Source organism: Paenalicyclobacillus macrosporangiidus (assembly GCF_900116805.1).
GTDB classification, from domain to species: Bacteria; Bacillota; Bacilli; order Alicyclobacillales; family Alicyclobacillaceae; genus Alicyclobacillus_H; species Alicyclobacillus_H macrosporangiidus.
In genome coordinates this window covers 1-57,671 of record NZ_FPBV01000009.1, presented here as the reverse complement: position 1 = coordinate 57,671, position 57,671 = coordinate 1, and the positions used below count along the sequence as shown (strand labels likewise).

60 protein-coding genes, 4 tRNA genes and 4 pseudogenes (1 of these 68 running past the window's edge) are annotated in these 57,671 nt (G+C 59.7%); 57 read left to right on the top strand and 11 right to left on the bottom strand.

What is annotated here, in order from left to right; translation table 11 throughout:
• Positions 1-426, top strand: partial view of a calcium/proton exchanger gene (gene cax / locus BM357_RS09390; RefSeq protein ID WP_425426534.1) — the 3' end only. 633 nt of this gene lie to the left of the window's left edge; 426 of the gene's 1,059 nt are visible here — the last part of the coding sequence; its start codon lies beyond the left edge, outside the window; the stop codon is at positions 424-426.
• A gap of 30 nt (positions 427-456) precedes the next feature.
• On the opposite strand, the gene ilvA is transcribed toward cax, so the two are convergent.
• Positions 457-1,683: a threonine ammonia-lyase gene (gene ilvA / locus BM357_RS09385; RefSeq protein ID WP_074952116.1), complete on the bottom strand. Its 1,227-nt coding sequence runs from the start codon at positions 1,681-1,683 to the stop codon at positions 457-459.
• A gap of 191 nt (positions 1,684-1,874) precedes the next feature.
• On the opposite strand from ilvA, the gene hisC reads away from it, so the two are divergent.
• Positions 1,875-2,975, top strand: a complete 1,101-nt coding sequence (hisC, locus tag BM357_RS09380; RefSeq protein WP_074952114.1) for a histidinol-phosphate transaminase — start codon at positions 1,875-1,877, stop codon at positions 2,973-2,975.
• A gap of 171 nt (positions 2,976-3,146) precedes the next feature.
• Here the strand turns inward: hisC and lgt are convergent, their stop codons facing one another.
• Together lgt and BM357_RS09370 are read right to left on the bottom strand one after the other, a co-directional pair.
• Positions 3,147-3,968: a prolipoprotein diacylglyceryl transferase gene (gene lgt, locus BM357_RS09375; RefSeq protein WP_074952112.1), complete on the bottom strand. Its 822-nt coding sequence runs from the start codon at positions 3,966-3,968 to the stop codon at positions 3,147-3,149.
• A 203-nt stretch (positions 3,969-4,171) separates the two neighbouring features.
• Entirely contained in the window at positions 4,172-4,510 is a 339-nt protein-coding gene (locus tag BM357_RS09370) for a hypothetical protein (protein WP_139234651.1), read from the bottom strand.
• Between the two features lie 157 nt (positions 4,511-4,667).
• On the opposite strand from BM357_RS09370, the gene gltX reads away from it, so the two are divergent.
• The 16 genes from gltX (at position 4,668) to BM357_RS09290 (ending at position 18,654) form a co-directional block, all read left to right on the top strand.
• Positions 4,668-6,155, top strand: coding sequence for a glutamate--tRNA ligase (gltX, locus tag BM357_RS09365; RefSeq protein WP_245783925.1), 1,488 nt, complete (start codon positions 4,668-4,670; stop codon positions 6,153-6,155).
• A 106-nt stretch (positions 6,156-6,261) separates the two neighbouring features.
• Positions 6,262-6,335: transfer RNA gene (locus tag BM357_RS09360), tRNA-Gln, on the top strand.
• A gap of 2 nt (positions 6,336-6,337) precedes the next feature.
• Positions 6,338-6,412 (top strand) — tRNA-Glu (locus BM357_RS09355).
• A gap of 3 nt (positions 6,413-6,415) precedes the next feature.
• A tRNA-Lys gene (locus BM357_RS09350) sits at positions 6,416-6,491 on the top strand.
• 188 nt (positions 6,492-6,679) lie between these two features.
• Positions 6,680-8,461 (top strand): hypothetical protein, encoded by a 1,782-nt coding sequence (locus BM357_RS09345; protein ID WP_074952110.1) that lies wholly within the window; start codon positions 6,680-6,682, stop codon positions 8,459-8,461.
• 21 nt (positions 8,462-8,482) lie between these two features.
• On the top strand, positions 8,483-10,258 hold the full coding sequence (uvrC, locus tag BM357_RS09340; protein ID WP_074952108.1) for an excinuclease ABC subunit UvrC: 1,776 nt from the start codon (positions 8,483-8,485) through the stop codon (positions 10,256-10,258).
• A 161-nt stretch (positions 10,259-10,419) separates the two neighbouring features.
• Positions 10,420-11,037: a succinate dehydrogenase cytochrome b558 subunit gene (locus BM357_RS09335; protein WP_029420065.1), complete on the top strand. Its 618-nt coding sequence runs from the start codon at positions 10,420-10,422 to the stop codon at positions 11,035-11,037.
• 116 nt (positions 11,038-11,153) lie between these two features.
• Complete coding sequence (gene sdhA, locus BM357_RS09330) at positions 11,154-12,857, top strand: succinate dehydrogenase flavoprotein subunit (RefSeq protein ID WP_083430368.1); 1,704 nt, start codon at positions 11,154-11,156, stop codon at positions 12,855-12,857.
• 3 nt (positions 12,858-12,860) lie between these two features.
• Positions 12,861-13,661, top strand: a complete 801-nt coding sequence (gene sdhB / locus BM357_RS09325) for a succinate dehydrogenase iron-sulfur subunit (protein ID WP_074952104.1) — start codon at positions 12,861-12,863, stop codon at positions 13,659-13,661.
• 116 nt (positions 13,662-13,777) lie between these two features.
• A complete protein-coding gene (locus tag BM357_RS09320; protein WP_074952102.1) occupies positions 13,778-14,644 on the top strand; it encodes a hypothetical protein in 867 nt (288 codons plus the stop codon).
• Positions 14,645-14,984: 340 nt separating this feature from the next.
• Positions 14,985-16,319 (top strand): MFS transporter, encoded by a 1,335-nt coding sequence (locus BM357_RS09315; protein WP_074952099.1) that lies wholly within the window; start codon positions 14,985-14,987, stop codon positions 16,317-16,319.
• A 170-nt stretch (positions 16,320-16,489) separates the two neighbouring features.
• Positions 16,490-16,717, top strand: coding sequence for a helix-turn-helix domain-containing protein (locus tag BM357_RS09310; protein WP_029420070.1), 228 nt, complete (start codon positions 16,490-16,492; stop codon positions 16,715-16,717).
• A gap of 108 nt (positions 16,718-16,825) precedes the next feature.
• Positions 16,826-17,266 carry a MarR family winged helix-turn-helix transcriptional regulator gene (locus BM357_RS09305; RefSeq protein WP_029420071.1) on the top strand — a complete coding sequence of 147 codons (441 nt, stop codon included), beginning with the start codon at positions 16,826-16,828 and terminating at the stop codon, positions 17,264-17,266.
• Between the two features lie 61 nt (positions 17,267-17,327).
• Positions 17,328-17,924 carry an RdgB/HAM1 family non-canonical purine NTP pyrophosphatase gene (rdgB, locus tag BM357_RS09300; protein WP_074952096.1) on the top strand — a complete coding sequence of 199 codons (597 nt, stop codon included), beginning with the start codon at positions 17,328-17,330 and terminating at the stop codon, positions 17,922-17,924.
• On the top strand, positions 17,921-18,475 hold the full coding sequence (locus tag BM357_RS09295; protein WP_074952093.1) for a metallophosphoesterase family protein: 555 nt from the start codon (positions 17,921-17,923) through the stop codon (positions 18,473-18,475). Before rdgB ends, BM357_RS09295 begins: the two co-directional genes overlap by 4 nt.
• Before the next feature lie 102 nt (positions 18,476-18,577).
• Positions 18,578-18,654: transfer RNA gene (locus BM357_RS09290), tRNA-Arg, on the top strand.
• Between the two features lie 103 nt (positions 18,655-18,757).
• On the opposite strand, the gene BM357_RS09285 is transcribed toward BM357_RS09290, so the two are convergent.
• From BM357_RS09285 to BM357_RS19835, 4 genes and pseudogenes are all read right to left on the bottom strand, one after another.
• A complete protein-coding gene (locus BM357_RS09285) occupies positions 18,758-19,984 on the bottom strand; it encodes a tyrosine-type recombinase/integrase (protein ID WP_074952090.1) in 1,227 nt (408 codons plus the stop codon).
• Positions 19,985-20,032: 48 nt separating this feature from the next.
• Complete coding sequence (locus BM357_RS09280) at positions 20,033-20,494, bottom strand: ImmA/IrrE family metallo-endopeptidase (protein ID WP_074952087.1); 462 nt, start codon at positions 20,492-20,494, stop codon at positions 20,033-20,035.
• 24 nt (positions 20,495-20,518) lie between these two features.
• On the bottom strand, positions 20,519-20,923 hold the full coding sequence (locus tag BM357_RS20700) for a hypothetical protein (protein ID WP_074952290.1): 405 nt from the start codon (positions 20,921-20,923) through the stop codon (positions 20,519-20,521).
• Positions 20,924-21,040: 117 nt separating this feature from the next.
• Positions 21,041-21,214: pseudogene (locus BM357_RS19835) on the bottom strand (helix-turn-helix domain-containing protein); the annotation flags it as partial.
• Positions 21,215-21,443: 229 nt separating this feature from the next.
• Between BM357_RS19835 and BM357_RS09265 the strand changes: the two are divergent.
• The 3 genes from BM357_RS09265 (at position 21,444) to BM357_RS09250 (ending at position 22,796) form a co-directional block, all read left to right on the top strand.
• Entirely contained in the window at positions 21,444-21,674 is a 231-nt protein-coding gene (locus BM357_RS09265; protein WP_074952084.1) for a helix-turn-helix domain-containing protein, read from the top strand.
• Complete coding sequence (locus tag BM357_RS09260; protein WP_074952081.1) at positions 21,674-21,961, top strand: helix-turn-helix domain-containing protein; 288 nt, start codon at positions 21,674-21,676, stop codon at positions 21,959-21,961. The genes BM357_RS09265 and BM357_RS09260 overlap by 1 nt, the downstream gene beginning before the upstream one ends.
• Positions 21,962-22,553: 592 nt before the next feature.
• A complete protein-coding gene (locus BM357_RS09250) occupies positions 22,554-22,796 on the top strand; it encodes a helix-turn-helix domain-containing protein (protein ID WP_074952074.1) in 243 nt (80 codons plus the stop codon).
• A gap of 2 nt (positions 22,797-22,798) precedes the next feature.
• Here BM357_RS09250 and BM357_RS09245 read toward each other — a convergent pair whose 3' ends face one another.
• The gene (locus BM357_RS09245) at positions 22,799-23,032 is read right to left on the bottom strand and encodes a helix-turn-helix domain-containing protein (RefSeq protein ID WP_035462539.1); all 234 of its coding nucleotides are present in this window, start codon (positions 23,030-23,032) and stop codon (positions 22,799-22,801) included.
• Between the two features lie 60 nt (positions 23,033-23,092).
• Between BM357_RS09245 and BM357_RS09240 the strand changes: the two genes are divergently transcribed.
• Genes BM357_RS09240 through BM357_RS20235 form a run of 3 tightly spaced genes read left to right on the top strand, consistent with a single transcriptional unit; the run spans position 23,093 to position 23,888 of the window.
• Positions 23,093-23,344, top strand: a complete 252-nt coding sequence (locus BM357_RS09240; protein WP_342741614.1) for a helix-turn-helix domain-containing protein — start codon at positions 23,093-23,095, stop codon at positions 23,342-23,344.
• 12 nt (positions 23,345-23,356) lie between these two features.
• Positions 23,357-23,548 carry a hypothetical protein gene (locus BM357_RS19300; protein WP_139234650.1) on the top strand — a complete coding sequence of 64 codons (192 nt, stop codon included), beginning with the start codon at positions 23,357-23,359 and terminating at the stop codon, positions 23,546-23,548.
• A 19-nt stretch (positions 23,549-23,567) separates the two neighbouring features.
• Complete coding sequence (locus BM357_RS20235) at positions 23,568-23,888, top strand: hypothetical protein (RefSeq protein ID WP_245783923.1); 321 nt, start codon at positions 23,568-23,570, stop codon at positions 23,886-23,888.
• A 23-nt stretch (positions 23,889-23,911) separates the two neighbouring features.
• Here BM357_RS20235 and BM357_RS20695 read toward each other — a convergent pair.
• Positions 23,912-24,100: pseudogene (locus BM357_RS20695) on the bottom strand (helix-turn-helix domain-containing protein); the annotation flags it as partial.
• A 129-nt stretch (positions 24,101-24,229) separates the two neighbouring features.
• Here BM357_RS20695 and BM357_RS09225 point away from each other — a divergent pair.
• The 19 genes from BM357_RS09225 (at position 24,230) to BM357_RS20690 (ending at position 39,376) form a co-directional block, all read left to right on the top strand.
• Complete coding sequence (locus tag BM357_RS09225) at positions 24,230-24,448, top strand: helix-turn-helix domain-containing protein (protein WP_425426533.1); 219 nt, start codon at positions 24,230-24,232, stop codon at positions 24,446-24,448.
• 224 nt (positions 24,449-24,672) lie between these two features.
• Positions 24,673-25,602, top strand: a complete 930-nt coding sequence (locus BM357_RS09220; protein ID WP_074952062.1) for a RecB family exonuclease — start codon at positions 24,673-24,675, stop codon at positions 25,600-25,602.
• 114 nt (positions 25,603-25,716) lie between these two features.
• A complete protein-coding gene (locus BM357_RS09215) occupies positions 25,717-26,523 on the top strand; it encodes a hypothetical protein (RefSeq protein WP_051663490.1) in 807 nt (268 codons plus the stop codon).
• A gap of 73 nt (positions 26,524-26,596) precedes the next feature.
• Positions 26,597-27,067: a DUF669 domain-containing protein gene (locus BM357_RS09210; protein WP_074952057.1), complete on the top strand. Its 471-nt coding sequence runs from the start codon at positions 26,597-26,599 to the stop codon at positions 27,065-27,067.
• A 340-nt stretch (positions 27,068-27,407) separates the two neighbouring features.
• A complete protein-coding gene (locus tag BM357_RS09205; RefSeq protein ID WP_074952054.1) occupies positions 27,408-27,872 on the top strand; it encodes a DUF6011 domain-containing protein in 465 nt (154 codons plus the stop codon).
• 172 nt (positions 27,873-28,044) lie between these two features.
• Entirely contained in the window at positions 28,045-28,356 is a 312-nt protein-coding gene (locus BM357_RS09200; RefSeq protein ID WP_074952051.1) for a hypothetical protein, read from the top strand.
• Positions 28,357-28,859: 503 nt separating this feature from the next.
• On the top strand, positions 28,860-31,883 hold the full coding sequence (locus BM357_RS09195) for a phage/plasmid primase, P4 family (protein ID WP_074952048.1): 3,024 nt from the start codon (positions 28,860-28,862) through the stop codon (positions 31,881-31,883).
• Complete coding sequence (locus BM357_RS09190) at positions 31,880-33,736, top strand: DEAD/DEAH box helicase (RefSeq protein ID WP_074952045.1); 1,857 nt, start codon at positions 31,880-31,882, stop codon at positions 33,734-33,736. The genes BM357_RS09195 and BM357_RS09190 overlap by 4 nt, the downstream gene beginning before the upstream one ends.
• A 287-nt stretch (positions 33,737-34,023) precedes the next feature.
• A complete protein-coding gene (locus BM357_RS09180) occupies positions 34,024-34,236 on the top strand; it encodes a hypothetical protein (RefSeq protein ID WP_074952038.1) in 213 nt (70 codons plus the stop codon).
• 147 nt (positions 34,237-34,383) lie between these two features.
• Complete coding sequence (locus BM357_RS09175) at positions 34,384-34,719, top strand: hypothetical protein (protein WP_083430344.1); 336 nt, start codon at positions 34,384-34,386, stop codon at positions 34,717-34,719.
• A 4-nt stretch (positions 34,720-34,723) separates the two neighbouring features.
• A complete protein-coding gene (locus BM357_RS09170) occupies positions 34,724-35,155 on the top strand; it encodes a RusA family crossover junction endodeoxyribonuclease (RefSeq protein ID WP_245783922.1) in 432 nt (143 codons plus the stop codon).
• Entirely contained in the window at positions 35,137-35,667 is a 531-nt protein-coding gene (locus BM357_RS09165; RefSeq protein WP_245783921.1) for an AAA family ATPase, read from the top strand. Before BM357_RS09170 ends, BM357_RS09165 begins: the two co-directional genes overlap by 19 nt.
• A 94-nt stretch (positions 35,668-35,761) precedes the next feature.
• Complete coding sequence (locus tag BM357_RS09160; protein ID WP_245783920.1) at positions 35,762-36,364, top strand: putative quorum-sensing-regulated virulence factor; 603 nt, start codon at positions 35,762-35,764, stop codon at positions 36,362-36,364.
• A gap of 79 nt (positions 36,365-36,443) precedes the next feature.
• Entirely contained in the window at positions 36,444-36,830 is a 387-nt protein-coding gene (locus BM357_RS19295; protein WP_139234649.1) for a hypothetical protein, read from the top strand.
• A 16-nt stretch (positions 36,831-36,846) separates the two neighbouring features.
• Positions 36,847-37,365 (top strand): LuxR C-terminal-related transcriptional regulator, encoded by a 519-nt coding sequence (locus BM357_RS09155; RefSeq protein ID WP_074952035.1) that lies wholly within the window; start codon positions 36,847-36,849, stop codon positions 37,363-37,365.
• Positions 37,362-37,742, top strand: a complete 381-nt coding sequence (locus tag BM357_RS09150; RefSeq protein WP_139234648.1) for a hypothetical protein — start codon at positions 37,362-37,364, stop codon at positions 37,740-37,742. Before BM357_RS09155 ends, BM357_RS09150 begins: the two co-directional genes overlap by 4 nt.
• A gap of 203 nt (positions 37,743-37,945) precedes the next feature.
• A complete protein-coding gene (locus BM357_RS09145; protein ID WP_139234647.1) occupies positions 37,946-38,482 on the top strand; it encodes a hypothetical protein in 537 nt (178 codons plus the stop codon).
• Between the two features lie 179 nt (positions 38,483-38,661).
• Entirely contained in the window at positions 38,662-38,976 is a 315-nt protein-coding gene (locus tag BM357_RS09140) for a phage integrase N-terminal SAM-like domain-containing protein (protein ID WP_083430343.1), read from the top strand.
• Positions 38,977-39,148: 172 nt separating this feature from the next.
• Entirely contained in the window at positions 39,149-39,376 is a 228-nt protein-coding gene (locus BM357_RS20690; RefSeq protein ID WP_083430342.1) for a transposase, read from the top strand.
• A gap of 309 nt (positions 39,377-39,685) precedes the next feature.
• Here the strand turns inward: BM357_RS20690 and BM357_RS19290 are convergent, their stop codons facing one another.
• Entirely contained in the window at positions 39,686-39,883 is a 198-nt protein-coding gene (locus tag BM357_RS19290; RefSeq protein ID WP_139234646.1) for a hypothetical protein, read from the bottom strand.
• 398 nt (positions 39,884-40,281) lie between these two features.
• Between BM357_RS19290 and BM357_RS09130 the strand changes: the two genes are divergently transcribed.
• From BM357_RS09130 to BM357_RS20230, 14 genes and pseudogenes are all read left to right on the top strand, one after another.
• Positions 40,282-42,762, top strand: a complete 2,481-nt coding sequence (locus BM357_RS09130; protein WP_074952022.1) for an ATP-binding protein — start codon at positions 40,282-40,284, stop codon at positions 42,760-42,762.
• 855 nt (positions 42,763-43,617) lie between these two features.
• The gene (locus BM357_RS09120; protein WP_245783919.1) at positions 43,618-44,082 is read left to right on the top strand and encodes a Panacea domain-containing protein; all 465 of its coding nucleotides are present in this window, start codon (positions 43,618-43,620) and stop codon (positions 44,080-44,082) included.
• A 929-nt stretch (positions 44,083-45,011) separates the two neighbouring features.
• Positions 45,012-45,335, top strand: a pseudogene (locus BM357_RS09115) (glycoside hydrolase family 130 protein); the annotation flags it as partial.
• 152 nt (positions 45,336-45,487) lie between these two features.
• Positions 45,488-45,877, top strand: coding sequence for a gamma-glutamylcyclotransferase family protein (locus tag BM357_RS09110; RefSeq protein WP_074952013.1), 390 nt, complete (start codon positions 45,488-45,490; stop codon positions 45,875-45,877).
• On the top strand, positions 45,874-46,341 hold the full coding sequence (locus BM357_RS09105) for a hypothetical protein (protein WP_074952011.1): 468 nt from the start codon (positions 45,874-45,876) through the stop codon (positions 46,339-46,341). The genes BM357_RS09110 and BM357_RS09105 overlap by 4 nt, the downstream gene beginning before the upstream one ends.
• Before the next feature lie 67 nt (positions 46,342-46,408).
• Entirely contained in the window at positions 46,409-47,239 is an 831-nt protein-coding gene (locus tag BM357_RS09100) for an RpnC/YadD family protein (protein ID WP_074952009.1), read from the top strand.
• A 102-nt stretch (positions 47,240-47,341) separates the two neighbouring features.
• Positions 47,342-47,902, top strand: coding sequence for a hypothetical protein (locus tag BM357_RS19285; protein ID WP_139234645.1), 561 nt, complete (start codon positions 47,342-47,344; stop codon positions 47,900-47,902).
• 172 nt (positions 47,903-48,074) lie between these two features.
• The gene (locus BM357_RS19830) at positions 48,075-48,236 is read left to right on the top strand and encodes a hypothetical protein (RefSeq protein WP_175511494.1); all 162 of its coding nucleotides are present in this window, start codon (positions 48,075-48,077) and stop codon (positions 48,234-48,236) included.
• Positions 48,237-48,870: 634 nt separating this feature from the next.
• Positions 48,871-49,476: a DUF2653 family protein gene (locus tag BM357_RS19825; RefSeq protein ID WP_074952004.1), complete on the top strand. Its 606-nt coding sequence runs from the start codon at positions 48,871-48,873 to the stop codon at positions 49,474-49,476.
• 104 nt (positions 49,477-49,580) lie between these two features.
• Complete coding sequence (locus BM357_RS09085; protein ID WP_074952002.1) at positions 49,581-50,456, top strand: hypothetical protein; 876 nt, start codon at positions 49,581-49,583, stop codon at positions 50,454-50,456.
• A 547-nt stretch (positions 50,457-51,003) separates the two neighbouring features.
• Positions 51,004-52,374 carry a hypothetical protein gene (locus tag BM357_RS09080; RefSeq protein WP_074952000.1) on the top strand — a complete coding sequence of 457 codons (1,371 nt, stop codon included), beginning with the start codon at positions 51,004-51,006 and terminating at the stop codon, positions 52,372-52,374.
• Positions 52,375-52,459: 85 nt separating this feature from the next.
• Positions 52,460-54,793, top strand: coding sequence for a hypothetical protein (locus tag BM357_RS19820; protein WP_074951997.1), 2,334 nt, complete (start codon positions 52,460-52,462; stop codon positions 54,791-54,793).
• 225 nt (positions 54,794-55,018) lie between these two features.
• Entirely contained in the window at positions 55,019-56,344 is a 1,326-nt protein-coding gene (locus BM357_RS18965) for a S41 family peptidase (protein ID WP_083430339.1), read from the top strand.
• 305 nt (positions 56,345-56,649) lie between these two features.
• Positions 56,650-57,081 (top strand): annotated as a pseudogene (locus tag BM357_RS20230) (polysaccharide deacetylase family protein); the annotation flags it as partial.
• 290 nt (positions 57,082-57,371) lie between these two features.
• Here BM357_RS20230 and BM357_RS09060 read toward each other — a convergent pair.
• Positions 57,372-57,671, bottom strand: a 300-nt coding sequence (locus BM357_RS09060; RefSeq protein WP_139234642.1) for a transposase domain-containing protein, incomplete at its 5' end; no start/stop codon positions are given.

The following is a 57,671-nucleotide window of genomic DNA, read 5'->3' as shown; positions in this document are numbered from 1 at the left end:
GTCTGTGTGGCCTTCGCGAGCGAATGGTTGGTCGGCAGCATCGAGGAGCTCGCCACGGGCATGGGATGGAGCGAGGTGTTCATGGGCGTGGTCATCGTCGCCGTCGTCGGGAACGCCGCGGAGCACGCGTCCGCCGTTTGGATGGCGTGGAAGAACCGGATGGACCTGTCCTTGGAGATCGCGGTGGGCAGCACCCTGCAGGTGGCCATGTTCGTGGCGCCGTTGTTGTTTCTCGCCAGTCTCGCCCTGGGGCACCCGATGCCGTTGCTGTTTTCGTGGCCGGAACTGGCCAGCATGGGGGCGGCCGTGCTGCTGGTCGTGGTCCTGATGATGGACGGGGAGTCCAACTGGTTGGAGGGCGCATTGGCCCTGGGAGCCTATCTGGTCATGGCGGTGGGCTTCTACACCCTGCCGTCCATGTTGTGAAACAGGCGGGGGAGGGCCCCGCCTGTTTCGTCACCGGAGTTTCGGCGTATACCCTTTGGCCGACAGCCGCTCGAGGATGATCTGGACGTGATTCGCGTCGCGCGTCTCCAGGTCAATTTCCACTTCGGTCTGCCCGAGGGAGATCCCGGTGCCGACGCGGTGGTGTTGGATGGACACCACGTTGGCGCCGAGCGCCGCAAACACGTCGAGCAGGTCGCGCAGCGCGCCCGGGCGGTCGTACAGGTGCACAGCGAGCCGCAGATACCGGCCGGCGTCGGCCAAGCCGTGTTCGATCACGCGCGACAGCACGGTGACATCGATATTGCCGCCCGAGAGCACCACGACCACGTTGCCGAGGCCGGAGGGGAGCTTCTTGGTGACGCAGGCGGCCAGCGCGGCGGCGGCCGCTCCTTCGACCACCAACTTGCTGCGTTCCAGCAGAAGCACGAGCGTCCTCGCGATTTCCTCCTCTTCCACTGTCACCACGTCGTCCACATACCTCTGAACCAGGTCGAACGTCAGCTCGCCCGGCCGGCGCACCGCAATGCCGTCGGCGATGGTGGGTTGCGCGGGGATGGTCTCCACTCGCCCCGCGTCGAGCGCGTGCCGGAAGCAGGCGGCGTTCGCGGCCTCCACACCGTACACCCGCACGCTGGGGCGGAGGGACTTGACCGCCAGGGCGACCCCGGCCGCCAGACCACCGCCGCCCACCGGCACGACCACCGCGTCGACCTCCGGGAGCTGCTGGAGGATCTCCAGGCCGATGGTCCCTTGCCCCGCGATCACGAGCGGGTCGTCGAAGGCGTGCACGAACGTATAGTCATGCACCTTCTGCAGCTCCAGGGCGTGCTGGTAGGCGTCGTCGTAGCTCGTCCCCGACAACACGACGGTGGCGCCGTACCCTTGGGTGGCCGAGATCTTGGCGAGGCTCGCCCCCTCCGGCATGACGATCACGCAGGGACTTTGGTGGCTGGTCGCCGCGAATGCGACACCCTGGGCGTGGTTGCCGGCGGAGGCGGCAATGACCCCGCGCTCTCGCTCTTCTGGCGACAACTGGGCGATTTTGTTGTAGGCCCCGCGCAGTTTGAATGATCCGGTCTTCTGCAGGTTCTCCAGTTTCAAGAAGACGCGGTTCCCGGACAGGGTGGAAAAGGTGTGAGAGGGATCGAGCGGCGTCGGCTGCACGACGCCCGCCAGGCGTTCCTGGGCCCGCCGCACGTCCTCCAGGGTGGGCCGTTCCAGTGGTTGAACCGACATGAGCCGGACTCCTTCCCGCGGTCGAACCGGTAGTTGTGTTTCTAGCAGGGCTCGTTTAAGCTAAGGTCAGCCGGCCGGCCGGGCCACGCGCGAAGGCGGATGCCGACGGTCACGGCCGATGTAATTGTAGCAGAGCTGGGAGAAGAGAGAAACTCGGGCGGGGCGCGTGCCCGCCGAGGGGAGGCGCTGGCATGGTCGACGTGGCGAGCCGGGTGAGGCCGGGCATCAGCGGGATCGATCCGTATCAGCCCGGCCTGACCGACGACGAATTGAAACACCGTTACGGACTGACGCGAGTCATCAAACTGAATGCGAACGAAAATGCCCTCGGTCCTTCTCCGTTGGCCCTGGAGGCCATCCGGCGGGAACTGGAGACGTTGCACCATTATCCGGACGGCTCGAGCGAACTGCTGCGGGAGGCCATCGCGGCGTTCCATGGGGTGTCTCCGGAAGCGGTGCTGGTGGGCAACGGATCGGACGACCTGATCAAGTTGATCTCGGAGACGTTTCTCGATCCGGGCGACGAGGTGGTGGTCCCCCAGCCCTCGTTTTCCCAATACGGATTCGGCGCGGCCATCATGCGGGCGACGGCTGTTCCGGCGGCGCTTCGGCCGGATTTCACGTACGACGTGGAGGCGGTCCTGGCGAAGGTGAGCCCGCGCACCAAGCTGGTCTATCTGTGTACGCCCAACAATCCGACGGGGACCATCCTCACGCGGCGGGAGCTGGATTGGCTGCTGGAACGGCTGCCGGAGGATGTGCTGGTGGTGTTGGATCTGGCGTACAACGACTATTCCCAGCACCCGGAGCGGGTGGTCGAGGACGCGCGGCTGCTGGCGGATGCGCGCATCATCGCGCTGCACACCTTCTCCAAACTGTACGGATTGGCCGGGTTGCGCGTCGGCTACGGGTTGGCCAATCCGGAGGTGTGGTCGTTCGTCAACCGCGTGAGGGAGCCGTTCAACGTCAATCGGGTGGCCCAACGCGCGGCGGTGGCGGCGCTCGCGGACGAGGAGCACCGGCGCCGGTCGCAGGCACACGCGCAGGCCAGCCGGGCGTACTACGCCAAGGCCTTGGCGGAGCTGGGGGTGCCGTCCGTTCCGACGGAGGCGAACTTCGTGCTGGCGGAGACGAAAGACGCCAAGGGCACCGTGCAGGCTTTGATGGCGCACGGGGTGATGGTGCGTGCGGGCTTCGGGTTGCCGGATCACGTGCGCATCACGTTCGGCACGGAGGAAGAAAACGCGGCTTGCATCGAGGCGTTGGCGGCGGTGCTGCGCCAGCGGGGCTGACGCCTAGGCGCGAGCGAGGCTTTTGCATCGGACGGGCTGCATCAGAAGGGCTGCATGGCCGCCCCCGGCACGGTGACTTGGCCGGAGGCGGCTTTGTTGTCCCGTGCGGGGGTGGCGCGGATGCCGGGCGGACAGGGTTCGTCCGCAGGGACGGACGCCATCCGGCAGCGGTTAATCCGGTTCGCCGGGGCGTTCCGCCGTTTCCGCAGGGGAGGGGGTGCGTCGCCGGTCGCGCCAGAAGACATAGACCGCCAGGACGAGTCCGGCGAGGACGAGCGGCGCTGCGGTCCATTGGGCGGCGTCCCAGTGGAACAGGTATCGAGGCGAATCCCCCCGGAGCATTTCGAGCAAGAAGCGGACGGCATTGTACGCCACCAGGTAATAGGCGAACAGAAAGCCTTTGGGCCAACGGCGTTGTTTCAAGATCAACAGCAGGGCGAAGAGAATGACGTCCGCCTGTCCCTCCCACACCTCGGCGGGCCACAGGGGTTGATCGCCATAGGTCATGCGGGCGAGAGTGCCCTCGGGATAGAGCAGGCCGAAGTCGTGATGCGTGGGATCTCCGAAAGCGTCGCCGTTCATCAGATTGGCATCGCGGCCGATGCTCTGGCCGAGCAAGAGTCCCGGCGCGACGATGTCCGCCATCACCCACAGGTCGAGGCGGTGGCGCCAGACATACCAAAGGGCTACCAAAAATGCGCCTGTGACGCCGCCCTGGATGGACAGGCCGCCGTGCCAAATCGCCGGGATCTCGGCCGGATTCTGCCGGTAATAGGGCCAGTCGAAGAAGAACACCTGCCAGAAGCGCGCGCCGACCAGGCCCCCGATGAGCAGGCCAGGCGCCATGTTCCAGAAGTGGGGGACATATTCTGATTTTCCGTCCGCGCGGGCAAAGTAGAGGACCGCGCCGAGGCCGAGGAGAAACGCGGCCGCGAAGATGGTGCTGTAGGCGCGGACCGGAAAGTGGCCGATCCAAAACCAGTACTGATGCAACGATTTCGCCTCCTCATACAGGCGCACATACCCAGCTTATCTATTATAACACGACTGGGCATGGTACAATGGAGCCGGTCCGCAGCCCGGGGCGCCCGGGCTGCGGCAGTTTCGGAGGCGGCATGCGGAGACGGATCGGAGGCGGCGGAACGGCGTTGGAGGGGCGGCGCAGGAACGGTGTGCCGGCGGCGTTCGGAGGCGGTTCAGTTCTGGCCTTCGATGGAGCCGGACGGCGCGTTGTGGGGCGGTTCCCGGCGGGGACGTTTGCGGTCGGAGAACACCGGGTTGGCATCCCAGTGGGGCGAGACGGACGCCTGCCCGGGTCGCCACGGCCCGGACTTGCCGAGGCCATCCGGATGCGTGGCCGCGCCGTACGGGCCGTCCGGGAACTCCTCCGGCATCAGGTCGTCGCGCTGGGCTTGAACGGTCGCCAGCTCCGCGTTCGGCGCTCCCGATTCCACCATCGGTCCGGGATCATACCGGCCAGAGTTGACACTTCGCGTGACGTGTGTCTCATTTGAAACTTGACGGTGTTCGTCCACGGACACGGCACCTCCTGTCTGGGTCCGGCCGTACGGCCGTCCAGTCCATAGCGTGTGGTGTGGAAGGCCAAACTATCCTCGGCGGCAGTGCGCGTCTCTGCCGCTGCCGGGCTTGCAGCGAGTGGTGGAGGAGCCGAATCTGAAGGAGAAAGGATGCATGGACATGGCACAGACGCAACCCGGACCGGTTCGGGTTCGGTTCGCACCCAGCCCGACCGGATCGTTACATATTGGAGGGGCCAGGACCGCGTATTTCAACTGGTTGTTCGCGCGCCAGCACCAGGGTGTGTTCGTCCTGCGGATCGACGACACGGACCTGTCCCGTTCCACGGAGGAATCCTACCGGCAGATTCTCGACGGGTTCCGATGGCTCGGCATCGATTGGGATGAGGGGCCGGATGTGGGCGGGCCGCACGGGCCCTACCGGCAATCGCAGCGCCTCGACATCTACCGGGCGCAGCTTCAGCGACTGGTGGAGGCGGGCAAAGCGTATCCGTGTTTTTGCACGCCGGAGCAGTTGGCCGCGGATCGGGAACGGGCGCAGGCGGCGGGACAGGCGCCGCGTTACACCGGCCGTTGCCGGGATCTACCCCGGGAGGAGGTCGAGCGGCGCCTGGCGGCCGGGGAGCGGCCGGCGTACCGTCTGCGGGCCCCGCAGGAAGGGACGACGGTGGTGCACGATCTCATCCGCGGAGACGTGGCGTTCGACAACGCCGAGATCGACGATTTTGTCATTTGGAAAAGCGACGGCATGCCGACGTATCACTTCGCCAGCTGCGTGGACGACTACCTGATGGGCATCACGCACATCATCCGCGCGGAGGAGCATCTGTCCAATACGCCGCGGCACATTCACCTGTTCCACGCGCTCGGCGCCCCCGTTCCGGCGTTTGCCCACGTGCCGATGATCCTAGCGCCGGACCGCAGCAAGCTGAGCAAGCGCCACGGCGCGACCAGCGTGCAGGAATACCGGGAGCAGGGGATCCTGCCGGAAGCGTTGATCAATTATCTGTTGCTGCTCGGATTCTCTCCGGGGGAAGACCGCGAGATCATCGGCCGGGACGAGGCGGTGGCGGTCTTCGATCTCGAGAAGGTGACCAAGCACGCCGCGGTGTATGACGTGAAGAAGCTCGAGTGGCTGAACGCCCACTACCTGCGGACCATGCCCGCGGAACGGGCTCTGTCGCTCGTCTGGGAGACCCTGCGGGATCGAGGTTGGGTCGAGGCGGACCCGGGACGGGAGACGTTGGCCTGGTTGCTGAACGTGGTCCGGGCCGTGCAGGAGAGAAGCCGCAGCGTGGATGAACTGGCCGCCAGCATGGCGTACTACTTCGAGGCTCCGGCTGCGTACGACGAAAAAGGGGTGCGTAAGCATTTCTCCGCAGCGGCCGCGGACCGCCTGCTCGAGGCTGCGGACGCGCTGGACGGCGCGACTCCTTTCACAGCGGCGAATGTGGAGGCGGTCTACCGGTCTCTCATCGCGGCGTGGGGCATCAAGGGCGGCGAGCTGATTCACCCCACGCGTCTGGCGCTCACCGGCGTGACGGTGGGGCCGGGGCTGTTCGATGTGATGGCGCTGCTCGGCCGGGCGGAGTGCCAGACCCGGATGCGGGCCGCCGCCACGTGGATCCGGCGGTCCGTCTGACGGACCGCCGGATGGCGACGAGTGCGATTGGTCGTAATTTCCTGCCGGCAGACGGGTTGACAGCGGGGTGGGCCCTGGCTATAATGCAAAAGTGTCGGCGGGACGGTGCCGAATGGTGTAATGGTAGCACGACTGACTCTGGATCAGTTAGTCTAGGTTCGAGTCCTAGTTCGGCAGCCAGTGGCCCTATCGTCTAACGGTTAGGACGCCGCCCTCTCACGGCGGTAATAGGGGTTCGAATCCCCTTAGGGTCACCACCTGGGTCATTAGCTCAATTGGTAGAGCATCCGACTCTTAATCGGCAGGTTGAAGGTTCGATTCCTTCATGACCCACCAGCCCGATACCGACGGAGTACGACGCCGCTGCGGGAAATCCCGGGCGGCTTTTTTGCGTCTGTTGTCCTGGTTGTGGTGCGCGGAGGATGGGCGGTGTCCCCGTCCCGTCGGTTGCCAGAATGCGTGGCGATGGGGGGCCTAGCGGGTGATACAATGGAAGCAGACGAGACCCGGGGGAGGGTCGTTGGTTGCATCCGTTGGATGAGGAAAGGCGGCGGCTGACAGCCCACTGGTTGGAAGCCTACGGGGAACGGGTGCTCCGGTTGGTGTACCTGTACACCGGCGACGAAGGGCAGGCACAGTACGCGTTCCAGGAAACGTTTGTGGCGCTGTGCCGGCGGCCGCCGCGCGTGGCGGATTATGTGCACGAGCAGGACGCCGTGATTGCGGCCGCCCTGGCCGTCTGCGCGACGGCCGGAAGAGGTTCCGTGCTTGCCGAAGACGTGGCGTCCGTCGGCGATCCCGGTGGCCAGCCGGGCACCCCGCCGCCGGCGGAGGCGCATCCGGCTTCGGCGTTGGCGGAGGTCGTTGCCGGATTGGAACCGGCGCTTCGGACCGTGTGGCTCGCGTCCGTGTTCAGTGATCCGTCTGTGCAGCGCCTGGAACGCCTGCTCCTGCTTCCCGCGCGGGTGATCACGCGGAGGTGGGCAGCCGCACAGCGGCAGTTGGCTGCGGAAGCGGCCGCCCGCGGGTGGCCGATGCCGGAGGATGCGCTGGAGCAGGTCCGGTGGGTGGAGGCGCATGTGGCGGACCTGCAGGTCCCGGAGTGGCTGTACCATCGGACAGAGCAGTGGATACGAGCGACCGCCGCCCAGATTGAGGCGGAACGGCACCACCGGGGGCCGGTGGTGTGGACGGTCGGTGCCGGCTTTCTGCTGGTGTTCGGGTTGGGGGCGGCGGTTTACGGCGCCCATCGCCCGGAGGCCGCGGCGGTGACGGCGCCGCCACCGGTCACTCGCCCGAGCGCCCCCGGTCTCCCGGCCCCCCTCGAAGGCCTGCCGGTGAGCGAGAACGCCCAGTTCCGGCTGCCGAATGACTTCCGTTTGGACATGCTGCAACGTGCGGCGTTGGCTTCCGATGGACTGTATTTGCCTCAGTTGCTGCAGGCGACGGACAGTTGGCCGGCCATCCGGCTGCAGAAGGCTCCTTACTCGGGCTCCGGATCCGAGTTGGACAAGGCGCTCGCGGACGCCGGCCAGATTGAGATGGTCCCGCCGCTGGACGACAGAGGGTCCGGGCAACCCGTGAATTGGACCATCGACGACTGGTCCGTCCACATCACCGGAGACTGGGCGGTCGCCATCGTCACGTGGAAATCCGCTGCCGGACCGGATGTCGTCACCCAGCTGTACGGATTGTACCTTCCGAGCGGATCCTCGGGCCTCTTGCTCTCCTCGGGGCCTGCCGCGGCGCCTCCGGCGGTCGCGGTGGGCGGCGGCCGCATCGTCGTCCAGGCTGCCGAACGGCCGCAGGGGGCCTCCGGCGGGGCGCCCATTCAGGTGTACACCTTATCGGGAGAGGCGCCGCTGCGGGCGTTGGTCCACGCGGGACAGTTGAACGCGCCCTTTGGCGTGATGGACAAACCGGCCATCGTCGGCGGGACCCTTGTGTTTCAAGGTATCCGCGGCCAGTCGGATGGTCCGGCGCCGGTGACCACCGCCTGGTATACCCTCTCGTGGTCGGGTCAACTGGCGCGGTACGTCGGACCGCCGGCGGACGGACAGCCGCACTGGCCGGTCCGAGGGGATGCGGGCGATCTGTGGTGGTGCGAGACCACCCCGGATGAGGATCACCGCGGCCAGGTCCACGTCTGGATGGGCGCGTTGACGGACGCCTCCGGGGCGCAGGCGCAGGAACCCGCCGGTCAACTGGAGGCTTCGGTCCCCTTCTTCACGGCGTCCGATCAGCGGGTCGCGTGGGTCCAGACGACGGGCGGAGTGACCCAGTTGGTGGTCGCATCAGTCAATTGAAGTGGAAAGGGGGGCGGTGAAATGGATGAGCGAATCCGGGCCAAGCTGGCGCTCTTGCCTGCGAAACCGGGCGTGTATCTCATGAAGGACGAACGGGGCCGGGTGCTGTACGTGGGCAAGGCCAAGGTGCTGAAGAACCGGGTGCGCTCCTATTTCACCGGATCGCACGACCGAAAGACGCAGGCGCTCGTATCCCGCATCCGGGATTTTGAATACATCGTGACCGACACCGTGGTGGAAGCGCTGCTGCTCGAGTGCAACCTCATCAAGCAGCACACCCCGCCGTACAACATCATGCTGCGGGACGACAAGGCGTATCCGTACATTAAATTGACCAACGAGCCGCATCCGCGCCTGGAGATCGTGCGCCGGGTGCAGAACGACAAGGCCAAATACTTCGGCCCCTACCCGAACGCCACGTCCGCCGCGGAGACCAAACGCCTGTTGGAACGGCTGTACCCGCTGCGCAAGTGCCGCACGCTGAAAAAGAAGGTATGCCTCTATTACCACATTGGGCAGTGCCTGGCTCCATGCGAGTTTCACGTCCCGAAGGAGACGTACGAGCAGATCACCAAGGAGATCACCCACTTCCTCAACGGAGGCCACCGCGCCGTTCAGGAGCGGTTGAGGGAGCAGATGGAGCGGGAAGCGGAGGCCCTGCGCTTTGAGCGGGCCAAGGAATTGCGCGACCTCATCCAACACATCGACCAGGTCATGGAGCAGCAGAAGGTGACCGTGGCGGACCAGGTCGACCGGGACGTGTTCGGCTTTGCGGCCGACCGGGGCCTGTTGTGCGTGCAGGTGTTCTACGTCCGCGCCGGCAAGTTGATTGAACGCTCCGTCGCGATCATGCCCCATCACGGCGAACCGCTTGAGGATTTCATGTCGTACGTGGAGCAGTATTACTTTGCGCAGCACGACATCCCGAAGGAGATCCTGCTGCCGCAGGGGGCGGCGAGCGACGCGCTGGCGGGTTGGCTCCACGCAAGGTGTCTTCATCCGAAGCGCGGCCAGAAGCGCCAGTTGGTCGATCTCGCCTGTGAAAACGCCCGCCTGGCGCTGGAAGAGCGCCTGCGGCTGATGGAGCGGGACCAGGAGAAGACGCTCGGCGCGATCGCCGAATTGGGGGACATCCTGGCCATTCCGGTGCCGCACCGGATCGAGGCGTTCGACAACTCCAACCTGCAGGGCGCGGACGCTGTGGCCGCGATGGTGGTGTTCGTCGACGGGCGGCCGGCGAAGGCGGAGTACAGGAAGTACAAGATCCGCACGGTGCAGGGGCCGGACGACTACGCCTCCATGCGGGAGGTCATCCGGCGCCGGTACACGCGGGTCTTGAAGGAGAAGCTGCCGCTGCCGGATCTCATCGTGATCGACGGCGGAAAAGGCCAGTTGGCGGCCGCGCTGGACGTCCTGGAGAACGAATTGGATCTCGACATCCCGGTGTGCGGGCTGGCAAAAGACGACCGCCACCGGACGAGCCAGCTGTTCTTCCGGGACGACCCGGAGCCGGTGGCCATCGACCGGCACTCGCAGGCGTTCTACCTGTTGGAACGGATCCAGGACGAGGTGCACCGCTATGCCGTCACCTTCCACCGCCAGGTGCGGAAGCGGACGGGTCTGGCGTCGGTGCTCGACGAGATCCCGGGCATCGGGCCGCAGCGGCGAAAGAAGTTGTTGGCGCACTTTGGATCCCTGCAGGCGATTCGAGAGGCGCCGCTGGAGGCGTTTCGCCAGGTGGGCATCGGCGAGAAATTGGCGGAAAAGATTCAAGAGCACCTGGCGGCGAAGGGTTGAACTCCCGCTTTGCCGTTTCTTGACGGTGTCATGTGCAATCAGTACAATTTACGAGGGAATCAGGAAGGCCTACCCTGGCGAGGCAGTCGTCCGCGACTGCCGTTACATATGTCGTCGGCCACGCTGTCGGGACCGGGGAGACCTCGAAGGGAGGCACTTAGGTGGCACAAGCGCAATCTCACTCGGAGTTCGTACTGCGCCGTCTGCACACGCTTGCCGGGGTGGTGCCCGTCGGGCTGTTCCTCTTGGAACACCTGTTCACCAACGCCATGGCGACCACCGGTGCGGCGTCGTTCAACAGCGCGGTCGATACCATTCAACACATCCCGTTCCTGCACTTCATCGAGTTCTTCTTCATCTTTCTGCCATTGACGTACCACGGTGTGTACGGCCTCTACGTCGCGTTCACGTCTGGTTACAACGCGGGGCAGTACTCGTGGGGCCGGAACGTGTTGTTCGTGCTGCAGCGGGTGACGGGTGTGATCACGTTTGTGTTCATCATCTACCACCTGTGGACCACGCGCTTCTCCGGGCGGGCGCCCACGTTTGACATGGTGCATCAACTGATGTCCAATCCGGCCTATCTGTGGTTCATGGTGATTGGCGTGGTCGCGGCGACGTTCCACTTCGCCAACGGCCTGTGGTCGTTCTGCATCCACTGGGGCATCACCGTGGGCCAGCGCGCGCAACGCGTCACGGCGTACGTGACGATGGTCATCTTCGTCGTGCTGGCGGCTGTCGGCATCGAAGCCATTTTTGCCTTCACCCGCGCAGCCTGAGCGGGCGATAGGACCATTCGGGCGCGGATATGTCGGTTGCGCCTGGCTGAGGTAAGGAGGGACCCCACTTGACGACTCAACGCGTGATTGTGGTCGGCGGCGGCCTGGCGGGCTTGATGACCACCATCAAGATTGCCGAAGCAGGGATACCGGTCGACCTGTTTTCTTTGGTGCCCGTGAAGCGGTCGCACTCCGTGTGCGCCCAGGGGGGCATCAACGGTGCGGTGAACACCAAGGGTGAGGGCGACTCGCCCTGGATCCATTTCGACGACACCATCTACGGCGGGGACTTTCTCGCCAACCAGCGGCCGGTGCTCGGCATGTGCGAGGCGGCGCCGGGCATCATCCACCTGTTTGACCGCATGGGGGTCATGTTCAACCGCACGCCCGAGGGGTTGCTCGACTTCCGGCGGTTTGGCGGCACCAAGCACCATCGCACGGCCTTCGCGGGTGCGTCGACCGGGCAGCAGTTGTTGTACGCGCTGGACGAGCAGGTGCGCCGGCATGAGGTGGCCGGCTTGGTCCAGAAGTACGAGGGCTGGGACTTCCTGAGCCTGGTCCTGGACGACGAGGGCGTCTGCCGCGGCATCGTCGCGCAGGACCTGCGGTCCATGGAGATCCACACTTTCCGGGCGGATGCGGTGGTGGCTTGCACCGGGGGGATCGGCCTCATCTTCGGCAAGAGCACGAACTCGATGATCAACACCGGGTCGGCGGCCTCCATCATGTACCAGCAGGGGGTCATCTACGCGAACCCGGAGATGATCCAGGTCCACCCGACCGCCATCCCGGGCGACGACAAGTTGCGCCTGATGTCCGAGTCGGCCCGCGGCGAGGGCGGCCGCATCTGGACGTACAAAGACGGAAAACCGTGGTATTTCTTGGAAGAGTGGTATCCGGAGTACGGGAACCTGGTGCCGCGTGACGTGGCCACCCGCGCCATCTTCAAGGTGTGCGTCGACATGGGGCTCGGCATCGACGGGCAAAACCAGGTGTATTTGGACGTGTCCCACATTCCGGCGGACGTGTTGAACGTGAAACTGGGGAACATCCTGGAGATCTACGAAAAGTTCGTCGGCGACGACCCGCGGAAGGTGCCGATGCGCATCTTCCCGGCGATGCACTACAGCATGGGCGGGCTGTGGGTCGACTACGACCAGATGACGAACATCCCCGGTCTGTTCGCGGCTGGTGAAGCGGACTACCAGTACCACGGCGCCAACCGCCTCGGCGCGAATTCGCTGTTGTCCTGCATCTACGGCGGGATGATTGCGGGACCGGCCGCGGTGCGCTACATCAAAGGCCTCAAGCGGTCGTGCGACAGTCTGCCGGAGACGTTGTACCAGCAGTACCGGCGCCGCGAAGAGGAGAAGTTCGAAGCCATTCTCAAGATGGACGGGCCGGAGAACCCGTACCAGTTGCATCGTGAGCTCGGCCAGTTGATGACGGAGAACGTCACGGTGGTCCGGTACAATGATCGCTTAAAGAAGACGGACGAAAAGCTCCAGGAACTGAAGGAGCGGTGGAAGCGCATCGGCGTGGTCGACAAGTCGCGCTGGGAGAATCAGATGGCCCAATTCACGCGTCATCTGGGGAACATGATTGAGATGGCCCGGGCCATCACCATCGGGGCGCTCATGCGCAACGAAAGCCGCGGCGCGCACTACAAGCCGGAGTTCCCGGAGCGGGACGACGAGAACTTCCTGAAGACGACCATCGCCAAGTGGACGCCGGATGGTCCGAGCATTTCGTATGAGGATGTGGACGTGTCGCTGATCCCGCCGCGGAAGCGCAATTACGCAGTGGCGAAGGAGGCCTGACGGATGACCGAAGCGACGGCAACCCGGACCGACGCCCAGGCGACGGCCCCAGCGAAGCAGACGAAAAAGGTACATCTGATTATCGAGCGGCAGGACAATCCGAACTCTCAACCGTACACGGAAGAGTTTCTGGTCGACTATGTGCCGGGCATGAATGTCATCGCCTGCCTGATGGCGATTCAGCGCAATCCCGTCAACAAGGACGGCAAGCCCGTCGCACCGGTGGCGTGGGAGATGAACTGCCTCGAAGAGGTGTGCGGCGCCTGCATGATGGTGATCAACGGCAAGCCCCGGCAGGCATGTTCCGCCATCGTCGACAAGCTGCAGCAGCCGATCCGCCTGAAGCCGGCGCGCACCTTCCCGGTGGTGCGGGACCTGGTGGTGGACCGCAGCCGGATGTTTGAGGCGCTGAAGAAGATCAAGGCGTGGATCCCGATTGACGGCACGTACGACCTGGGGCCCGGACCGCGCATGCCGGAGCGGGATCGCCAGTGGGCGTACGAGCTGTCCCGCTGCTTCACGTGCGGCGCGTGTGTGGAGGCGTGCCCGAACGTCAACGAGCGCAGCTCGTATATCGGGCCGTTCGCCATCTCGCAGGCGCGCCTGTTCAACGCGCATCCGACGGGAGCCATGCACCGCGAGGAGCGGTTGGAGGCGTTGATGGGCGAAGGCGGCATTCACGAGTGCGGGAACTCCCAGAACTGCGTGCAGGTCTGCCCGAAGGGCATTCCGCTGACGACGTCCATCGCGGCGATGAACCGTCAGGTGACCTATTACGCCTTGGGATCCTGGCTGAAGAAATAAACCGAACGGATCTGGGCCGGCGGAGCGGGGTATCCCGCGTCCGCCGGTTTCTTTTTGATGCAAACGGGTTTACCGGGGCTGGCCTGCGCCGATACTGGACCTTGAGGTGGTACTTTGTGCGCAGGCTGGAAGCAGGTTTGGTGGTGGCGATGGCGACGCTGACGGTGATGGCCGCTGCCAGCGTGTTGACGACAGGCGTGCCGTCCTCCGGACGGGTGGACGGGATGATCCGAAGCGGGTGGAACTCGATGGTTCGCTGGATGCGGGCGGAACCGGCGGTTACTCCGGCGACGCAGGACACGCGGGGGAACGTGCCCGCGGGCCCGGCGGCACCGGCCCCCGGCGCGGACAGCGGCGACTCTGTGACTGGCTCCGGGGTGGACGGCGGAACCACGGCAGGGACGGGTCAGGCAGGGGACGCGGAGGCGGCGGCCGGTACGGGGGCCGGGGCCGTGGGAACGGGAGTCGCCGGGGCAGGGGACGAGGCGGGGGATGCCTCGGGGGACGGTACCGGGGGTCTGGGCACATTGCCAGGGGACGGTGCCGGGCAGGCCGGCGCACTGATGTGGTCCAGCGCCGATATCCAGGCGTTGGAGAGCATTTTGATCCGGGCGGCGGCACAGATCCAACCCGCAGACCTGCAACGGCTGGCGGGGGACCTGTTGTCGGGAGACTCGGCCAAGGCACAGTCGGACTTCTCCGCATGGGCGCAGTCGCATCTGCCGGAAGCCGACCGGGCATGGATCACGGAGCATTTCCAAGGCGCCCGGGCATTTGACGGCAGCGATGTGGTGTTGCTTCAGCAGGCGGCGTCCCAACTGTGGTCCGAGCTGACGCCCGATGAGCAGGCGTTGGTGGCGTCACGGGTAGGCGACTGGCTCCTTCCGCAGGGTGACGCCAGGGAGGGGAGCGGCACGCTGGTCTCCGCGGAAACCGCAACAGGATCCGGGCCTTCGATGGGGACCCGAATCTACCCGGAATGACTCCGCCGCAGACGGAGGTCAGATGAAAGATGTGCGGGCGCGCCCGGTTGACACGGGCGCGCCTCGTCCTGCATAATTGGGGTGATTTCTCGGCATTGTTCATAGGATTTGTTGTCTACGGAATTGTCGATCGTCGACAATCCGGAGGCAGACCGCTCGGGAAGCGCTTCCGGTCCTGCTCGCCAATGTGTTGTCAAACGTGCGTTTTTTGGGCAGGGAAGAAAGCGGTTTCCTGAGAGAAGGGGAGGTGGCCAGGTCCAGACGTTCGCAAATGGAGTGAGTGTGTCACATCCGACTGGATTGGCCAGAGAAGAGACTGCACGACAGGGGGATTGACAGAATGGCGCAAGTTCAGGGCGCGCAAGCCGAGATCCGCCAGACGCAGGTCCGGCGGGCGGCCATCGCCAGCACCATCGGCACGGCCATCGAATGGTATGACTATTTCTTGTACGGTACCGCAGCGGCTTTGGTCTTTCCGAAATTGTTCTTCCCGAATTCCGATCCCTTTATCGGCCAGCTGCAATCGTTTGCAACCATGTTTTTGGGCTTTGTCGCCCGTCCCGTCGGGGCGGCGATCTTCGGGCACTACGGTGACCGGTTGGGCCGCAAGGCGACGCTCATCATCACGCTGCTGCTGATGGGCTTGAGCAGCGCGGCGATGGGGATTCTGCCCACCTACGCGGCCATCGGCGTGTGGGCACCCGTCATTCTCATCGTCTTGCGCATCCTGCAGGGCATCGGCGTCGGCGGTGAATGGGGCGGTTCCGTGCTCATGTCGATGGAATGGGGCCATCACCAGCGGCGCGGCCTGATGGGCAGCTGGCCACAGCTGGGCGTTCCTCTGGGGCTGCTGTTCTCGTCGCTGTTCACGAGCATCTTTATCGCCATCAGCGGAAGCGCATTCAACACCTGGGGTTGGCGGATCCCCTTCCTGCTCAGCCTGGTGATGGTCCTCATCGGTCTGTTTATCCGGCTGCGCGTGATGGAGACGCCGCACTTCCAAGAGGTGGTGCAACGCCAGAAGGTTGTGAAGGTGCCGGTCATCGAAGCCATCAAGTCGCATCCGAAGGAGATCATCCTGTCCGCGCTGGTGCGGATGGCGGAGCAGGCGCCGTTCTACCTGTTCATCACCTTCATCCTGAGCTATGGCAGCACGTACATGCACTACAACAAAGGTTTCCTGACTAACGCCACCACGGTGGCCGCGGTGTTGTCGCTGTTCACGGTGCCATTCGCCGGATATCTGTCCGACCGCATCGGACGGCGCAAGATGTACGCCATCGGGACCGTGTTGGTGCTGCTGTACGCGTATCCGTATTTCTGGATGGTCAACACCGGGATCGCCGCGCTGGCGTTCATCGCCATCGTCATCTCGTTGATCCCGCACGACTTCCTGTACGGTCCGCAGGCGGCGCTGATTGCGGAGAACTTCCCGTCGCATTTGCGGTACAGTGGCGCATCGCTCGGTTATCAGTTGGCCAGCGTGATCGCCGGCGGTCCGGCGCCGCTCATCGCCACCTGGTTGATGCACAAGTATGGCAGTTCGTCGGCCATCAGCGCGTACATTGTCTTCAACGCGGTGGTGACGCTGATTGCGCTGGCGTTCCTGAAAGGGCGCAGCGAAGAGGAGATTGTGCGCGAGTACAGGAGCGCCGAGAGTCACCTGCAAGCGTGATCACAACGGGACATCTCTCCTCTCCTCGCCACGAGTCGGCAGGCTCCCTTGCGGAGCCTGCTCGCTTTTTGCCCATGTTTTCTGGCTGCCGCACACGAAACAAGCCTCCAACATACTATACCCTGACTGTATCCCATTCTTGTACACCGACCGGCAAGGAGGGATAAAGGATGTCTTCCGGGAGTGAGTTGCGAGGCAAGTCTCTGCTCACCAACCGTGAGCGGGAAGTCTTTGAATTGCTTGTTCAAGACAAGACCACGAAGGAGATCGCCGCCCAACTGTTCGTCAGCGAGAAGACGGTTCGGAACCACATTTCGAATGTTATGAAGAAATTGAATGTGAAAGGGCGGTCCCAGGCCGTGGTGGAACTGGTCCGGCTCGGTGAATTGAACATCTGAGGTCGGTGCCCCTACCCTCCCGTGTAGGGGTTCTCCGTTCCGTTGACTCGGGATTGAACGGAATGATATCATTATGGGCAACACAGTCACGCAGACAGGGGTGACGCCGTGGATCCCGTGTTCGCCCATCAGGTCGCGGAGATCGAACATCACCTGCGGCAGATCGCAGGGGTCGTTCGGCGACGAGGCCGCATGTTGCTCGATCAGCACCAGATCACACCCCCACAATTTGACGCGCTGTTGATTCTGGATCGGAACGGAGATCTCACCATCGGGGATCTGAGCAGCCGACTGTATCTGGCGTACAGCACCACGACGGATCTGGTGGATAGACTGGAGCGTTCCGGGTTTGTGGCCCGGGAGCGGGATCAGGCAGACCGGCGCGTGGTGCGGGTGCGGTTGTTGCAAAAAGGGGCGGACATCATCGAACGCGTGCTTGACGCCCGGCGGGCGTACCTCGCAGGGGTCCTGGAATCGCTGAGCCACTCCGAGCGGTCGGAAATCCTGAGAGCGTTGGATCTGTTGAACGACAAGATTTCGGGAGACTGAACCGCGCTGTGCGTGTCTGCGCACAGCGTTTCGTTTTCCCGGGTTGCAGGGTGGATTCTGTATGCTCGATGTGATCTATGTCGCGACGCGTAATCGCCACAAGGTCGAGGAGTTTCGCGAGCTGTTGGCACCGGTGACCGCCAACGTTCGCCCCCTTCCCGACGAGGCTGGGACATGCCCGGAAAATGGTGCTTCGTTCGAAGCGAATGCCGTGGAAAAGGCGGTTTTCTACGCCCGGTATTGCCCAGGCTGGGTGTTGGCGGACGACTCGGGCATCTGCGTCGACGCGCTGGGCGGGGCCCCGGGGGTGATGTCCGCCCGGTACGCCGGCGTCCATGGGGACAGCGCGGCCAACAACCGGAAGCTGTTGTCTGCCTTGGCCGAGGTTCCTGCTGAAGAGCGGAAGGCGGAATTCGTCTGCGCAATCGCGGTTTGGAATCACGCGCTCGGTCGCGGCTTGGTGGTCCGTGGGACCCTCCGCGGTCAGGTCGCGACGGAGTTGTCCGGCTCCGGTGGATTCGGGTACGATCCGCTGTTTTACGTTCCCGAATTAGGCAAGACGTTGGCTGAACTGACGGCCGAGGAGAAGAACCGCTGGTCTCACCGGGCGCGCGCGGTGGATGCTTTGATCGCGGCGTGGAAGGGGGATGTCCCGTGAGGCTGTGCGTGGTCAGCGATACACATCGCCACCGGCACGAGCTGTTGACGGCGATCAAGAGCGCGCAACCGTTGGACGCCATCCTGCACGCCGGCGATGAGACATCCGACGTGGAGTGGCTGGCAGAACGTGTGGATTGGCCCATCTACGCGGTGGCGGGCAACTGGGATCGCCCCACACCGGCGTACCCCTTGGAGCGCGTCATCACCGATTTTGGTCCGCCGATGTATCTAACCCACGGCCATCATCTGCGTGTCAAGGAAGGCTTGGGCGGTCTGGTGGCGCGGGCCCAGGCGTGCGGGGCCCAGGTCGCGGTGTTCGGACACACCCACATCGCCTTGGCGGCCGTACAGTCCGGATGTCTGCTCCTCAATCCGGGCAGCCTGTCCATCCCCCGGGGCCGGCGAGAGCGAACGTTTGCTCTGCTGGAGCTGGAGCCGTCGGCGGGCGGACACGGATACGATGTGCGGGTATCGCATTGGACGGCTGCCGGAGACATGACCAACGCCACGCTGCGCGTGCACCTGCCTGCCTCCACGACGTCGTCTTGATCACGGATGCGGTTTTCGGCTACACTGGCTTCGACGGGGAGTCTTCCAGGCGTTCTCGGAATCGCTCGTCCGCCACGAACCATGGTCGGGCAGGTCCATCATGTCTCAGTAGCTCAGCTGGATAGAGCAACAGCCTTCTAAGCTGTGGGTCGGGGGTTCGAATCCCTCCTGAGACGCCAACCTAATCCTTTGAGATCCCTTGTGCCACAAGGGATTTTCTTTTTGCCAGGTTTGCATCTTTGGGCTGCTCTTAAGCCGTTTGGGAACGGATTGGGAACGAAATCAAGAGGAGCGGGAACGAGACAACGGGTTGAGCTTTTCAAGTCTATCGGCAGCTTCACGACTGACCAGGTCTGATTCATGCGTGTACAGGTCAGCCGTAGTGGACAGTCGCGTGTGCCTCAGCCGCTCCTGAATGGTCTTCAAGTCCACGCCTTCCTCGCGCAGCAGCATCGCTGTGGTGTGTCGCAGGTCATGCAGCCGAATGCGGGGAAGGTTATGTTTGGAGAGGAACCGCCGCCAGTGCAGGGATGGGGTATCCGGATACAGCTTGTCCCCAAACCCATTATGGAAAAGGTACTGCTTATCCCCGCCGCGCCACTGCGGGCCTAGCAAAAGACGCTCCTGCATCCAGTGGCGTCGATACTGTGCCAGCTCCGCCATGTACCAACGGGGCATGGGGACGAAGGCTGCGGACTCTTCCGTTTTGAGTTCAGCCTCGACCGGGCGCCCCTGTTCGTCCATAGAAATCTGCTTTTCAACGTGAATCCCGCCACGTTCAAAGTCGACCTGGTGCCATTCTACTCCCAACATCTCGCCACGGCGGAAACCACCCAGGAGCACTCCGAGATAATACAGCCGCCAATGTTCTGGCTCGTCGTTCAAGGCGACAATTAGGTCTGCGGCTTCCTGCCACGTGTACGCCTTCTTCCGGGCTTTGAGGGCCTTTTTCTCACGCTTGTCAGGAGTCGGGCGCTGCACGCCATCCATAGGATTGCTCGGGATGACCTTCCACCGCTCTGCTGCGTCGAAGATGGATTTGAGCGTCTTATAGATGTTCAGCAGCGTGTTGGTCGCCAGAGGCTTGTCTCGGCCATCCTTACGCCCCTCGGTCCGCAGGCTCGTAAAGAACGAGACAATGTGCATGGTACGGATCTTACTCATTTCCATGTGCCCGAAGACGGGCAACAGGCGTGAGCGGATGTAACCCATGTAGTTCTTTCGGGTGTACGCGCCGAGGTTGATGTCAGCGTAGTTCGTCTTCCACGTCTCCACGAACTCAGCGAAGGTCACGCGTTCAGGTTTGAGGTATTGCCCGGATTCGATCTCCTGACGAAACCGGGCGAGCTCCATGTCCAGATAGTCTTGCAGCCGACGTTTAGACTTGAGGATGGCCTCGTCGTCAACGCGGATGGTCCGGCGGTACTGGATGCGCTTACCCGTTGCGTCATAGCCACCTTCAACGATAAGGCGCCAAGAGTTCTTACCGCGCTTTTCGATGCTTGGCATCGACTGCTCCTCCCTTTAGCAGAGTCCTAGACTGAGCGCTCTGTCACATTACATATGCACCACCGCCTTTCGGGACCGATCTAATCGCTTGAGGCGCATCAACTCATTCGGTATGCCATATTGAGCGGCAATCTCCCGCGCTGTTACCGGATCACAGAATCTGACGAGCTCGAGCTCCTCATCAGGCAAAAGCAACTCGACCGCAAATTCATTGGCTTCCCGCTCGATTCTGTCAATAGAGAATAACGTGCTCCGCCTCAGAAACGGCGTATTGACTTTCGGATGCAGGATCGCGTGACCTAGTTCATGGGCACACACAAACCGTCTCAAGGGCCCGTCCAGCGACCAATTGAGGTGGATGATGTGAATTCTCCTGCTGCTAATGTGGTAACCAAGGATATTACCCAATCGCTCTGTAATGATTACGATGCCCCGCTTATCGGCGATCAAGAATGGATCGTTCGTTCTGTACCGGCTTACCAATCGCTTCACACAGGTCTTGATGTCCATCCGCGTCACCCATACCCCAAAAGTTCAGTTCCTATGTTTGTGCGGCGTGAACTTTTTCTTCGCGATCTGCCTGGCAAGGCGAAGCGAGTTCTCCAGTGAAATACGGAGAAGTTCCTTATCCTCCTCTGTCAGCGGTTCCCCATCAAACGCAAGCGCCGAGTTGCTCTCCAAAGACGACATAATCCGCTCCAGCTCGCGCGCGATGTCGCGTTCTTCTTTGGAACTCAGGACATCCTTATTTGCGGTTTGCGTAGACTCACGAACCGCAAAAGCGCCGCGAGCTCTCTCTCCGGGCCCGTCATAAGCTGGCCGCTCCTGCCGCGCATATGCGTCCGCAAGTATCTTGCGGTCCATATCCAGAACCTTTGCAAGTCGATCAATGAGACCGTCAGGTTCATAATCCTCTGGGTCAGGCACCTTGTTATCCAGGGATTGCAAATCTGCAGCAGGAATTCCTGTCTTCCCGGAGAGCTCTTCCCACGACATGCCGAGTGCATTCATGCGATTTTCGACCAGCGCGCCAATTGAACGCCCGAGGAGTACTTCGGTTGACACACCGAGTACGTTCGCCAACGTTTCGAGCACCTCGACGCTAGGGTTGTACCTATCGCGCTCGACATCCGCAAGATACGAACGCGACATATGCGCCAATTTGGCGAGCTTCTCCTGCGTAAGCCCCCTCAACTTTCGATACCGCTTGATGTTTTCCCCGAGGGGCATTCTCGGGCCTCCCCCCTATGTCGGTGTTTCCGACATCATTCACAGTATACCCAGTCATTGACGTGAATTTAAGTTGTATAATGACGGAAATACAAGACATGATGGGATTTTTGACGTAAATACAAGATACACGTGTCTATTTCACGATAATGCTCTGAAACTGCCCTTATTTGTCTTTTACTAAAATGACGTGAATACCGTACATTCATGTCGTGGGAGGTGATGAGAGGTGCTTGACAAGAAAGCGCTCGGCGCGGCGATCAGACAACAGCGCAAGGATAAGAAGCTCACGCAAGAGCAGTTGTCCGCCAGCACCGATCTCTCTCGGAGCTATCTGGCCGACATTGAGGCTGGACGCTACGCTCCAAGTGTAGATGCGCTTTCAAGGATCGCGCAGTCACTGGACATGGACCTCAACATTGTCAAGCGTCTCAATGCTCAGGAGCAGGTGACGCAGTAATGTCACTCTTCGAACAAGCCATGGACGAGATGCGGGCCAGCATTGTCGACGAACTCGAACAACGCATTTGGGAGCGTCTTGAACCACGGATCCAGCAGGAACTTTTGGCGCGCCATATGTCGGTGGCTGAACTAGCAAAGTACCTTCACGTGTCCGATTGGACGGCGCGCCGGCTCATTCGAGAGCGTACCATCCCGTCATTCCGGGTTGGTGGTCAAATCTTCGTCCGGCAGATGGATGTGGATGAGTGGATCAGGAAGCAAGTGGAGGGAGCGAGGGAGTCATAGGGACTTGCACGCTTGCGTATGAAACGCACACCTATCAAACGTGAGACGCCGATCAATGTGCGACGCACCTTGGGAAATGCCAAACCAATGACAAACGAGGAATTATTGGGAGGTGACCCTTTTGCCATCGACCTACACAGCCTGTGCCTACTGCGGTTGCCAAGACACCGACACACGCCGCGAATGCCTGTCCGAATACGGCATGGGCTGGTACTACGAGGAGTACGCCGTGTGCGCGAACTGCGGCACGGAATGGGTCGAGGCTGAGTGGTGCAGTGAGTGCGGTCAGCGTCTCGACCATTGCGACTGCGACCGGTGCGACGAGTGCGGCGAACTGATCGACGACTGCTCCTGTGCCGACCGTTGCGCTGAGTGCCACGAATGGACGGAGGACTGCCGGTGCGAAAAGGCGCAACGCTGTTCGGCCTAGGCCGGACCCGCCGGGCGTTTGGGAGCGCGCCGCGGGGATGGAGCGGGTCACGAGCGGGGTACGGATGCTCTGACTACAAGGTACACGCAATCAGGGGTTTCTAGATAGATATGGGAATATTCCAGTCCCTACATAATTCGACATGGAGAAGGGGGGAGGCGCATGAACGACTTCGAGATCGGCCGCGCGTTGCGGGCGCTGCGTTTGGGGGCGGGCGTGACGCAGGAGTATGTGGCGTACTTGGCGGACACCACGCAGGCACAGATCGCCCGGATCGAGCTTGGTTCACGCGGGGCGACGCTGCGGATGCTGCGCGGCTACGCGCGGGCGGTCGGGGACCCGGAACCGGTGTTGAGGCTGTGCGAACTGGCCATCGCCGAGGACCGGGCGAGGAAGAGCGCGTGAGGCTACGAGGAAGAGCGTGGCGGAGGGGTCGGGTCATCGGTGCGACCGACGAGGTAGTCAAGGCTGACGTTGAAGAAGTCGGCGAGTTTGATGAGGCCATCAAAATCTGGCTTGCGTTCGCCGGTTTCGTACCGACGGAGATTGCGATACGTCACACCAAGAATCGCAGCAAGGTCCTTTTTGGACACACCGTTTGTCTCAATCAATTCACTCAATCGTTCGGCAAAGTTGGCCAAAACAATTCACTCCGATGGCTTGACATGACCTTTTAGGTCATATAAAGTAAAGACACCAACGTGACCAATAAGGTCACATATCAACAAGGCGGTGGTGATGTGAAGCAGCTAAACCAAGTCGCTCGAACTGCACGTGAAGCCAAAGGCTACACGCAAAAGCAAGTCGCGACGATGCTTGGGATCGCACTCCGTTCGTACCAACGGTTTGAATACGGCGAACGCAACCTGAGCATCGACAAGTTGTTTCGGCTAGCCGACATCCTGGATGTCAACGTGTACGAACTGGCCGGCCGAGATTCCAAGACCGCGTAAGGAGTGACACCCGTGACCACGGACGACGCGAAGATCGAACTGGCACAAATTTACCTGGCGGAAGCGAAGCGGCTGAGACGCTACGATCTGCCGGAAGCGGCGATTATGGTTCGGTCGTTGGAGGCCGCCTCTGAGATGCTGTTGGAAAACGTTCGGCGTCGCCAATCCAACGAGTTACAAACAAGCTCCAATCATCTCCTTTGATGATGAGCATGGTTGGATCATGCACGAGTTCTCCGTGAGCGATCTGAATGACACCACCATCGTACACGACAAAGACACTGCCGTCGTCGAGGACGGTGATGTGGTCAATGACGGTATCGAACATGTTGATGACCTGCTTGTCATGCAGGATAAGCTGGCACCGGACATCGTGGTGGAGGAATTTGGACAGATCGCGTTCGAGAGCCGCGGTCAAGGTCAGGACTCCTTTCGGGTAGGAGTGAAGGCTTCAATGAGCCTGAGTATCGCCTCTCGTTGTTCGGGAGAAAGACGGTTCACTTTGTCACACAGTCTGCGAACTTCAGGAGGCATTTCATCATGATGGTCTTCTGCAAAGAATTCGGAAAGGGTGATTCCGAACACAGAGCAAAGACGCTCCAACGTATCCAGCGACGGCTTGTTCTTACGGTTTAGGATGTCGCTCAGGCTTGCTTGGCCGACCCCAGCGGCCTTAGCGAGCTGGTTAGCCGTCATTCCCGCAGCTTCGCGGAGTCGGTTGATGCGGTCCGCAATGTCCAAGGTATCAACACCCATCGGATTTCCGATTGTCTTATCGAGCAGGCTAACACAACCACAGCAAGATTCAAGTGAAGTATTATCGGAAAACCGTTGACGCATGTTCGGATATCCGATACTATGAAATCAAGCAAGGAGGTGCACATGGTGATTCGGCTTCGCGAGTTTCGTAAAGCCAAAGGGTTGACGCAATCGGACCTGTCCAAGCTGTCAGGCGTTCCGCAATCGGTAATCAGCGACATTGAGACAGGAACAGCCAAAAACCCAACAGTCACTGTGCTTGCGAAACTCGCCAAAGCGCTCGGGGTCACATTGGACGAATTGGTTGACATGGAGGAGGTGACGACGAATGCACGCGTCAGCTAAACAGCTTGACGACGTTAACACTCTGATCGCCCGTCTCTGCGACGGAGACCGACACGATCCACAGGAGCGGAGCCGGTACACGATTCGCGATGTGGAGGAAATGGCGGAATCGACAAACAGCGAGGAACAAAAGAAGGTGTCTCTCTGAACGGAGACACAAAAGAGGTCCAAGAACAATGCCAGTATATCGCGGGTTTCGCGGTGCTGGCAAGGGGGAGAGCGGGATGGAGGCCCTGACATACAGCAGAATCAGCATGCGCGCCCGTTGCCCGCAGCGTGAGCATTTCCACTACGACCTCTTGCTTCGCTCGAAGCAGGTGCAGTGGGCGCTGGACATCGGTTCCGCATTCCATCACGCCATGGAAATCTGGAACCGTGGCTGTTCGGAGGAAGAGGCCGTCACGGCGGCACTCGCCCACCTGGACGAGGTGGCAAATCGAATAGACGACGAGGCCGAATTGAACAAGCTGCCCGCGCAAAAGATTCGCGTTGAGGTCATGGTCCGGCAAGCGGTCCAGCGGTTCCCGCGGTACGAGCCGGTTGTGATCGAACATAAATTCGACCTGCCGATCAAAAATCCTTTGACTGGCCGCCCAAGCCGTACATTCCGTCTGGCGGGCAAGATCGACGGCGTTGTGCGGACACCGGACGGGAAGTATTGGTTGGTCGAGTACAAAAGCACCGGTCAGACCTTGGAACAGTTCAGGTTGCGATACGGATTGGACGCGCAGATTTCGCTCTACACCTTGGCGGCGCGCGACGCATTAGGGATTGAGGTTGAGGGTGCGCTTATCAGGGTTCTGGTTAAAAGCCGCTTCGAGCCGCGCAAGGGTGAAAGCCTGGAAGACTTCAAGGCCCGGCTAACAGCTACATACGAGGAGGAGAGCGAACGGTTTATCTCCGAGGACTTAGTTGTTCGCACACCGGAGCAGTTGGAGCAGACACGGTGGGAATTGTGGGCAGAGGTCCAGAGCCGCCTGTTCGACCAGAGACTTGGCGTCATCCGGCGCAACCCGCAGGCGTGCACCGACTTTGGGGGCTGTCCGTTCCGTGCGATCTGCCTTGGACTTCCGGGGTGGGAGGACATGTACTACACGGCGGATACGCAGCACGACGAGTTGTCCGGGGACGGTCAGGAGGCGAAGACGGCGTGAAGACGACGTAGGCCGTGACCGACACCGTGGAGGAGACGCCCTGGGGCTCCGGCGTGTTGATGCACTGCAAGACATCGACAAGGCACTGAAACAACTCGCGAAGGAGGATGCATGATGAGCAATCTGGTGCAGTACGACGCGGCGCTGTTGCAGAAATTGGGGCTGAGCGAGCAAGAGGCGCAGGAATTGGAGGCCAACGGAGTTTCGCTTCAGGAATATGCGGAGATGGTTGGCAGCGATCTGGACTCTGAGGCAGATCAGATCGACGCCCGGCCGGTTCGCTGGCAGATCGTCCACGCCGCTCGGGCGTTCACGAACGAGGCGACGGGTGAGGTACGACAGACGCTTCGGGGCGTGGTGCCATACTTCCACGTGACGCGTGCGCTGTTCCTTGGGGAAGGGCAGGACCGCCCGGATTGCAGCAGCATGGACGGAAAGTACGGCGTGTACTTCGACGTGGAACTGAATCGGGAACAGCGCCGGGAGTGCGCGACGTGCCCATTCAACAAGTACGGTTCTGATCCAAAAGGCGGAAAAGGCAAGGCGTGCAAGGAGATGCGCCGCCTATTCCTCTTGGAGGAGGGCAGCAACATGTCAAGCGTCGTAACCTTGCCGCCGACGTCGCTCAAAGTTTGGGATCGGTTCGTTTCCGGGTTGCTTTACAAGGGTACGCCGCTGGCTGCCGTTGAAGTCGAGCTTTCGCTGGAGGCAAAGCAGAACGGCGCGCAAACCTGGTCGGTTCTGAAATCGCCGCAGATCGTCCGGCGCTTGTCGCCTGTCGAGTACGTGAAAGTCCGGTCGGTGCGCGAGGAACTGGAGCAGGCTGCGCAGCGGTACACCGTCGGACTGGACGATTACATGCAAGGAGCGGGCGACGAAGCCTCCGTGACCGCGGACGAGGCATCACGTACATCGGCGTAATCATACGCACAGTACCATGCCGGGCTGTGCCTGAACAGCCCGGCCCTGTGCCCATCAAAGAGGGGGATAAATTATGGGCCAATGGAGCAATCGGCTGCGGCAGTACGACTCGGCGTACCAACAATCCGAGGCTGCCACAAACCATATACCGGACGGGCGTTACAAGGTGGAGATCGAACGCGCGGAGATCCGCCCCAACACGTTCAGCGGCGATCTCGAACTGGTGCTGGACATGGTGATTATCGACGGGGATTACGCCGACCGGCACATCTTTAAGCGTCACAACCTGGAGCAGGAGCAGCGGTTCCCGTTCCTCAAGGGCGACCTGGAGACCTGCGGATTGTCACTGAACACGTTGTCCGAGCTGGAGGACCGGTTACACGAGCTTATCGGAGTAACGCTGGAAGTGTCGCTGCGGACTGTGCAGGGCAAGCAAGATCCGACGAAGACGTATCAAAACTGCTATGTCGTTCGCCGTCTTGAACGCAACGCGCAGAGCGCGCCGGAGCCCGTTACAGAGAGGGGAGACCCGTTCCTGGATTGATATGCAAAAATTTCATATACGATGATCAATATATTCGTAAGTCGTATAAACAGCGCTTTTGCAGTCATATCAAGGGTTTTCAGCAGGTACGCGAACATGTGTTCTGCCATACAGCCCTCCATATGGTGAGGGGCGCTTCACCGAATGTGCTCCGGAGATCCGGAACGCGAACGCCCAGGGGTTCGCCCCTGCGCCGGTTGATGCGACCGCGTGCAGGTGACACGGCTGCGGCGTAGTGCCTGATCAGCCCGTCGCGGCTGGGGGTTCGAGTCCCCCGTGGCCACATCACCCGGCGGAGCGGCGAACCTGAACACAAGTCGCGGGAAGGAGGTGTCGAGTGATGGGCGATAAATGCCGGTGTTGCGGTCGCGCGCTCACCGATGAGCGTTCCATCGCCAGAGGCATGGGACCGATCTGTTACGGACGCTCGGGCGGCGGCGTGTTTGACAAGGATTTGACGGTCGACGACGCGGAATGGGCACGTCGGAAGGCACTGTTGGAGCGCGGCGGGGAGATCGACCTGGGCGCCAATTGGCCCTATCTGGCGGAGGACGGGGTGCGCTATCAGATGCGGATCAGCGTCCGGTACCGGGATGGTAAGTACGAGGCGTACGGAGCACTAAACGACTGGGTGCGAGGAGTACAGCGTGAACTGCTCATTGATCGCGGCACGGATCTTCGCAGGGTTTACGAATCGGCCGTCCTGGCCGGGCCGCAGTACGCCGCTGCGGCCGAGTTCCAGCGACGGATGGAGGCCCGGCAAACTCGGAAAACGCGACGGTTCCGTGCGGAGAACATCGCATAACGCACAGGCGGCTTCGCCCCTGTGCCGGGTTGTCGAAGCGTACGAATGGCGCCGGAGTTAGCACCGGGGGCGTGGCGCTTGTCAGCCTGGCAGAGCGGCGAACCCGCTCTCTGGGCCGCGGGGACGCGCGGTTCGGATCTCTCCACTCCCCCGACCGGAGGAGGCGAGCGGTATGGCGCCGAGTTGGCGCAGCGATCCGAGGCCAGATCTTGTAGCGGATCATGCGCTGTGGCAGCGGCTGCTGCAAAGCGTCGACGACGCGGAACTGGGCTGGCTGCTGCACGGGGCGCGGGCGGCCGGTGCGACCATCGTGGTGTGCGAGGATGGCGTACCGAGGCTCAAGCCGCTCATCGACCCTGCGTTGGGCTATGCGAGTGCCGAAGCGTGGCGCGAATTTCGCGACCGCTACTTGCGGCCGTACTCGGCGGAGATAGCACGGGCGCTGTCCGTGCTGACGCAAGACGGCGGCAAGGCGAGCGCGTGAGGAATGCACGTGGAGGCTTGTACCTTGGCAAGTGAACATCGTGCTGGTTGTGTCGCTGTAGCGAACGCTGATGACTGTACCGGTGTACCATGGCGTCGGGCAATAGCTCTAAAAAATGGAAGGACGTCAGGGTGCGCTAGGGAAGAGTTGGCAAGTTGACAACGCGTCGTACCAAGACCACCAAACGTCAGGGGTGCGTCATAGGTGCGTCAGGGTGGCAAAACCCGAAAAACCCAGTATTCATGCGGGTGTGTCAGGGCGTCATACCAAAATCGATGATTACCCTTATATACAGATCACTGTCAAGAAACACTGTCAATCTTGACACTAGTTTCTCACAGTAAGAAACCATACATAGATGGAACAGGCTGGTTGAATCTTGACACTAATACATTACTCACAATCCATAAAGCGGTATTTGTTGTCAAGAAACCGGCTCTGTCAAGAAAAAAGAGCCGTATATCCCAAAAGAGTATGTCCATTCAGAATTGGGGGCGTGCCTCATGCCTCGCGAGTGCAAAGTGTGTGCATCGAAACTACGCAAGGAAGCGGAGAAACGCTGTAAAGATGGGCAATCGTACCGCAAGGTTGTGGAATGGCTTGCTGCACAAGGCGAGACGGTCAGCCACGAGGCGTTGCGCCAGCACATGACACAGCACGTCTTCGGCACGCCGGAACGCCATGACATCGAATTCAGCGTGGATGTCCGCACCCTGCGCGAATTCCTGGAGGCTTGGTTCGCACGCGTGCAGGACGGCCACATTGAGGTGCGCCCGATCCCCAACGACCGCACCGATAAGGACGCCGCGCGGCAGGCGGCACAGCTTCGCAAGTCGTTCCCGGTGTCGGACATTGACGCGCTGGCGGTGCATGTTACGGAGGGTTACAAGGCCGCGTCGCTGCTGCGTTGCGGCTGGTACTACGGCGTCTGTCCGCGAAAGACGGAGGTTCGCCGTGTGGCGGACGTATCGAGCGGCGAGGTTCGGGCGCGCTGGGTTGGCGGCGCGGCTGAGGACGTGGCGGCGTACCCCGGCGCGTGGGCGGACATCGACGATCACGGCGGTGATGACGACGCGGACCGAATAGAGCACGCGCAGCGCGCTCTGGAGGCGCTGTCCGAAACGGGTTACCCGCCGACGTTTGTGGTTCTCTCCGGCGGAGGGCGGGGACGGCACGTGTATTTCCGGTTCACGGAGCCTGTGGACGTGGACACAGGACGGCGGATCGTGCGCAAGTTGGCGGAGCTGCTTCGTTCAGACCCCAGTATTGCGGACCCGGCGCGGGTGATGCGGCTGCCTGGGACGCTGCATACCAAGACGAGTCGGGTGGTTCCGGTCTCCATCGAGCAATCACGTCCGGATGCGGAGTATCCGGGTGACGAGTTCGAGGCGACGCTGGACAGGCTCTTGGTCGAGTTCGGCGTCGTGAACGAAGAAGACAGGGAGACACCGGGAAAGGAGGCCGCTGACTGCGGCAACACCGTCAGCGGGCGCTGGGCGCCGGTGCCTCTGGAATATGTGGCGGACAAGCTGCCGCTCATCTGCGCGCGGTTCGCGGTGTACGCCACGGACCCGAACACGGTGAGCGAACCGGTGTGGCACCACATCGCAGGAACGCTCAAGTCTCTGAACCCAGCCCCCGCGCTGTGGCACGAGTGGAGCAAGGGCTACGACCTGGGTCCGGGGCGGCGATACAACTGGGCGGAGGCGCAACGCAAATGGCAGCAGAACAAGGGCGTGCCCATCAAGTGCGCGACGTTTGAGCGGGACGATCCAATGCCTGAATGCCGCTCGTGTCCGCATTGGAGTAAGAACACGAGCCCGGCGATGGTGATCAGGCGGCTGTACGCGGTGGAGCGTGGGGAACGCGGCGTGTACGGTGCGCCGAATGAGGCGGCTGTGACGTCGGTGGAGTCGGAGGTGGCGGATATGGGGGTGCCTGCAGAAACAAAAACGCCCGCCGTGGCGGTCCACGACGGACATGGGCCGGATTTCCGGCGCCGCGGCTTCGACCCGAAATTGGCCGCAGCGTGGGCATTCGCGTACCGGGACCGGTTCATCAAGACCGATCCCGAGACAGGCAAGCAGAAATTCTTGGAGTTCCGGTTTGTCAAGCAACTTCAGGAATCCTTTGGCTTGCACCACCTATACGATACCATCTATGGATTCAATGGTCAATACTACCAAGCCGTTGAGGAATTGATCATGCCGTTTATCTTGCGGGCACTAGACGCTGTGGCGCCGGAGTGGGCCAGACGAGACTACGCGCGCGACGTGGCGGCGACGCTGACGGATTTCGTGGCTGGGGAGCACAGAACGGATGGGGCCGCTGTGTATGGCGAGTGGGATGCGGAGCCATACATCGTCTTTCGCAACGGTGTGCTTGATCTGTCGGATCTGCCGAGCTTTCGGCTGGTGGACTTCAACCCCAGCTTCAAGTGCACCTGGCAAGTCAACGCCGAGTGGCGTGACGACTGGAATCCATCATCACAGTCTGACGCGATGCGGGCGGTGGATGAGTACCTGCTTACCACACTGCCGGACGACGATACACGGCAGGCGCTGCTGGAGTACCTAGGCTACTCACTGTGCAGGTTTGATACGTCGCAGCAACGCTACGCGCTGCTGTACGGCGGCGGACGCAACGGGAAGGGCGTGATGATCCGGGTATTGGAACGGCTGTTTGCCGGGTTTGTGGAGACAGTGACGTTGCAGGACTTGGCCAAAAACCGGTTTGCGACACACCGGCTCATCAAGGCGGCCGTGAACCTGGTCGGTGATCTGAGCGGAGAGAGGCTGGAGGACACGGAGACCATCAAGAAACTGACCGGCAATGACGTACTGACTGGCGAGCGCAAGTTCCACGACGCCTTCAGCTTTCGCCCGCGGGTAAAGCTGTGGTACGGCGCCAACGAACTGCCTTCAACGCCGGACCCGAGTTACGGGTTTTTCCGCAGGCCACTGGTCATCCCGTTCGATCAGCGGTTTGAGCAAAAGTACGGGGAAGAGTGGGAAGAACGCCTTAAGACGCCGGAGGCACTGTCGTACTGGGCGTGGCTGGGTATCAGTCACTACATCATGATGCGCTGTCGAGATGGAAAGCTGTACGAATCCCCGGCGATGAAGGCGGCGCTGATGGATTACTGGAAAGCCAACGACATCGTGATGATGGCCATTGAAGACGAGATCGTCGAGTTTGGGCAGGATTATCAGGTACCGCGTGAACTGTTGCATCTGGCGTTTGAAATCTATGCCAAGGACTTGGGCCGCAAGTCTCCGGGCGCAGCCAAACTCATGGAACGCCTGCGAAACGCTGCGCCTGTGTCTATCACGGGACGTCGCCTGCAAATAAACGGTGAGCGGGTCAATGTGTGGTGTGGCGTTCGGCTCGGGCAGGGAGGGCTGCAACTGAAGATCAGGCGCGAGGTCTACGACTCCGAAACGCGGCAGATCAAGTATGTCACGCTGCCGATCACGGAGGCTTACAAGCAGATGCGCGGAGAGCGCAAGGGAGGTGCGAGTGCGTGAAGACCCTGGTTTCCTCCGGCACCCGCCGTCTCCGGCTGCGGGACTACCAAGAAGCGGCGGTGCAAGCTGTCTACGAGTACGGCAAGCCGCGCCCTGTGCTTGTGGCGGCGACGGGGGCGGGAAAGACGGTGATCGCCTCCAAGATCGCCGTGGACCGCCTGAATCGCGGGCCGGTGCTGTTCCTCGCGCACCGGGACGAGCTGCTGGATCAGACACTGGAGAAGTTCGCCGCGGTGTACGATTCGTTCGGTGAGGCGGGGCGGCGGGTGACGGTGGGGCGGATTCAGGCGGAGGAGGACGACGTTGCGGCGGATTTCGCTGTGGCGTCGATCCAGACGATCTCGCATCCGGAACGCTTGTCCCACTGGATGGCCGCCCACGACACGACCCCGACACTCATCACCGACGAGTGCCACCATGCCAGGGCCGCGTCGTACATGCGGGTGTACGAGGCGCTGGGGTTCCTTGGCGACGGGGTGCGGGACGGGGCGCTGCACCTGGGCCTGACGGCGACGCCGTACCGAGCGGACGGCGCCGGGCTTCGCAAGGTGTTCGACGGGGTGGCGTACGCCATCGGCGTGATGCGGCTCATCGAGGAAGGGTATCTAGTACCGCCGAAAGCCGTGCGACTCGCCATTGTCGAGGGGCTGGACGAGGCGCGGCCGGGCGGGGACTGGACGGACCACGAATTGAGCGGCGTTGTGAATACGGCTTCGGTCAACGAACGGATCGTGGAGGCGTGGAAGGAGCACGCGCAGGACCGGCTCACCATCGCCTTCTGCGTGTCGGTGGAGCACGCCGAGGCCCTGGCGGCTGCGTTTGAGGCAGCCGGGGTAAAGGCGGCGACGGTGACCGGGGCGATGCCGAAGGACGAGCGCCGGGCGACGCTGGACGCGTTCTCGCGCGGCGAGGTCCGGGTGGTGTGCAACTACGGAGTGTTGACGGAAGGCTTCGACAGGCCGGAAGTGTCATGCCTCATTATGGCTCGGCCGACGACGAGCCACGGGCTGTACACCCAGATGGTCGGGCGGGGCTTGCGTCTGGCGCCGCATGTCGGAAAGACGGACTGCTTGGTGCTGGACGTGGTGGGCGTGACTGAACTGCACCAGTTGGTGACGGTGGACCGGCTGCTGACCGGGGCGGATGAAGCTGCTCCGGCGGCCGGGATGGATGGGCCACTCGGAATCGGAGGCGGCGGTTCGTCGAAGGTTGTGCCAGCGAGCAAGTTCCGGTGGGTGTGTGTTCGTGACGGTGTGTGGCTGGCGCGGGACTTCGCCGGGCGGTTCGTGCGCGTGGAGCGGTTGCCTGGGGAAGTGTGGCAGGTGGCTGCGGGAAGCTGGGCGTCGGCCAGGGAGAATGCGCGTCGGGCGGACAGCGGCCTCGAACCGGTACCGACGGGCGTGGACGTGGTGTACCAGGGCGCGGACGCGGAGATGGCCTGGGGATACGCCGCGACGTACGCGCGGGTGCATTTGCAGCGGCGAGCGGTGGAGGAGGGCGCGTGGTGGATGGACCTGCCGCCGACGGAAAAGCAGGTAGAGGCGTTGATGCGCCGCGGCATGTTGCCGCCCGCCACGCGGTGGGAAGCGATGGCGATGTTGACGCTGCCGACCCCACGGCAGATGTCGGTGCTGCGCCGGGTGTTCGCGCAGATGCGCCTGCCGGAAGCGATGCTGCCGGACACGATGGAGGAGGCGGCGGTACTGCTGGACGAGGCGGCGCGGCTCCGGCGCGGGGACCGGGCGGCGTTTCTGGGGAGTTACGCCAGGGCTCTGCCGCACAGGGTGAAGCTGTTCGCGGCAGGGGCTTCCGCAGCGAGAGACACCGCCGATGCCGTACAATCCGCTGTTTGATAGAAGGGCGGTATCCCTGGAAAGCACGGGTGGGGGGAGAGAAATGGCGAAGGGCACGAGGGCGACGGCGACACGCCGCAGGTCGCTGGACATTCCAGATCGACCGAAAATGCCTGACGTTTGTTGGGTGAAGTTCCCGGCCGTGAAAACTGCGGGCAGTATGCGTGTCACGTTTGAAAGTCTGGCAGCGCAATTGGCCCACCAACCTGCGACGCGAGAAGTTCGTGAGGTGCTGTTGGACGACGGAATCATCCGTGTCGAGTTGGACAAGGAGGCGGGATCGAAGCATGAAGCGGTTTGATGGGTTCAAAGTGGACAAGCGCGGCGCCCGGTGCAGGCTGTGCGGTGTGACCCTGACGGAGGACAACGGTTGGCGCTGGAGCGAGTTGTGCAGGGACTGCGCGGCGGAGTACGCGGAGCCTGAAAATATTTGGGCGTACGCGAATCGTTTGCAGGATGGCAGCAGAACAGGGGAGGGTGAGTCTCATTCGGTAGCTTAAACAAGCCGCGTACCAGGCAGGATGCGCCAGACGGCGTTGGGACCATGTCTCCCAAGGTACCCGGAATGCGGGAAGTCGTGAGCGAGTACCTTGGCTGTGGCGGTGCGGTGTGCGCGCAATGCGAGATATGTGTGGAGGTGGTCACGAATGGAGAAGGCGACGAACGCGAACTTGATCCGGCCGATTGAGGCGCCAGTGCGACCCGGTGACCGCGTGCGCTGGACGAGCCAGGCGCAAGGGACTTGGAAGGACAAGCGCGGTGAAGTGGTGGCGGTGATCCCAGCAGGCCTGTCAGCGTTTCGGTATCTGCCCTCCAGCAAACCGAACAAGGATTGGCGGCCCATGTTCACCACCGACGTGGCGAAAATCGACCGGGTGTTGGTCCGGGTGCAAAGGCGTAGAAAAACGGACGGTCTGGTCCTGGGGTGGGACTATTACTGCCCCCGGCTAAGCCAGGTCGAAATCGATGCGTCAAGGGAGTGAGGCCATGAGCCCGACCAAGAAGGACGAGATGGGAAGCCGTGGGCGCCTGATTCTGCCGCTTCCCCCAACGCTCAATCATGCCTATCGAAATTTTGTCCATCCATCCGGCAGGCGGATGCGGGTGTTGACCCGCGAAGCGGAGCGGTTTCGGGAAGAAGCGGCGTGGTTGGCCAAGGCGTGGGCCATGCAAACCGGTTGGTCCATGCCGCCGCCCCGAACCAAGGTGTATCTGCGGCTCTGGTACTTTTGGCCGGACTGGCGTCGAGCGGACGCAAACAACCGGGAGAAGGTGTTGCTCGACGCGCTGGAAGGTGTGCTGTATCCGGATGACCGTTGGGTACTCGTTTGGGAGATGGACTTCGACGTCGACCGCGAACGGCCGAGGGTCGAAATAGAGATTTCAGCAGGTGATGTGCCGTGCGCCATGTCTTCCTGATCGGCCCGATGGGCGCGGGCAAGACGACCGTCGCTCAGTGCCTGTGTGAACGGTATGGCTACACACGGTATGCCCTGGCCGCGCCGGTGGACGCGGTGCTCGACATCGCGGTGCCGTGGCTGAAAGGAGCGGGTAAGGCGGTACGGCGTCCGTACCTGCAGAAGGTCGGGCGGTTTCTGCGGGAGTTTCAGCCGAATCCGCTGTTGTTCGCGGCGGAGGAGCGGCTGCGGACAACGGCGGGACCGTTGGTCATCGATGATGGCCGAACACTGGAAGAAGCGGTCTGGGCGCACCAGCAAGGATTTGTTGTCATTGTGCTGACCGCGGCCAGGAACGTGCGCGAGCGGCGGGTGCTGGCGCGAGACGGCGAGTTGCCGGATGGGCGGACGTTTGAGGATGAAACCGAGCAGGCTTGGCAGGACGCAAGGGGCATTGTGATCGACACGACCAGGATGCACGCGCGGGAGATGTGTGAGGTGGTTTGGGACGTTGTGCGAGGAGGTGACGTGTGATGGCCTGTTTGTCGGATACCAGATTCATTGTCATTGACACGGAAACTACCGGCCTGCCACCGCACGGGCGCGTCGTGGAGATCGCGCTCGCGGGTTGAATAATGGGCCAAGGGAAGTATTCTCGACGCTCATTCATCCTGGGTGTTCGATCCCGCCCGAGGCGTCGGCGGTACACCATATCACGGATCGAGACGTTGCGGACAAGCCCGCGCTGGAAGCTGTGTGGCCGCAAGTGTTGGAGCTAGTTGAGGGCGCCGTCCTGGTTGCTCACAACGCCGAGTTTGATCGTTCGATGCTGCCCGAAACAGGAAGGCCGTGGCTATGCTCGAAGCGGTTTGCCCAACATTTGTGGCCCGACGCGCCTAATTTCCAGAACCAGACGCTGCGTTACTGGCTCGGGATCGACATCGACGTCGGGCTGCCCCACCGCGCGATGGGTGACGCCGTGGTGACAGCGCACGTGTTTCAACGCGAACTGGCAGCGTACCTGGCACGCGGATACGAGGACGATCCAGCGGCGTTGTTCAATTTTGTGGCAGGTCCGGTTGAAGTGCGAACGATGCCGTTCGGGAAACACCGGGGTCAGTTACTGGAGGAGGTGCCCAGAGACTACTTGAACTGGGTACTGGAGAACGTCCAGAGGCTGGACGCGGACCTGGAATGGAGCATTCGGAGGGTGCTGGGGAAAAGCGCATAGTCCTGTGTGAACTGTGGACAAGTCTGTGGGTAACCTGTGCACAACTCGTCCTTGGTTGTGGATAAATGGGGTGTAAGGAATGTTGGCGACCGCGCGGAGGCAAGTAACTGCACGCGGGGGCGGGCAGGCGTCTGAGCGGCGTCAACCTGCCGAGACCTTTTCAGCAACGTTCGTCCGGGCGGTACTTGCAGCCCGGTATCCGCGCAGCGCGGTTCGGGTGCTGTTGTTCGAGGTCCGGGACCGGGCGGGGCGCATGGTGCGGGACCACACATGGATTCAGGACGGCCGGGCATTTCTGCGGCTGCGGTTGCGACCAGGGGACGTGGTGCAGTTTGAAGCCGTGCGAGTTCCGTATCTGCACAAGAAGTGCGGGAAAGGCCACGTCTCCAGGTGTCCTGATGTTGGATTCGCGATTGTCGGACGTGTACGGAAGTCGGCATACCCGCTCGGGGTGTTAGGAACTTGAATTGGAGGTGAAGGTTATGGGGCGCCGGGGGCTGGAGGACTTGATTCAACAGTACGAGGAGACGTTGAAGAAGGTGAAGGAGGCGCGCAGCACATTCGAGCGGTTGTCGCGGACGAACCCGCGGTACGAACGGGACGCGAAGCTGTGCGAGAGCATGATCAGGACGTTGGATTATGCGATCTGCAAGATGGAGGGATTTACAAGGACGACACACCGGGAGATTCTGGTTGGGGACCTGAGCGATCTGGACCGGATGGCGGCCCGGCGAAAGGCGGGAGTGGTGGACGAGGGTTCGGAGGCGGAGGACGAGGGTTACCAGCGGGTGTTGGTGGCCTGGAGCACGATCATGACAACGCGGGAGGCGGTGTGTCTGTTCGCTTATGAGCGTGGGATGACGTTCAGTGCGATTGCGAATGCGTTGGGCGTTTCGCGGGCATCGGTGCAAAGTTACGTTGAACGAGCGAGGGAGAAGTTGCGCCGGGCGCAGTCGGTGCAGTTGGCGCTTTGGGACGATACTCCGGGGTTGGGAGCGTGAGAGAAGTGGAAATGGACAAGCTGTCAACCGCTCGGCAATTACAGCGCGAGCGCGAGGCGGTAGTGAGGTTGTACGCGAAACTGGGTGTGTTGGCCGAGATATGGCTGGCGACCTGGAATTGTAAGACGGCGAGTCGTCAGCGCTGGCTTCGCGTACTATACGAAGACGTGCTGGATGCAGCATACGAGGTGGCCTTGGTGTTTCGATACGAGGAGCCGGTGTTGGATGGCGGCGCCGCTGTCAGTCATGACCCTTGGGTTTTATGGGAGCGGCTGCTCGGGTACGATTGGCCAAACACGGCGGAGGAGTTTGCAGAAGGGATGCGGGACCTGGTTGCTCTTGGCAGGGTGCTCGGGGTTCATGAGGCCGCGGCATGATGTGATACGCCGCAATGGGATGGCTGTCGATTTAGGGAAATGCAGTCGTTTAGAGGAAGATGTCAAATTGTGTCGAACCCCCAGTAAAAAAAGGGGGTTGCGGCGTTTTGTGGGATGTTCGGACAACCATTCTGACCGACGTTTTTTCGATGCTCTTTTCTATGACATCGTCCATCGTGCTTTCCAAACGGGAGGTTAAGCGCATGGAGTACAGTTCGGTCACAAGGACTCAATTCGAACATTTCGTCAAGCCGAGTTACGACATTGTCAGTCTTTTGATTAGCCCATATAGCGTGTCTGGACTTATCATCTGGGATGAGAAGATGTACGCGTTGAAGCGGGAAGAAGTTCTTACCAAACTGAAACAGTTGGTGGATGCCAACCAGGATGTGGTTGGAAGCCTTACATATGAACAGATACGGTTATTGGACTTGTCTACATCAGACGGAGACAAGGAGTTCCGCAGGCTGTGTGCGACGCTTGTGAAATCCTACTTGGACTACAGGACTGTGTTTGATGAGATGGATAGGAGGATGAGAGGAATCAGTCGACTTCGTTACGCGATGGAACGGATACATCTCCCGAAGGGACACGGGTTGTCTGCCACGGTGTTCTTCAAACGGAGTGTTCTCCTGATCGCAGAAGCCTTGGAACCGATAATGAGACGATTGGTCTTGGCCATGATGGGTGTAGTTGGTGCATTGATGGTATGGGTCTTGGTTCAATCTGCTGCCCATTGACAGGCGGATGACGTGAAATTCCGGCGTAAAAATGGCATTTTACGACACATTTGCCGAACGTGCATGACGTTGAATCCTTGTGGCACCGTCGTGCATTCACTAAGAAATGGAATCGTAACAGACTAAAATTGTGTCGTTAAAATCTCATTGCGCTTATTTCATCGAGGAGTGGTGCCGGGGTGGACATCCGCGCGCTGGTCGATAAGCACATGGCAGGCAAGAGTGATCGGTCGAAGCAAATGTATGTGTACTGGTTGAATCGGTTCCGGGACTGGCTGGTTGGTGCCGGTGGGGACATGGCGCGATTGACGCGGGCGGATGTTCAGCAGTTTATCGACTGGATGACGGCGCACAAGAAGTCCCCGAGCACCGTATCTGTGGCGGTGTCCGCAATCCGGGCCTTCGCTCGCTGGACCGGGCAAGAGCATGCGAGACATAACCTATCAACACACGCAGACCTGGAAAAAGTCAAACGATTCAGGGTTCTAGAGTAAAAGAACGAATCCAGTCGTTGTACAACAATCCGTCCAAGGACGGACAGTGATCTGTCTGGACGAATTCGGACCACTGTCGATTCAGCCATGTGCGGGTCGAGGATGGTTCGTAGAAACTTAAGCCAAACCGGTTACCGGAGATTACCATCGGACGCGCGGTGTTCGTCACCTTCTGGCTGCACTGGATTTGAAATCCGACAAACTGTATGGGCATGTTTCGGACTCGAAAAGGCCTCAAGACATCCTGCGTTTTCTGAAGGTGCTGCGCCGTCGTTATCACTGTTCCGAGCGGCTGTACATCGTTCTAGACAACTTTTCGCCGCATGATCATGAGCGTGTCCGGAACTGGGCGGCTGAGAACAATGGAGAATTGGTCTACACGCCGACACACGCATCGTGACTCCTTCCACGGTATCCGCCTGCGTCGAACACCCGGGAAGTCCGGGGATTTCCATTACCAACCTGCCTTCAACAAAAGGGGCAGGAGAGGACATGAGGTGAGGATATAGATTAGCAGTTCAAGAAATTTTGTCCTGAAAACTGGAATCACCATATTGGTTAGGCGTTGTTTTCCTGAACATCTATGTGCTATTCTTCTTGTTGGTTCCGGTCGCTGTAACAACCTGCCGTACAGTACCTGTATATTAAGGCTTTTAAGCGAGGAGAGGTGCTCCATGAACTGGCACCTCTTCTCGCCAGCCCTAAGTTCTCACGTTCTGTACAACTTTCCGCGTTCAAATCTGCACGGAATCACACGGTGAACGTGTAATCGACTGTACGGATTAGAACTATTTTCTCTGATGATTTCGAGTGCCAGCGTAGCTTGTTTTTCCCAGATCAATTCATCTGCAGAGATTTTCTTCCCCAGGTCGAGAATGACATACTGACTCTTCTTGTTCTTGGCCATGATCTCGCTCCTTTCCTCGGATACTGTAGTGTATGGGGTAAAGGTCGTCTTGTGGATAGGCGAGCGCCTAGTTAACCGGTCTGTACCATCCGCCGCGGCCAGAAGGCGGTCCGATCGAGAAGCACCGGGAGGCTTGGCACGATGAACGGCCGAACGATGAAGGTATCTATCAACACCCCGGTGACCGCCGTCTTCGGTAGGTCGCCAGAACCTCGAATGTGTCAACCAGAATCAATTCAGCCGACAAGATGACCTCGCTGGTCGCCAACGCATTCCCTCCCCGTCGTATACTGTGATACCCATAGAGACAATGCTGCCATGTCCCAAAATAGGGGGGACAATGCCACGAACACTTAGTTGTCCTCCACGCTCCCTCTATTCGAGAGGGGGTTCTTTTCATGCACACGCTCTTTTGGCACGACAACATACTGTTCCTCGACAACGGGACCGCATACGGCGTGTACCGGTTGCCCGCACTGCCATACGAGAACCAGCCGGACGCCGTCAAGCGCAGCATCTACCGCCAGCTTGAGGTGTTCTTCCAGACGTACCGCGGTAGCGGCCAAATCCTGAGTGTCGCGGTGCCGATTCCGGCGGAGGAAGTGACTTCGCGCATGGCTGCCTTCAGCAAGCATCCGCATTGGCGCGCACACATGGAACTGGTGGCCGAACAACTGCGCGAGCATCCTTCGTTTGAGCGTCTGACATTCCTCATCTTGCCGCTCGCCTCGCCGCTTGCAGCGGCCTGGAGTCAGGTTTTGGACCGGCCTGACCGGATTCGGGAGCGCGTCGCCGATCAGTTCCTGCGGTTCTGGGGCTACACCAAACGCAAAGTGGCACGGGTCCAATCTCCCGTGTTGACCAAACACGACATCGAGGCGGCTGCACATGCGGAACTGCGGACCTTCAACCGCCTGCAGGCGGTCATCCCTGCGTTGGCGAGAGCCACTCCGCACGAACTGGAACTGCTGCACAGGGCACCGTATCATCGCGGTCTGGCGCCCTGGCCGGTGGTGTTTCCTGATCCTCTGCCTCGGACGGTGACCATTGAGGGCGGCGAAGTGGTGATTCGGCCGCGGCCGCTGCGCCTGGCTCTCGCCTCGGCGGCGGTGCGAGAGGACACGTTCCGGATTCGGGTGGAGCACAGCGACGGGCAGGTATCGTACCAGTCGGTGATGGCAGCGGCGAGCATGCCTGAGCGGCTTGAGACCATTGGCGACGAGTGGTTGTATCTGCCCTTGGAGAAGTTGAACATCCCTGTCGACACCTGTGTGCACTTCGAGATCCTTTCCCCGCAGCGAGCCAGGGAGATTGTCTATCGGCGCAAGAAGATCGTCGTCGCCCAGGGCGAGGAGTACGCGCAGACGGGAGATGTGCCTTGGGACATCTACGACGGGCTGGAGGACGCGCAGGCTCTGGAAGCTAAGCTGAAAGCGGGCATGGCGTTCTCAGTGTTTCATGCTTTCTTCGCTGTCGGGGCAGACAACGAGTTGGAGATGCTGCGACGGGAAGAACTGTTGAAAGAACGGTTGCAGGGGGCCATTCAGCTTGTGCACCCGCCGGGGGACGCCCTGAAAATCTGGCAGGCGTTCTTTCCGGGACAGTCCGGAGGCGTGGACAAGGCATGGTCGATCCCGGCGGACCCGACGATGCTCGCGGCATCAGGTGCCTTGGGCACGGCACAGGTGGGCGACCCGACGGGGATGTGGTTTGCCAAGATGGCCCATAGCGGCCGGCCGGTATGGGTGGACTGGTTTCGAGCGATGCGGGAGCTGAACCGCAGCGGTGCTGCGGCGTTCGTCGGGACGCTGGGCAGCGGCAAGTCGGTCGGGATGAAGTACGCAGCGGACACGATGCTCCAGTGGAACTCGATGGGAGCGGTGGTAGACCCGAAACAGGGCGAGTATGGGGCGCTGGTTGGGCTTTGGCCGCAGGAGAGCGTGTGGTGGACGTTTGGCGCTGGAAGCGATCTGCGTTTCTCGCCGTTCCGGCTTGGGCGTGACGCAAGGGAATCCAGGCTCATCGCGGAAGGGTTCCTGGGGGTGTTGCTCAACGTGACGACCCGCCGGGAGGATCAACGTGCGTCGCTTGTGCTGCAACGGGCCTTGGCCGCGCTGTACGAGGGCGAGAAGTGGGACATGGACCATTTCCTGCTTTGCCTTGACGCCGAGCGCAGGGACGAACAGCGCCGGGAGGAAGAGCGCGACGTTGCAGACCTGTTTCTGGGCCTGTTGGAGCATTACCGCGACGGGGAGACGGGCCGGGCGCTGTTTGGCAAGGATGGCGAGGACAATGTGATGGACGACCGGGCGCGGTTGGTGGTGGCGTCGATTATGGGTCTGGACTTCCCGGACCCGGGCAGCGTGCCGGACGCGTGGCGTGATTCGCAGCGGTTCGCGGTGGCGATTTTGTATCTGGTGACGCAGATCGCGTTCCGGCGCTTGGTCATGGCACCACAATCTGTAAAGAAGTTCTTCGCGGTGGATGAGGCTTGGATTTTGCGCTCGATCCCAGAAGGTCGGGCGCTTCTGAACCGGATGCTGCTGCTCGGGCGCAGTATGAACCTGGTCCTGATGATGGCGGTGCAGAACCCGGACGTGCTGCTGCCGAAAGAGGGATCGGAGAACGACGACGTGTCGGCGAGCCTGGGCTGGTGCTTTGTTGGGCGGATTACGTCACGGGCTCAGGTGCAGCATGCCGTGAGGCTGCTCGGTCTGCCGTTGGAGGATGAAAGAGATCTGAACCACTATGTCGAGGTATTCCAGGCGTTTGAGAAGGGGCGTGGGTTTTTGCGTGACCCGCTGGGGCGGATCGGCGAGGTGCAGATCGATGTGGTGGACGAGGGGCTGCTAAAGGCGTTCAGCACGACGCCGGAGTAATGTTACGGTAGGTTGGAGAGACCTGCATGGAGCACAACACGATAACCTTAGAGTGGTTCGATCGCTTCATCCAGCCTGGTTACGAGTGTATTCGTCCGCTCTTTCACCCGTACAGCGTGTCTGGCCTGATTATTGGGGCGAGAAGGAGAAGGTGTACGATATCGAAACGAGAAGAAGTGCTATCGGAATTGAAGCGGCTTGTGGATGACAACGGGGATGTGGACTTCTCTCTATGCTTTGGCACGGACGCGGCGCCCAAATGGACATGAATTACCCGCAGCAGTGCGCATAATACGAAGTGTACTTCTCATTACAGAGGCGTTGGAACCCATTCTCGAGCGCGTTGTCATGACATTGGTGTACGTTACAGGAGTCGTGGTATTGTGGAGTTTGGCGGTTCATTGAGAGTCGAACGCGCGGCCGGGGGACAGCGGCAATGTCGCATGTCGTCGATGTACGAGGGGACGTGACCAGATGGGGTGAATCTGGGCGGATCGTCTCGTGCAGGTTATGGTTGCGCGGTGCCAATGGGAAGACGCATGTAACACCGTGTAAGAAGCAGAACGATGTCCTGACAGTGCGCACAAGCTCTTCGGGACGTGAGATGCTGGTCTGTAAACGGCAGGCCGCCACTGAATGGCTGGCCGTGAACTTCCTGGCACTGACCTGCCCTCATACAGGCCGGCCATGGGTCAAATATTGCCCAAGGGAAATCGTACGCAGTTCATTCACGATTGTCTGATGGTGAGGTCTTAACTTCTGAGACTTGACATGGCCGAAAGCGTTTATCGACTTGGGATGTCACCTGCAATTATTTTATAATTACAATGACCATATATGGAGAAGGTGGGGGCCGTGGCAGCAAAAATGTCTGTCATGGATGTGGCGAAGTATTTTCTTAACAAGAGCCGCCCCGGAACAAAGTGGGCAATTACGCACTTGAAGTTGCAGAAATTGGTGTATTATGCTCAGGCATGGTATTTAGCATTACGGCATGAGCTTCTTTTTGACGAAGAACTGGAGGCGTGGGCGCATGGCCCTGTTTCCCCGACTGTTTACATGAATTACCGAGCATTTGGGTACAGGGAAATTCCTCCTTACGAGGATGACATCAAAGTTAGTGATGAGGTCAAAGCAGTTCTTGATGCTGTATGGGAGGTTTATGGACATCGTTCTGCAAGATGGCTGGAACAGAAAACACATATGGAAGATCCGTGGATACAAGCCCGAAAGGGGACACCTAATGGAAGCAGGTCTCGCGCTGTAATTGATACAAGATTAATGGAACAGTACTATTCAAGTCTTCTCAAGTCTTCTTGAAGACGGAGTGTAAGTAAAAGTGGCTGCTATTGGAAAAGGCATCGCTTTAGGTGTTGTACTTGCATTTCTGATCTTAACGAGAGATTGGGCAAACGCTCAGCTAAAGACGGAAAGTAGGCGAAAATACGAATTCCCGGCATTTATGCAGTTCATATTAAGAATCACCATACCTATATATTCTTTTGTAAGATTCTCTGCTCATTGTGTTCCTGTGGCGCTATGTATGGTCTTGATGGGAATTGTATTCTTGCTTGTCTCACCTTTAATACCCGATTATTTCTCGGGTTCTTTACATATTGTATCCCATTCGAAACAACCCGCATTTATTACTTGGGCTTTTGGGGAATATGTATACTTTTTAAAAAATTTATGGATTCACATATCTATAATTGTGACTCTATTTGTTTTCATATATACGCAACAAAAGACAGCTTCGATGAGTCGGGTTATGGCCAGCATACCGTTAAGATTCTTTTTCTACCTATTCACTATGACCGATTTATATACCATAATCCTATATTACTGGTTTCCGTTTAAAGTTGATTATTAATACTGTTTAAAGAAGCTGAGTATCCTCTTATATGGACAACAACACTACGTAATTGAGAAGAAGATAAACTTCGGGGAGACCCCGAAGAATTTCGTCGATATTAAACATGCGAAGTGCACCTATCTGCCCTACTTGCTAGATAACTTAGAGGCTTCGTCAGGGGCTTACGGCCTAATGTTCCTAAGGGACAAAGAGTTCATGAGCAAACTCAGAAGGAATATCGTTTTACATTGCTCTTTGTGAATGATTAAGTGATGACGTTCCGTTAATTTGCCGGTGGTTTTCCAGGTGTCATTGTCACCTGGAATCGAGGTTCATGCTCACAAGAGTCCCACGGCCACGGATTCTGTGCCTCGTTACAGTCGCGCGGGTCGCACGGGGTAGCGTCGGAGCGGGCGCGGTGCCCATCCGCACCGAGCGGGGTTGGCAGTTGCTGTACCACGGGGTGGACAGCCAACTTCGCTACAGTATGGGCGCAGCTCTTCTGGATCTGAACGATCCCGCTCGGGTCATTGACCGCACGGAAGAACCGCTGCTGGCTCCCGAAGCGCCTTATGAGACTGAAGGATTTTTCGGCAACGTGGTGTTTTCGTGCGGTGCGACTGTACAGGGGGACGTCATTCGCATGTATTACGGGGTTGCGGATACCGCGCTGGCCTGCGCCGAATTGAGTCTGTCGGAGATTTTGGACGCGATGAGTTGAACTGTGGTGCGACGGCGCCCCGCTCGCCTGACTGAGACACTTCGGGGCCGAACCCCAGCAGGTTCGGTCCATTTTTATTCTGCGAGTCTTTACAAAAATACCAATAACAAGTATACTAACGCTATAACAGGAAATTAAAGGGAGGCAATGTAATGACTTCCAATCATGTCGTGTTCGTGTACGGAACGTTGCGAAAGGGACAGGGCAATCGCCGGGTCATGGAGCCGCATCTGGTGCGCGAGTTGGGTGAGGGAAGCATCCGGGGAGAGATGTACGATCTCGGTGCGTTCCCGGCTGCGGCGCTGGATGGTGACAGTGTGGTGGTGGGCGAATGGGATGAGGTCACGGACGACGGACTCGTGGCGCTGGACAGGCTGGAGGGTTATCCGCGATTCTACGACCGAACTGTGGTGAGGGACTTAAACGGCGCGGCGGAAGGCTGGGTGTACCACATGACGGGCCGCATTCCGGCCGGCGCGCCGCGCGTTGACAGAGGAGACTGGGTTGCCTGGTTGCGGTCGCGGAAGGAGGTGCGGGTATGAGGCGGATTCCTTGGCCGCTGATCCGGGGACTGAATTTCATCACGCTGTTCGTGTTTGTCGGCTTCATCGCGATGTCTATCCACTACTGGGCGATCCCGATGAATTCGCCAGAGCTGCCGGAGTTCGCTCGCCATACCCCAGGACGGTGGTTCTTCTATCTGTTCCTATCGTTTTTGTTCATGTTTCTGGCCCTTGCCTACACGGCAATGTTCTGGAAGGAGTTGGAGCGGCTCATTGCAAGAGCGGGTCAGTTCGCGTTGCGCGCTGCTTGGTGGATGACGGTATGGGCGCTTCGTGGTGTGATGTTTGCCGGATGCGCGACGGCTTGGGCAGTGCGGCATGGTTGGAGGGCTGGTCGTGAAGCGGTTCGGAAGCGGCGGATCGCGAGGATGCCGAAGGGCGAGACGATTGACGTTGAGGCGGAGTGGAAGGACGAGGAGTGCGAGAAGACGCGGTGTGCGTAATTGGCGCTGCTACGCATGTCTGGTCGCCAAGAGTGGCCCGGTTTATACTGGTTACACGGAGGGAACGATGAGCACACCAAGAAACGCAAACGACATCGTTGCAAAGCATTTGACGGGCGCGGTGCCAAATGGCGCTCTGGATGTGATCGGCATCCACGACGCGAATGTGGTGCGCGCGCTGCCTACGGAGATCCCGAAGGTCGAGGTGCGGCAGGAGTACACCGATGTCATGTTGGAACTGGACGACGGCCGGTTGTTGCACATGGAGTTCCAGACGACGCGTGAACCCGCCTTGTATCGGTTTGCCGCGTACGATGTAGCGATAGCGGAGCGCCATCGGCGCAAGGTGCGGACGGTGGTGCTGTACACTGGAGATGTTCACGAAGCGCCTTCCAAGCTCGATGCGGGGAGTTTCCAGTATAGCGTGGAGAATGTGTACTTGAACCAGTTGGACGGCGATGCCGCGTTGGAGGCGGTTAAGCGGCACCTGGACACCGGCGAGTGGACAGAACGGGATCGGGTCCGGTTGTCGTTTGCGTTCTATATGCGGTTCGAGCGCCGGACGCGGGACGAGGCGTTTGAAGACATCGTAGATGTGGTGCGACAAATTCCCGACCGGGACGAACAAAATTATGTGGCGGCTTTAATTCTCGGGTTCAGTGCACGGGTTCTGACGACGGGGCAAAAGGAACGGCTCAGGGAGGTGTTAAGGATGACGGATTTGCTTCGGGAGTTTGAAGAGGAATTCAAGGAAAAGTGGATGCAACAGGGGGTGCAGCAGGGTAAGCGAGAAATTGCTGAGCGGATGTTTCGTGACGGGGCGTCGATAAGCGATGTCGTGCGTTGGACGGGGTTGTCGGAGAAAGAGGCGGAGGAGATTCGGCGCAGGTTGAACTGATGGTTTGTTTCGCTTTACGGCAGGGCCGTGAGTAGTAATGGGTAAAACCTGAAGAGCCGTCTTTGCGGACGGCGCTTGTTCTTTTCCAAAGAGATGAACTTATTGAACCTGCCCGATTTGAGGAGTCTCACAAAGTTTGATGCGCGTCTACGAGAAATACCAACTGATGTTGACGCATTAAGAGCAGCAATCAACCAAGCACTGTCGGAACTAGATAAGGCGGAAGCCAGCCAACACCTAGATGCCACGGTAGGATTGCTTGGGTACTTGGGAAACGCATGTAGAATTATTGGGCTTACGACGGAAGCGATAGATTATCTTGAACGCGCAGTATTTCGATGTAGAATGCTCGGTGACCGAAAAGGTGAACTTGTAAACACGATTCGTTTGGCGGAAGCGAGAAAATATAACGGAGACTACCAGATTGCTGAGCGTCTTTTGCGCGTCGCACTGACTTGGACGGATGAAGAAGTACTGTCAAACTACAAGGATTTCGTCTTGCAACATCTTGGAAAATGTCGTCTTGAACAAGGTGCACCTGAAGACGCTGTACAGTTGTTGCAAGAAGCGCTGAAACTACGCCTCGAAAAAGGCGATAAGACCCTCATCGAATCGACAGAGCAGGCGCTGACATTAGCACGGAATATGTGTCATGGTGCCTGAACACAGGTGTTCAAGAAACAACTATGGCCGCAAAAAGGTGTTTTCCAAACCGATAAGGTGAGATCAGACCAGCCTCCTTGTGGCGCAGAACTACCTGGCGGCGCTGATCCTTGGATTCAGTGCGCGGATTCTGGCGCCGGAGCAAAAAGAACGGCTGAGGAGGGTGTTGGAGATGACGGAGTTGCTGCGGGAGATCGAGCAGGAGGTAAGACGGGAAGAGCGTCAAGAAATTGCGGAACGTTTGTTCCGCGATGGGGCGTCGGTAAGCCATGTGGTACGCTGGACCGGACTGTCGGAGAAAGAGGCCGAGGAGATTCGGAAGAAGGTCAACTGAGGTGGCACATACCGGTGAAACCTTACAGCGCGTCGTCCATTCTCGATTGGGCGGCGCGTTTTATTTTGCCGTGCAGTCATCCCTTTCACGAAGACAGCACCACGTATCATCGGAGACAAGAGTCCGAGGCTGAGGCGGACCGAGCGCGGAGCTTGAGCACTTGACAAGAAGCGAGGTGGGCGACCCGCCAGTACCCGAATCCGAAGCTCGTGGGCTGTGCTATCATGCACAATGAGGGAGGGGCAATTTCGTGCAAATGCGCCGGTGGATTTTGACGATGGCCGCCTGTCTGTTGCTCGTTCAGCCAACGATTGCTGACGCGGCCACATATCGAGGCGGAAGCACGTACTCGTCTAGAGTGTCGAGTTCTTCCACGTTCAGTAGCGGTTCCGCGTATCACTCCAGCTACACCGCTCCGTCGTTAAGTGCTGGCACCGTATCGGGAAGCCGGGGTGCAGCCGGGGCGACGGCGGGTTCCAGTTCTTCGTACCGTTCTGGGTACACCACCCCGTCTTCGAGCGTTGGTACGACAACCGGTTCGAGTTCCACGTATCATTCCGGTTACCAGTCGCCGTCACCGAACGTCCGGACGCCCAACTCCGGGTACACATCGGGCACTGTGCAGAGGCCGTCGTTGTCAGCCGGGCACGTGGCGTCGTTTGGAGCGGGGATGTTGCTGGGCAGCATGCTGCATCCGTTCGGCTGGGGATGGTCGGCACCGTACACCGCAGCGCCGGTATACGCTTCCGGGGTGATCGGGGCAGCGCCTGCGGGGATGGCAGCGGCTGCTTCGGGGTGGTCATGGGTCGGCACGATCCTTGACTTGATTTTGTTGGCCGCCGTGGTGCTGGCCATCGTGGCACTGGTACGGCGTCTGCGCGGCAGGAAGCGCGCGGACGTGTTCGCAACCGTGTCGCAGGCCGCGGCGGATGATTCGGGGGCTGGTGTCGCGATGTATCTGGACGAACAAGCGATGGTCGATGCCTGCTGCGAATACGTCGTGCGGAGGGAAGGATGCGCGCCGCAACAGGTAGAGGTTGACTTGCAGTTCGACAATGGCAGGTTCGCGGCGGATGCGAGAATCGGCGGCTGGCGGCACCGGATACTGAGCCAGCAGGACATGGTGGATGCAGTTGCGGAGTTTGTTGCGGAGCGTGAGTCGGTGTCGCCGCACCGTGTGCGGGTGGATTTGCAGTTCTCGGAACAGAACGGGGTCACTGCAGACGCCGTGGTGGTGTAGGGGAAGTCAGTAAAGAGTTCAGGGCGCCGTGAGAGACGGCGCTTTTTTTGTCCTGCAAGCCTCCGACGAATGAAGAAACATTGCTCACAGGAGGCTGAAGCGGCGTGAATGCGGACGTGTTGTTGGAGGTCCGAGAGCTGCGGGACCGTTTGTCGGATCGGGTGGACGTGTTGAACAAGGTCAAGGCGTTGTCGCTGCTGCCGGACGACGTGAATGCGACGGTCGAGATGGTGGCGGGCTACTACGAAGTGCACCGGGACGCGGTTGAAGAGGTGATTCAAAATCATCGAGGGGAATTGGAATCTGACGGACTTCACGTATTACGGGGGCAAGAGTTGACAGAGTTTGTTTCCGGTATTTTACCGGAGGCAAGGTCTGGAATTGTGTCTCCCAAAGCGCGTTCGTTGACGCTGATCCCCCGTCGCGCAATCCTGCGAATTGGGATGTTGCTGAGGGACAGCGTAGTGGCCAAGACGGTGCGGTCGTATTTGCTCAACGTCGAAGAGGAAGCGCGGGCGTCTGCGCCGCAGGTTGTGGCCCGAGCTGTCAACCGCATTTCGTGGCGGAACATTGTCACCGCTGTCAGCCAGAAGAAACGCCTCTGCAAACTTTTGGGCGTGTCGGACGGGACGGCGGCGCTCGTCGCGTTGTCGCACACAGAGCAGGAGTTCGGAGTTGATTTGAGCGAGTTCAAGCGGCTAGTGCGCGAAGACGATACGGAGGAGACGTATTCGCCCACGGAGCTTGGGCGTAGAATGAATCTACCGATGTCCGGCAAGCGGATGAACCGGCTCTTGGCTGAGGCGGGACTGCAGCGCTGGGACGAGGCCGATAGGGAATGGAAGCTTACTGATGCGGGCAAGCGGTACGCGAAGTTGATGCCGGTTGAGATTTACCACCCAAATCGGCGGGTTTCGACGACGAAGTACGTCATTCGGTGGAAGGCGTCGGTCTTGGAGGTATTGAGGAGACGTGTTTGAGGGCTTGCGGTTATGGACGGAATAAACAGGGGCGTGGTAGAATAACACTGAAAATGGCAGGAGGGTTAACCCCTCCTGCGTTGGGAGTGCGGCCCCGCCTTGGCGCCAACCTTGCGGCGGGGTTCGCCATTTAATGCTCTGATGATTTCTGCGACAGCGTAGCCCACACGAGCTAGCCCCCACAGAAACACCGCGAGCATTAAGGCGATGTCTCGCAGCATCCCTATCACCCCCTTTCGTCAAAGGGGGCGGCAGAGAGAGGTTTGACCCTCCCACGGAAATTCTATCGCAGATTTCATTATTTCTCAATAAATGGTTGATTGCGCTTGCAAGGCGGATGGTCGTCCACAAGAATGCGTGGGCGGCCTTTTTCGTTTTGCCATGCTGTCGCCATAATGATGACGAAAGTGTGCTTAGAGGTTTTGGGTAAACAAAGGATATTTATATACAAATGGAATAGTAGTATACTGTAGCCAGCGAATGCGAGAGCCAATAGACAGTCGGACGTTTGCCATACAACACGGCAATGTACAGGAGGGGATGAAGCATGAAGATCAAACTCGGAACGCTTCTGGCGGGAAGTGCCGCAATCCTCGCCACGACTTCCTTCGTTCCACAGGCGATGGCGGCGACCGCGAAGGCGCAGTACGCGACGAACATCATCTACAACGGCGTGGTCGAGTCCTCGCCGAAGCACATTGTCGCGGCGGACCCGTGGGGCGGCACGCAGACGAGCTGGCTGCCAGTGTGGTACGTGTACACCGCGCTGACGCAGGCCGGAATCCACACCACGTGGGACGGCGTGCGCGGTGTGTTGTCGATGACCGCGCCGGATGGGATGAACGTAGATCTGACGAACCTGCCGACGAGCGGCAAGGTGACGCCGCAGACGATGGCGGTGCAGATCAACGGCAAGACGGTGCTGTACGCGCCACGATTGGCGGCCACGGACCCGGCCAGCGGTCTGCCGACGACGTATGTGCCGATCTACTACCTGGAGCTGGCCGTTAAGCGGCTCGGTATCACGCCGGGGTGGGACGGCACCAACTGGACGATGACCGTTGGCAATCCGTCGGCCGTGACGCAGCAGGATATGGCGGATCAGATGTGGGCGGCCTTCAATGCCACGTCGAACTGGGACATTGTGAAGTACGCGACGATGCAGGATGCGGGGGTGACGCCCACCACCGCTCCGGTGACGGCGGGCGATATTGCGAACTGGCTTGCGAAGTGGGCGGCGGCGTCGAAGGGCGTTATGTATGCGGGGCAGTTCCATCCGTATGACCTGCAGTACGAGGCGTCCAGTGACCCGTTCAAGTGGGCGCAGATCAACGGTCTGTATGACGGAACCGCTGTGTCCAGCGCGAGCGACCAAATCAACGCGGATGAGGCGACGCAGATCATCGACAACCTGAAGTGGTGGCTGAACGGTTACAAGGTGAGCAACGGGGTCTACACGTTGCATGTGCCGTTTTATCCCAATTGGTTGACTGGATTCCGTTTGGTGGCTCAGGACTCTGTTCCCGAAGCGAAATATCAGGACGGAATCGCGCAAGCAACCAAGTATTACGATCAGATTCAAGTCTGGGGTTCTCCCGACTGGTCCAAGATCTACATCAAGCTGCCGGACACCAACGGTACGAATGTGACGTTGGGTGCCGCGGCCAAGAACTTCATCTACGGCAATGAGGCTGGTTTGTATCCGCCGGGTCCGGATCACGGTGGGACCACGCTTACAATCTCGAACACTAACGGAAACTACGGGTTCATACTGAAGGTGTTGACGATGAATGAGACACCGCTTGGTGGGATTGGATTCGAGGTGACATACAAGAACTACAACGGTAGTCCTGACTTCACAAAACCCATTGACGACGGAGCGGGTCAATTGGATAACGGACAAAGCGTCGGATCGTGATCATGACGTTATTCAGCGCCTCCTGCTATTGGCAGGGGGCTTTTTGTGTGCCCTGCATGTCGCCTCGTGGTGGAGGTGATGTCAATTGCTTGACCAGAAACGACGGATTGCTGCCGCTTCCGCGTTGACTACCGCACTGTTGGCAGGGTTGGTGGCAACGCCAGCATATGCGGACACCCTTGGAGTGTTTTACTACGACTCGTCCGGGAACTATTACTCGATTGGCGGTGGGGATGATTTCAGTGTAAACAATCCTCCACCAGGCTGGCCGAACTTCAGTGGTAATGCGAAAATTGCTTTTGCCCAAGTGAACGGACGCAACATCCTCCAGATTGACACACAGAACTCGTCTGCCAACAACGGTTACCTGGCGATTTATGCGGGGGATGTTTCCTCGTGGGTAAGCACCCTTCAGGGCAACTTGAGTTTTGTGCAAGCTCAAGTACAGAGCCAACAGTTTTCTGTTAAAGACCTCGATACAGGCAATACAACTCAATTTGTCCCCTTCGCCACCGTGGTCAACGAGTCGGGGGCCGTGTTCACGGGTGATACCTTTACAGCGAACGTAGGAACGTACACAGATCCTAGCACAGGGAAGACCTACCCGACGTACAACCACAATTTCTCGATTAGTGCGAGCGCACCGCCCACGGCGAACAGCATTTCGGCGACCGTCACCGGCAACACCGTCACCCTGCATTTCAACACCACCGTGCCGTTGTGGCTGCAACTGGCCACGCACCACTTCGACCAGATCACGATCCGGAATTCGAACGGCCAGGTGGTGTGGCAACCAAGCGACACGTCCAATGCTGGCGTCACGAATGTGCAGGTGGAAAGCGGGAGTCAGTATTCAAACCGCGTGGATGACATCACGCCGTCAGTGACCTTCCCGAACGGGACTTACACTGTCACCGCCTCTGTGTGGGATGGCGTTGACCGACAAAGCAACACTGTGACAACCACGTTCACCGTGGGCAGCAGTGGAGGCGGTGGCTCCGGCGGCGGTGGTGGCAGTGCAGGAAAGGACAGCATTGTCCTGACTGCGAATCCGACGAGCTTGCCGGTCGGACAATCCTCCACCCTGACTGCCAGCACGGGCGGGTTGTCCAACGGCCATGCGTGGGGGATTGAAATCGTTGACCAGGGCAGTGATAGCACCCTGGGTGGTTCCAACCAAGCATGGTCGGACATGAACGTGACGTCGTTCAATACCACGGCCACTTCTCAGAGCCCGCTGACCGACACGTATGTCGCCTACCTGATTGACACGGTGACGTGGCAACAGATCGCCTCCAACACCGTGACCGTTACCTGGTCCAATGACGGCGGCTCGGGCGGTGGCGGATCCGGTGGAGGGGGTTCAGGTGGCGGCGGAAGCGGTGGCGGTGGTTCAGGTCAATGTCCTGCGCCATACGATTCGGACGCTCACTGGGTGAGCCTTGGCAACGGGGACGAGGAATTGGTCTGGACGCGCCATGACCCGTACCCCATCTACCAGGATGAAGAGCGATGCACGACGGACGCCGACGGAAACCAGCATTGCACCACCGTCCGAGTCTTTGTCGGGTGCGGAGACAACACCACACAGAAGACACAAGTCTACAGGCATTCGGTGTCGAACGGTCAGATCTCTGGGTTGTCGTACGACCCAGGAACACCGACCAACATGTGGATGCCGGTTCCGTCGCAGCAGTGGGACCCGGCGCAGTGTCCCGGTCTCTTCTGTGACCTGTACCAACGGCATGGTTGGACAGGGTGGGAAGTTGGCGGGCCCAACGCCAACCAGATTTCGAGCGATGTTTGGGTGAACGGCCAACTGTTCCACACCTACGGCCCGCCGATTGGCCAGCAAACGCCGACGGTGTGGGTGAGGGTTGATGGTGGCTTTGGGTTCCGATACGTGTGGACTGGCTCACCACATGCCATTCCAACGAGCGGCACGGTGACCTTCACAATGACGAACCCGGATGGTGGGAGCATCACATGGACGAAGCCGCTGATTCTCAACACGGAGACGCTGCAGACGCAGGGGACTAATCTCCTGGGCCTCGACGAGCCGCCGCCGCCAGCGTCGGAGGTGTTCAGTTGCTGGACGGATATCCCGAAGGGCGTGTACAAGAACGGCCAGCCGGAGGAGGCGGCGTGGAGCCTGAGCAACGACCCGGCGACGGCGTTTGCGCAAGGCGCGCACATCTCGTTTACCGTCACGGTGAACACCCCGGCGGGTGACTTCACTGTGAGCGCGCCTAACGTGGCGAGTACGTTTGGGGTGCCCGCGTGGTGGTTCACGCGGCTGGTGGATGACAGTCTGTTGCAGCAGGCGCAGGCGCCGCAGACATACACGCCATTGGGGATCATCTACGGCGACGCGTCGGTCGGACTGCCGCCAGGAGACAGCACAAGGCTTGGATATTAAAACGCGGCCGCTCCGTTGAGAAGGCGGGGCGGCTTGATTTTTGCCTGTTTGCCATGCAAGGGGCGAGTGGGTATCTGCTGGACATTTATACGAATCATGTGTGATATGCTTGTTGCGGTAATGAGCTTGTTATGCGACAGTACAACTCGAATACTCGATCATATAAAATATCCCAAAATAGAGTACTACTTTTTCGACTCCCGTGGAAAGGGGATATTTTAATTAATGGGGAACAACCATGATGAACCTATACTTGATGCCAAATTGTCCAACACGATCTTAGCCTTATTCCAGGGCGATTTTGATCATCCGAAAGCCCCACCATTGTCGTCGCACGAGCCGACGAATTTGTCTCTGACCGATGAGCTTTATGGATTGTGTCTGTTCTGGGCAAAGGCGAAAGAAGTATTTCCCTTTTGGAAGCTGCGTCGCGTTAATTGGGACGAATTGTTTCAAGAATGTCTGTCAACTTTATTGAATACCGGTCCGCTTGGATTAGAGGATTACTACACATTTCTGCAATCATTTGCAGCCACGCTTGGAGATGGACATACGTTCGTTCAATTTCCCGCCTGCATTAGAAACAAATGGGCGTATCCCGCTCTTCAACTTGATCCACTTGTGACCGAACAGGGCGTCTCCATGGTGGTAAGCGGTGGCGAATTGCCCAGAGGATCGGTGATTGTCGAAGTGGACGGCACCCCTATTGATGAAGTTGTCAAATTGGTCGCGTCACGTACGTCTGCTTCGACTCCACAAGACCTTGCTGCAAAGGTCGCAGATACACTCTTGCGCAGGAACAAGGGCGAACGGGTATCCCTCCGAGCCAAATTGCCTGATGAACGGATTATACTTTGGACTGGGGTAGCTGCCAGAACTCCCCCTGTGAAAGAATTTGAGATTCAACATTGGCAAGACGGTATTGTGCATGTTGTCCTTCCACACTTTCAAAGCCCACAGATATCCACTAAATTCCATGAAACATTTCATGATTTTGATGGTATCACTGGCCTTATTCTCGATTTACGCTACAATCCGGGCGGAAATACGAACATCGGATACAGTATCCTCGCCCGCTTGATTTCAGAGCCAGTATCAACGTACCGCGTTCGTATCCCTGTAAATGCTCCCGTACTCGACAGTTGGGGTATGACTGACCGTTTTTGGCTGGCTCCGCGTGAGGAGTATGATTTGCATCCAAACGCCGACCTTCCACGTTTTGACGGACCAGTGATTTTGCTCACGTCAGCGCGCACATATAGCGCTGCTGAGGATTTTGTGATTGCGTTTAAGTCAGCAAAGCGAGGCGTAATTGTCGGAGAACCCACTGGTGGAAGTACAGGGCAATCCGTCTATTTTACACTGCCAGGTGGCGGAGTAGGTCAAGTGGTCGGTGTTTGGGAGTTGGCTGGAGACGAACATGAGTTTGTCGGCATTGGAATTCAACCCGATGTGCCGATAAAACCAACACTCCAGGACTATGTTGAAGGCAAGGATGTGGGACTTGAAGCCGCACTGAAGCTGCTGCGCCAGACAAACGGCAGTCGATAGGTTCAATAAATCACTATCCGTCGGTGATCAGTTCACGTGAATCGAAACAGGACGGTGAGAGAATAAGCGTCATAAGCCTTATTGAGTCAGGTAAATGTCGCGCGCTTCGCCATGTGAAGATGGCAGGGGGCGCGCTTTAGTTTTTGAGCTGTACAAGCAGTCCTTGGCAACTCCAATGTGTTCGGATCGAGGAACACGCGCTTAGGTATCGGCGTCAGTGCGGGACTGTAAATTTGTGAATATCCGTGGGCACGTCAGTCCAACATGTATTCCGGACTCATGAAGGCGAATGGAAGTGCTGACGCATGTCTCAGCCGATCCGGAGTTTATTGATCGTCGTGTTGTCGTGGATGTGCGTATTTGCTTGCTGCGATTTCACGGCGCCAGTGGAAGCCAAAATGCCACCGAAGCGTGTTTATCTGACCTTCGATGACGGGCCGAGTGAAAGGTACACGCCTGTCATTCTGGACATCCTCAAGCGTGAACATGTGAAAGCGACATTTTTCGTGGTCGGGTACCGGTGCAAGCAGTACCCGAACATTGTGCGCCGGATTCAGCGCGAGGGTCATGAACTGGGTAACCACGGATACTACCACCGCTTCATCGCAGACCGCACGGCGCTGCTGAAAGACATTACGGATACAGACCGAGAGGTCGTTAAGGCATGCGGCGTCCGCCCCATCTATTACCGACCGCCAGGCGGCATGCTCAGCCAGGACGAATGGCCGCAGTTGCAACGGCTGGGTCACCCAGTTCGGTTGTGGACTGTGGATTCGCAGGACTGGAAAGCGAATTCGACGAGCGTGATCGTCACGAATGTCCGGCAAGGACTTCGGCCGGGGGCCATTATCCTCTTACATGACGGTGTGTCAAGCAGTCGTTGGACGGTGAATGCTCTGCCTGAAATCATTCGGTACTGCCGTAAGCGTCAAAGCCCCCACACCTTGCGTTTCTCCAACCGTCGTGCGACAGTCATGGACGACAACAATCAGCCCCGCCAGGAGACCCAGCGGGGCGATTTCTCATGCTATCCTTTTTTTCCACGTCTCCGGATTCGTTCCGGCAGGCGATCTGACCACGGGAGCAACGCGTCCATCGCTGCCCGGTCATCCGTTCGGATGTTGGGTAGCCGCTCGAACAGGTATTCCAGGTACAAATACGGGTCCAGCCCGTTCTCCTTGGCTGTCTCCACCAGGCTGTAGGCGATGGCGCTCGCCCTCGCACCCTGTGGGGTGTTGGCAAACAGGAAGTTCTTGCGACCAATTACAAACGGCTTGATTGACCGCTCGCTCCGGTTGTTATCCAACTCCAGATGGCCGTCCTCCAG

Coding starts and splice junctions, on each gene's coding strand:
- ilvA (WP_074952116.1), bottom strand. CDS start 1,683: ATGTCGGTTCAACCACTGGAACGGCCCACCCTGGAGGACGTGCGGCGG.
- hisC (WP_074952114.1), top strand. CDS start 1,875: ATGGTCGACGTGGCGAGCCGGGTGAGGCCGGGCATCAGCGGGATCGAT.
- gltX (WP_245783925.1), top strand. CDS start 4,668: ATGGACATGGCACAGACGCAACCCGGACCGGTTCGGGTTCGGTTCGCA.
- uvrC (WP_074952108.1), top strand. CDS start 8,483: ATGGATGAGCGAATCCGGGCCAAGCTGGCGCTCTTGCCTGCGAAACCG.
- sdhA (WP_083430368.1), top strand. CDS start 11,154: ATGACCACCATCAAGATTGCCGAAGCAGGGATACCGGTCGACCTGTTT.
- sdhB (WP_074952104.1), top strand. CDS start 12,861: ATGACCGAAGCGACGGCAACCCGGACCGACGCCCAGGCGACGGCCCCA.
- BM357_RS09315 (WP_074952099.1), top strand. CDS start 14,985: ATGGCGCAAGTTCAGGGCGCGCAAGCCGAGATCCGCCAGACGCAGGTC.
- BM357_RS09310 (WP_029420070.1), top strand. CDS start 16,490: ATGTCTTCCGGGAGTGAGTTGCGAGGCAAGTCTCTGCTCACCAACCGT.
- rdgB (WP_074952096.1), top strand. CDS start 17,328: ATGCTCGATGTGATCTATGTCGCGACGCGTAATCGCCACAAGGTCGAG.
- BM357_RS09285 (WP_074952090.1), bottom strand. CDS start 19,984: ATGCCAAGCATCGAAAAGCGCGGTAAGAACTCTTGGCGCCTTATCGTT.
- BM357_RS09280 (WP_074952087.1), bottom strand. CDS start 20,494: ATGGACATCAAGACCTGTGTGAAGCGATTGGTAAGCCGGTACAGAACG.
- BM357_RS09260 (WP_074952081.1), top strand. CDS start 21,674: ATGTCACTCTTCGAACAAGCCATGGACGAGATGCGGGCCAGCATTGTC.
- BM357_RS09250 (WP_074952074.1), top strand. CDS start 22,554: ATGAACGACTTCGAGATCGGCCGCGCGTTGCGGGCGCTGCGTTTGGGG.
- BM357_RS20235 (WP_245783923.1), top strand. CDS start 23,568: ATGCACGAGTTCTCCGTGAGCGATCTGAATGACACCACCATCGTACAC.
- BM357_RS09220 (WP_074952062.1), top strand. CDS start 24,673: ATGGAGGCCCTGACATACAGCAGAATCAGCATGCGCGCCCGTTGCCCG.
- BM357_RS09215 (WP_051663490.1), top strand. CDS start 25,717: ATGAGCAATCTGGTGCAGTACGACGCGGCGCTGTTGCAGAAATTGGGG.
- BM357_RS09210 (WP_074952057.1), top strand. CDS start 26,597: ATGGGCCAATGGAGCAATCGGCTGCGGCAGTACGACTCGGCGTACCAA.
- BM357_RS09205 (WP_074952054.1), top strand. CDS start 27,408: ATGGGCGATAAATGCCGGTGTTGCGGTCGCGCGCTCACCGATGAGCGT.
- BM357_RS09200 (WP_074952051.1), top strand. CDS start 28,045: ATGGCGCCGAGTTGGCGCAGCGATCCGAGGCCAGATCTTGTAGCGGAT.
- BM357_RS09195 (WP_074952048.1), top strand. CDS start 28,860: ATGCCTCGCGAGTGCAAAGTGTGTGCATCGAAACTACGCAAGGAAGCG.
- BM357_RS09180 (WP_074952038.1), top strand. CDS start 34,024: ATGAAGCGGTTTGATGGGTTCAAAGTGGACAAGCGCGGCGCCCGGTGC.
- BM357_RS09175 (WP_083430344.1), top strand. CDS start 34,384: ATGGAGAAGGCGACGAACGCGAACTTGATCCGGCCGATTGAGGCGCCA.
- BM357_RS09170 (WP_245783922.1), top strand. CDS start 34,724: ATGAGCCCGACCAAGAAGGACGAGATGGGAAGCCGTGGGCGCCTGATT.
- BM357_RS19295 (WP_139234649.1), top strand. CDS start 36,444: ATGTTGGCGACCGCGCGGAGGCAAGTAACTGCACGCGGGGGCGGGCAG.
- BM357_RS09155 (WP_074952035.1), top strand. CDS start 36,847: ATGGGGCGCCGGGGGCTGGAGGACTTGATTCAACAGTACGAGGAGACG.
- BM357_RS09145 (WP_139234647.1), top strand. CDS start 37,946: ATGGAGTACAGTTCGGTCACAAGGACTCAATTCGAACATTTCGTCAAG.
- BM357_RS19290 (WP_139234646.1), bottom strand. CDS start 39,883: ATGGCCAAGAACAAGAAGAGTCAGTATGTCATTCTCGACCTGGGGAAG.
- BM357_RS09130 (WP_074952022.1), top strand. CDS start 40,282: ATGCACACGCTCTTTTGGCACGACAACATACTGTTCCTCGACAACGGG.
- BM357_RS09110 (WP_074952013.1), top strand. CDS start 45,488: ATGACTTCCAATCATGTCGTGTTCGTGTACGGAACGTTGCGAAAGGGA.
- BM357_RS09105 (WP_074952011.1), top strand. CDS start 45,874: ATGAGGCGGATTCCTTGGCCGCTGATCCGGGGACTGAATTTCATCACG.
- BM357_RS09100 (WP_074952009.1), top strand. CDS start 46,409: ATGAGCACACCAAGAAACGCAAACGACATCGTTGCAAAGCATTTGACG.
- BM357_RS19830 (WP_175511494.1), top strand. CDS start 48,075: ATGACGGAGTTGCTGCGGGAGATCGAGCAGGAGGTAAGACGGGAAGAG.
- BM357_RS09080 (WP_074952000.1), top strand. CDS start 51,004: ATGAAGATCAAACTCGGAACGCTTCTGGCGGGAAGTGCCGCAATCCTC.
- BM357_RS18965 (WP_083430339.1), top strand. CDS start 55,019: ATGGGGAACAACCATGATGAACCTATACTTGATGCCAAATTGTCCAAC.